General features: G+C 59.6%; 59 protein-coding genes (2 of these 59 running past the window's edge). 39 read left to right on the forward strand and 20 right to left on the reverse strand.

What is annotated here, in order from left to right:
* Positions 1-69: the 3' end of an inner membrane-spanning protein YciB gene (locus B3527_RS14615; RefSeq protein WP_206991827.1), read on the forward strand. 573 nt of this gene lie to the left of the window's left edge; only the last 69 of its 642 coding nucleotides appear in the window; its start codon lies off the left edge, out of view; the stop codon is at positions 67-69.
* On the opposite strand, the gene B3527_RS14620 is transcribed toward B3527_RS14615, so the two are convergent.
* Entirely contained in the window at positions 66-617 is a 552-nt protein-coding gene (locus B3527_RS14620) for an NUDIX hydrolase (protein WP_290480344.1), read from the reverse strand. The two genes, B3527_RS14615 and B3527_RS14620, sit on opposite strands and share 4 nt — an antisense overlap.
* A gap of 127 nt (positions 618-744) precedes the next feature.
* Between B3527_RS14620 and B3527_RS14625 the strand changes: the two genes are divergently transcribed.
* Entirely contained in the window at positions 745-1,476 is a 732-nt protein-coding gene (locus B3527_RS14625) for a MarR family winged helix-turn-helix transcriptional regulator (RefSeq protein ID WP_206991829.1), read from the forward strand.
* A 16-nt stretch (positions 1,477-1,492) separates the two neighbouring features.
* Here the strand turns inward: B3527_RS14625 and B3527_RS14630 are convergent, their stop codons facing one another.
* From B3527_RS14630 to ccmA, 5 genes are all read right to left on the reverse strand, one after another.
* Entirely contained in the window at positions 1,493-2,017 is a 525-nt protein-coding gene (locus tag B3527_RS14630) for a redoxin family protein (protein ID WP_290480345.1), read from the reverse strand.
* Positions 2,014-2,178, reverse strand: coding sequence for a heme exporter protein CcmD (locus B3527_RS14635; RefSeq protein ID WP_206991831.1), 165 nt, complete (start codon positions 2,176-2,178; stop codon positions 2,014-2,016). Before B3527_RS14635 ends, B3527_RS14630 begins: the two co-directional genes overlap by 4 nt.
* Positions 2,179-2,182: 4 nt before the next feature.
* Positions 2,183-2,914 (reverse strand): heme ABC transporter permease CcmC, encoded by a 732-nt coding sequence (gene ccmC / locus B3527_RS14640; RefSeq protein WP_206991832.1) that lies wholly within the window; start codon positions 2,912-2,914, stop codon positions 2,183-2,185.
* Positions 2,915-2,935: 21 nt separating this feature from the next.
* Positions 2,936-3,604: a heme exporter protein CcmB gene (gene ccmB / locus B3527_RS14645; RefSeq protein ID WP_290480346.1), complete on the reverse strand. Its 669-nt coding sequence runs from the start codon at positions 3,602-3,604 to the stop codon at positions 2,936-2,938.
* Positions 3,605-3,769: 165 nt separating this feature from the next.
* Positions 3,770-4,348, reverse strand: coding sequence for a heme ABC exporter ATP-binding protein CcmA (gene ccmA / locus B3527_RS14650; RefSeq protein WP_206991834.1), 579 nt, complete (start codon positions 4,346-4,348; stop codon positions 3,770-3,772).
* Positions 4,349-4,466: 118 nt separating this feature from the next.
* Between ccmA and acnA the strand changes: the two genes are divergently transcribed.
* Entirely contained in the window at positions 4,467-7,154 is a 2,688-nt protein-coding gene (acnA, locus tag B3527_RS14655) for an aconitate hydratase AcnA (RefSeq protein ID WP_290480347.1), read from the forward strand.
* 129 nt (positions 7,155-7,283) lie between these two features.
* Positions 7,284-7,922, forward strand: coding sequence for a DUF1223 domain-containing protein (locus B3527_RS14660; RefSeq protein ID WP_290480348.1), 639 nt, complete (start codon positions 7,284-7,286; stop codon positions 7,920-7,922).
* Here the strand turns inward: B3527_RS14660 and B3527_RS14665 are convergent, their stop codons facing one another.
* The 7 genes from B3527_RS14665 to purE form a co-directional block, all read right to left on the reverse strand.
* Positions 7,923-8,975, reverse strand: coding sequence for a DUF4340 domain-containing protein (locus tag B3527_RS14665; protein ID WP_290480349.1), 1,053 nt, complete (start codon positions 8,973-8,975; stop codon positions 7,923-7,925).
* Positions 8,972-10,864: a Gldg family protein gene (locus B3527_RS14670; protein WP_290480350.1), complete on the reverse strand. Its 1,893-nt coding sequence runs from the start codon at positions 10,862-10,864 to the stop codon at positions 8,972-8,974. Before B3527_RS14670 ends, B3527_RS14665 begins: the two co-directional genes overlap by 4 nt.
* A gap of 1 nt (position 10,865) precedes the next feature.
* Positions 10,866-11,621, reverse strand: coding sequence for an ABC transporter permease subunit (locus tag B3527_RS14675; protein WP_290480351.1), 756 nt, complete (start codon positions 11,619-11,621; stop codon positions 10,866-10,868).
* Complete coding sequence (locus B3527_RS14680) at positions 11,618-12,349, reverse strand: ABC transporter ATP-binding protein (RefSeq protein ID WP_034817328.1); 732 nt, start codon at positions 12,347-12,349, stop codon at positions 11,618-11,620. Before B3527_RS14680 ends, B3527_RS14675 begins: the two co-directional genes overlap by 4 nt.
* Positions 12,350-12,435: 86 nt before the next feature.
* Positions 12,436-13,191 carry a creatininase family protein gene (locus tag B3527_RS14685; protein ID WP_290480352.1) on the reverse strand — a complete coding sequence of 252 codons (756 nt, stop codon included), beginning with the start codon at positions 13,189-13,191 and terminating at the stop codon, positions 12,436-12,438.
* Positions 13,192-13,195: 4 nt separating this feature from the next.
* A complete protein-coding gene (locus B3527_RS14690) occupies positions 13,196-14,275 on the reverse strand; it encodes a 5-(carboxyamino)imidazole ribonucleotide synthase (protein ID WP_290480353.1) in 1,080 nt (359 codons plus the stop codon).
* Positions 14,272-14,766 carry a 5-(carboxyamino)imidazole ribonucleotide mutase gene (purE, locus tag B3527_RS14695; RefSeq protein WP_206991842.1) on the reverse strand — a complete coding sequence of 165 codons (495 nt, stop codon included), beginning with the start codon at positions 14,764-14,766 and terminating at the stop codon, positions 14,272-14,274. Before purE ends, B3527_RS14690 begins: the two co-directional genes overlap by 4 nt.
* A 124-nt stretch (positions 14,767-14,890) precedes the next feature.
* On the opposite strand from purE, the gene B3527_RS14700 reads away from it, so the two are divergent.
* The 4 genes from B3527_RS14700 (at position 14,891) to B3527_RS14715 (ending at position 17,018) form a co-directional block, all read left to right on the forward strand.
* Positions 14,891-15,580 carry a GGDEF domain-containing protein gene (locus B3527_RS14700; protein ID WP_206991843.1) on the forward strand — a complete coding sequence of 230 codons (690 nt, stop codon included), beginning with the start codon at positions 14,891-14,893 and terminating at the stop codon, positions 15,578-15,580.
* A gap of 111 nt (positions 15,581-15,691) precedes the next feature.
* A complete protein-coding gene (locus tag B3527_RS14705) occupies positions 15,692-15,859 on the forward strand; it encodes a YdcH family protein (protein WP_034817340.1) in 168 nt (55 codons plus the stop codon).
* A gap of 65 nt (positions 15,860-15,924) precedes the next feature.
* Complete coding sequence (locus B3527_RS14710; RefSeq protein ID WP_290480354.1) at positions 15,925-16,254, forward strand: hypothetical protein; 330 nt, start codon at positions 15,925-15,927, stop codon at positions 16,252-16,254.
* A 5-nt stretch (positions 16,255-16,259) separates the two neighbouring features.
* Positions 16,260-17,018, forward strand: coding sequence for an SDR family oxidoreductase (locus B3527_RS14715; protein ID WP_206991845.1), 759 nt, complete (start codon positions 16,260-16,262; stop codon positions 17,016-17,018).
* On the opposite strand, the gene B3527_RS14720 is transcribed toward B3527_RS14715, so the two are convergent.
* A complete protein-coding gene (locus B3527_RS14720) occupies positions 17,015-18,724 on the reverse strand; it encodes an alkaline phosphatase D family protein (protein WP_290480355.1) in 1,710 nt (569 codons plus the stop codon). The two genes, B3527_RS14715 and B3527_RS14720, sit on opposite strands and share 4 nt — an antisense overlap.
* Before the next feature lie 88 nt (positions 18,725-18,812).
* Here B3527_RS14720 and B3527_RS14725 point away from each other — a divergent pair, with 88 nt between their 5' ends.
* Positions 18,813-19,832: an RluA family pseudouridine synthase gene (locus tag B3527_RS14725; protein WP_206991847.1), complete on the forward strand. Its 1,020-nt coding sequence runs from the start codon at positions 18,813-18,815 to the stop codon at positions 19,830-19,832.
* Between the two features lie 5 nt (positions 19,833-19,837).
* Here B3527_RS14725 and B3527_RS14730 read toward each other — a convergent pair whose 3' ends face one another.
* A complete protein-coding gene (locus B3527_RS14730; RefSeq protein ID WP_206991848.1) occupies positions 19,838-20,725 on the reverse strand; it encodes a DUF3108 domain-containing protein in 888 nt (295 codons plus the stop codon).
* Positions 20,726-20,976: 251 nt separating this feature from the next.
* Here B3527_RS14730 and rpmB point away from each other — a divergent pair, with 251 nt between their 5' ends.
* From rpmB to cobT, 4 genes are all read left to right on the forward strand, one after another.
* Positions 20,977-21,261, forward strand: coding sequence for a 50S ribosomal protein L28 (rpmB, locus tag B3527_RS14735; protein ID WP_034817354.1), 285 nt, complete (start codon positions 20,977-20,979; stop codon positions 21,259-21,261).
* Between the two features lie 133 nt (positions 21,262-21,394).
* Positions 21,395-23,056 (forward strand): amidohydrolase, encoded by a 1,662-nt coding sequence (locus B3527_RS14740; protein ID WP_290480356.1) that lies wholly within the window; start codon positions 21,395-21,397, stop codon positions 23,054-23,056.
* A gap of 104 nt (positions 23,057-23,160) precedes the next feature.
* The gene (gene cobS, locus B3527_RS14745) at positions 23,161-24,144 is read left to right on the forward strand and encodes a cobaltochelatase subunit CobS (RefSeq protein WP_198019831.1); all 984 of its coding nucleotides are present in this window, start codon (positions 23,161-23,163) and stop codon (positions 24,142-24,144) included.
* A 27-nt stretch (positions 24,145-24,171) separates the two neighbouring features.
* Positions 24,172-26,169, forward strand: a complete 1,998-nt coding sequence (gene cobT, locus B3527_RS14750; RefSeq protein ID WP_290480357.1) for a cobaltochelatase subunit CobT — start codon at positions 24,172-24,174, stop codon at positions 26,167-26,169.
* 2 nt (positions 26,170-26,171) lie between these two features.
* On the opposite strand, the gene B3527_RS14755 is transcribed toward cobT, so the two are convergent.
* Positions 26,172-27,068: a hydroxymethylglutaryl-CoA lyase gene (locus B3527_RS14755; RefSeq protein WP_290480358.1), complete on the reverse strand. Its 897-nt coding sequence runs from the start codon at positions 27,066-27,068 to the stop codon at positions 26,172-26,174.
* 29 nt (positions 27,069-27,097) lie between these two features.
* On the opposite strand from B3527_RS14755, the gene B3527_RS14760 reads away from it, so the two are divergent.
* The 4 genes from B3527_RS14760 to B3527_RS14775 are packed head-to-tail and all read left to right on the forward strand — an operon-like array spanning position 27,098 to position 30,500.
* Entirely contained in the window at positions 27,098-28,291 is a 1,194-nt protein-coding gene (locus tag B3527_RS14760) for a CaiB/BaiF CoA transferase family protein (RefSeq protein WP_290480359.1), read from the forward strand.
* A 48-nt stretch (positions 28,292-28,339) separates the two neighbouring features.
* The gene (gene hisI, locus B3527_RS14765; RefSeq protein ID WP_206991853.1) at positions 28,340-28,735 is read left to right on the forward strand and encodes a phosphoribosyl-AMP cyclohydrolase; all 396 of its coding nucleotides are present in this window, start codon (positions 28,340-28,342) and stop codon (positions 28,733-28,735) included.
* A 44-nt stretch (positions 28,736-28,779) separates the two neighbouring features.
* Positions 28,780-29,655, forward strand: coding sequence for an N-acyl homoserine lactonase family protein (locus B3527_RS14770; protein WP_206991854.1), 876 nt, complete (start codon positions 28,780-28,782; stop codon positions 29,653-29,655).
* Positions 29,656-29,663: 8 nt separating this feature from the next.
* On the forward strand, positions 29,664-30,500 hold the full coding sequence (locus B3527_RS14775; protein WP_206991855.1) for a glycoside hydrolase family 16 protein: 837 nt from the start codon (positions 29,664-29,666) through the stop codon (positions 30,498-30,500).
* Between the two features lie 26 nt (positions 30,501-30,526).
* Here B3527_RS14775 and B3527_RS14780 read toward each other — a convergent pair whose 3' ends face one another.
* Positions 30,527-32,227 carry an acyl-CoA dehydrogenase family protein gene (locus tag B3527_RS14780; RefSeq protein ID WP_290480360.1) on the reverse strand — a complete coding sequence of 567 codons (1,701 nt, stop codon included), beginning with the start codon at positions 32,225-32,227 and terminating at the stop codon, positions 30,527-30,529.
* A 213-nt stretch (positions 32,228-32,440) separates the two neighbouring features.
* Here B3527_RS14780 and B3527_RS14785 point away from each other — a divergent pair, with 213 nt between their 5' ends.
* Positions 32,441-33,292 (forward strand): hypothetical protein, encoded by an 852-nt coding sequence (locus B3527_RS14785; protein ID WP_290480361.1) that lies wholly within the window; start codon positions 32,441-32,443, stop codon positions 33,290-33,292.
* Here B3527_RS14785 and B3527_RS14790 read toward each other — a convergent pair.
* The gene (locus B3527_RS14790; RefSeq protein ID WP_290480362.1) at positions 33,289-34,098 is read right to left on the reverse strand and encodes an SDR family NAD(P)-dependent oxidoreductase; all 810 of its coding nucleotides are present in this window, start codon (positions 34,096-34,098) and stop codon (positions 33,289-33,291) included. The genes B3527_RS14785 and B3527_RS14790 overlap by 4 nt on opposite strands.
* 66 nt (positions 34,099-34,164) lie before the next feature.
* Complete coding sequence (locus B3527_RS14795; RefSeq protein WP_206991859.1) at positions 34,165-35,112, reverse strand: glutathione S-transferase family protein; 948 nt, start codon at positions 35,110-35,112, stop codon at positions 34,165-34,167.
* 133 nt (positions 35,113-35,245) lie between these two features.
* Between B3527_RS14795 and B3527_RS14800 the strand changes: the two genes are divergently transcribed.
* From B3527_RS14800 to B3527_RS14810, 3 genes are read left to right on the forward strand one after another with little or no spacing between them, the layout of a single operon-like run.
* Positions 35,246-36,130: a bifunctional helix-turn-helix domain-containing protein/methylated-DNA--[protein]-cysteine S-methyltransferase gene (locus tag B3527_RS14800; RefSeq protein ID WP_206991860.1), complete on the forward strand. Its 885-nt coding sequence runs from the start codon at positions 35,246-35,248 to the stop codon at positions 36,128-36,130.
* A 53-nt stretch (positions 36,131-36,183) separates the two neighbouring features.
* Positions 36,184-36,642 carry a hypothetical protein gene (locus B3527_RS14805; RefSeq protein ID WP_290480363.1) on the forward strand — a complete coding sequence of 153 codons (459 nt, stop codon included), beginning with the start codon at positions 36,184-36,186 and terminating at the stop codon, positions 36,640-36,642.
* Positions 36,639-37,112, forward strand: a complete 474-nt coding sequence (locus tag B3527_RS14810; protein ID WP_290480364.1) for a VOC family protein — start codon at positions 36,639-36,641, stop codon at positions 37,110-37,112. Before B3527_RS14805 ends, B3527_RS14810 begins: the two co-directional genes overlap by 4 nt.
* 151 nt (positions 37,113-37,263) lie before the next feature.
* Here B3527_RS14810 and B3527_RS14815 read toward each other — a convergent pair whose 3' ends face one another.
* Positions 37,264-38,988: an alanine/glycine:cation symporter family protein gene (locus B3527_RS14815; RefSeq protein WP_290480365.1), complete on the reverse strand. Its 1,725-nt coding sequence runs from the start codon at positions 38,986-38,988 to the stop codon at positions 37,264-37,266.
* A gap of 156 nt (positions 38,989-39,144) precedes the next feature.
* Here B3527_RS14815 and miaB point away from each other — a divergent pair, with 156 nt between their 5' ends.
* The 18 genes from miaB to B3527_RS14905 all read left to right on the forward strand — a co-directional run.
* Positions 39,145-40,521 (forward strand): tRNA (N6-isopentenyl adenosine(37)-C2)-methylthiotransferase MiaB, encoded by a 1,377-nt coding sequence (gene miaB, locus B3527_RS14820; RefSeq protein WP_290480366.1) that lies wholly within the window; start codon positions 39,145-39,147, stop codon positions 40,519-40,521.
* Positions 40,522-40,523: 2 nt separating this feature from the next.
* Positions 40,524-41,501, forward strand: a complete 978-nt coding sequence (locus tag B3527_RS14825) for a PhoH family protein (protein ID WP_084333532.1) — start codon at positions 40,524-40,526, stop codon at positions 41,499-41,501.
* 11 nt (positions 41,502-41,512) lie between these two features.
* Positions 41,513-41,962 (forward strand): rRNA maturation RNase YbeY, encoded by a 450-nt coding sequence (ybeY, locus tag B3527_RS14830; protein WP_034817476.1) that lies wholly within the window; start codon positions 41,513-41,515, stop codon positions 41,960-41,962.
* Between the two features lie 13 nt (positions 41,963-41,975).
* Entirely contained in the window at positions 41,976-42,839 is an 864-nt protein-coding gene (locus tag B3527_RS14835; RefSeq protein WP_290480367.1) for a transporter associated domain-containing protein, read from the forward strand.
* A 3-nt stretch (positions 42,840-42,842) separates the two neighbouring features.
* Complete coding sequence (gene lnt / locus B3527_RS14840; protein ID WP_034817388.1) at positions 42,843-44,486, forward strand: apolipoprotein N-acyltransferase; 1,644 nt, start codon at positions 42,843-42,845, stop codon at positions 44,484-44,486.
* Positions 44,487-44,522: 36 nt separating this feature from the next.
* On the forward strand, positions 44,523-44,948 hold the full coding sequence (locus B3527_RS14845) for a helix-turn-helix domain-containing protein (protein WP_206991866.1): 426 nt from the start codon (positions 44,523-44,525) through the stop codon (positions 44,946-44,948).
* A 33-nt stretch (positions 44,949-44,981) separates the two neighbouring features.
* Complete coding sequence (trmB, locus tag B3527_RS14850) at positions 44,982-45,680, forward strand: tRNA (guanosine(46)-N7)-methyltransferase TrmB (RefSeq protein ID WP_290480368.1); 699 nt, start codon at positions 44,982-44,984, stop codon at positions 45,678-45,680.
* A gap of 185 nt (positions 45,681-45,865) precedes the next feature.
* Positions 45,866-46,075, forward strand: coding sequence for a cold-shock protein (locus tag B3527_RS14855; RefSeq protein ID WP_034817395.1), 210 nt, complete (start codon positions 45,866-45,868; stop codon positions 46,073-46,075).
* A 192-nt stretch (positions 46,076-46,267) separates the two neighbouring features.
* Entirely contained in the window at positions 46,268-46,867 is a 600-nt protein-coding gene (gene rimP, locus B3527_RS14860; RefSeq protein ID WP_290480369.1) for a ribosome maturation factor RimP, read from the forward strand.
* The gene (nusA, locus tag B3527_RS14865) at positions 46,864-48,633 is read left to right on the forward strand and encodes a transcription termination factor NusA (RefSeq protein ID WP_206991869.1); all 1,770 of its coding nucleotides are present in this window, start codon (positions 46,864-46,866) and stop codon (positions 48,631-48,633) included. The genes rimP and nusA overlap by 4 nt, the downstream gene beginning before the upstream one ends.
* The gene (locus B3527_RS14870; RefSeq protein WP_242517437.1) at positions 48,605-49,282 is read left to right on the forward strand and encodes an RNA-binding protein; all 678 of its coding nucleotides are present in this window, start codon (positions 48,605-48,607) and stop codon (positions 49,280-49,282) included. The genes nusA and B3527_RS14870 overlap by 29 nt, the downstream gene beginning before the upstream one ends.
* A 60-nt stretch (positions 49,283-49,342) precedes the next feature.
* Positions 49,343-51,898 carry a translation initiation factor IF-2 gene (infB, locus tag B3527_RS14875; RefSeq protein ID WP_290480370.1) on the forward strand — a complete coding sequence of 852 codons (2,556 nt, stop codon included), beginning with the start codon at positions 49,343-49,345 and terminating at the stop codon, positions 51,896-51,898.
* 11 nt (positions 51,899-51,909) lie between these two features.
* Entirely contained in the window at positions 51,910-52,437 is a 528-nt protein-coding gene (locus tag B3527_RS14880; RefSeq protein ID WP_206991871.1) for a YcxB family protein, read from the forward strand.
* A complete protein-coding gene (gene rbfA, locus B3527_RS14885; RefSeq protein ID WP_206991872.1) occupies positions 52,437-52,841 on the forward strand; it encodes a 30S ribosome-binding factor RbfA in 405 nt (134 codons plus the stop codon). Before B3527_RS14880 ends, rbfA begins: the two co-directional genes overlap by 1 nt.
* A 91-nt stretch (positions 52,842-52,932) precedes the next feature.
* Positions 52,933-53,580: a hypothetical protein gene (locus B3527_RS14890; RefSeq protein WP_290480371.1), complete on the forward strand. Its 648-nt coding sequence runs from the start codon at positions 52,933-52,935 to the stop codon at positions 53,578-53,580.
* Between the two features lie 136 nt (positions 53,581-53,716).
* Positions 53,717-54,658 (forward strand): tRNA pseudouridine(55) synthase TruB, encoded by a 942-nt coding sequence (gene truB / locus B3527_RS14895; RefSeq protein ID WP_206991874.1) that lies wholly within the window; start codon positions 53,717-53,719, stop codon positions 54,656-54,658.
* Positions 54,659-54,891: 233 nt separating this feature from the next.
* Complete coding sequence (locus B3527_RS14900; protein ID WP_255342031.1) at positions 54,892-55,023, forward strand: hypothetical protein; 132 nt, start codon at positions 54,892-54,894, stop codon at positions 55,021-55,023.
* Between the two features lie 83 nt (positions 55,024-55,106).
* A protein-coding gene (locus tag B3527_RS14905; RefSeq protein WP_290480372.1) for an aKG-HExxH-type peptide beta-hydroxylase crosses the window boundary here: on the forward strand, positions 55,107-55,728 show its 5' portion. The gene runs 374 nt beyond the window's last position; the window shows 622 of its 996 coding nt (coding positions 1-622); the start codon lies at positions 55,107-55,109; its stop codon lies off the right edge, out of view.

The following is a 55,728-nucleotide window of genomic DNA, read 5'->3' on the forward strand; positions in this document are numbered from 1 at the left end:
GTATTCGCGCTGGCGAATACGCCGTATACGCTGAAGCATATGCGAAAGCCCGAGGAAGCAGATACCTAGCGGATCAATTGCTCGGTGCCGGGCGGATTTGAGAACGGCACGAATGCCGCGCGGTTTCGAACGCTGGAAAAATGGGTCAAGGCCCAGACGACGGTCGGAAAGGCAAGATTCGCCCACGGTAGGTCTTTCCAGTCAAACAGGGCGACTTCCTCACTCTCGGGCCCAGGCGAAATATCCGACACCAACTCTGCTCTGAACATGACATGGACTTGCGCAATGCGGGGAACGGAGTAGACGGCAAGAACTTGACCCAGGCTGATATCGGCATTTGCCTCTTCCCGAGCCTCTCGTTTAGCGGCGTCTTCAACGGTCTCCCCGACCTCCATGAACCCGGCTGGAAGCGTCCAGAATCCCTTACGCGGATCAATCGCGCGCCTGCAAAGCAGGATTTTGTCACCTTTTGTCGCAACTGAAGCTGCAATAATTTTCGGATTTATGTAGTCTACGAACTGGCAATGTGAGCAAACACGGCGTATTCGGTCGTCGCCAGAAGGTATTTTCAGTTTGAAATCTTGAGAAAAGAAACCATTTGATAATTCCTCCGTCATCGAACCTTAAGCCTCTTGCTTGTATTGGGGTGAATGTTGATCCGCACACGGGTCGTATACTTAACAGACCAATAACCGGATTATCCATCGCGCCCAACGCCTAAATAAACACAGAAAGACTACCATCATGACCTACAATCTTAAAACCTCACCGAGCCATCTGCTCCATCGTGCCCAGCAAATTGCCGCCAATGAATCGGCTTCTGCGCTTGCCGCAGCAGGTATCACGCTGCGCCAGTTCTCTGTCCTTGCCGCTCTCTCAGGCAATGATGGCGTCAGCCAGTCCGACCTCGTCAACGCAACCGGAATCGACCGTTCGACGCTGGCCGACATGGTCGCTCGTATGGAAAAGGCTGGCCTCATCAAGCGCGTCGCTTCCAAAACGGACAAGCGCGCCAAGGTCGTTTCGCTGATGGCGAAAGGCAAGAAAGCTTACGAGAAAGCTCTTCCAGCTGTTGAGAAGGCTGATGCAGCCATCTTCGAAGCCCTGCCGAAAACCAAGCAAGCCACGCTGGTATCCGGTCTGAAGGATATGGTTGCTGAGGCTGACAAGGCTGAAGCCGCTGTTGCGCCAAAGCCTGCTGCTCCTGCGCCGGCCGCAAAAGCTGCTCCGAAGCCTGCAGTGAAGAAAGCTCCAGCCAAGAAGCCTGCTGCAAAGAAGGCTCCGGCTAAAAAGCCCGCTGCCAAGAAAGCTCCAGCTGCAAAAGCCGCTCCGAAGCCTGCGGTGAAAAAAGCGCCAGCCAAGAAAGCTGCGCCTAAAGCCAAAGCGAAAGCAGCACCGAAAGCGAAGCCAGCCACGACCACCAAGGCCGTCAAAAAGGCTCCGGTGAAGAAAGCTCGCAAAGCGACGAAGAAGTAAGGCTCCGGAAACGGATCTAATTCGGCGGGGCGCTCTTCAGCGCCTCGCCTATTTTTTTGACCGAATCTTCGTCCAGCGGACCCTGGACATGGTCAATGATCTCACCGTCAGCTGAGATAACAAACGTTTCCGGCACGCCGGTCAGGCCGAAATCGAGTCCCCCCTGACCGTCCGGATCAAGTGCAATCCGCGTGTATGGATTGCCCAGCCGGTCGAGGAAGGCGAGGCCGTCGTCCAGTTTGTCCTTGTAGAGCACGCCGAATACTTGGTCCGGATATGCGGCGGACAGTTCGGAAATGTATTTATGCTCCGCTTCGCAGGGGGCGCACCAGCTTGCGAACAGGTTTACGGCAATAGTGCCGCCGGTCGGCGAGGGAGCGAAGCTGAGGGGGGCGGAATCGAGGGTTGGGAATGCCGTATCGGGCGCGCTGCGCAAATTGCGCTTGAAGTCGCCCTTTTTGGGATTGATCAATTGTCCGGCTGCAATGACTCCAAAAGCGACGAGCGCTCCGACCGGAACAATTGCGAGCCAGCGCTTCATCCGCGTTTCTGGTCCCGGATGCGCGCTTCGATACGGATCAATTCAGTCTTTGCCGCGCGGGCTTTCAGCCAGACACTCACCATCGCGCCGCCGATAAGGAGCAGGCCAACGGAATAGCTCGCCCAGATGAATGCGGCATTGGAATCAAAATCTGGCAGCATGGGATCAGTCTCCTGTCATCAGGCGAGCCCGGGACTGGGCAGCGCGTCTGGTCCATATTTCGGCCCGCATCAGCGTCATGACAAGGGCGGCAAACAGTAGCGAATGACCCAGCGAGCTGATCAGCAATGGCCAGAGATAGACAGCGGCCATTTTCGGGCCTTCCGGCGTGATGACGCTGGCGTCTTGGTGCAGGGACGTGAAGAGGTCCACGGAAAACTTGATCAATGGCACATTCAGTGCGCCCACCATGGCAAGGATGGCGCCGGCCCGCGCGGCCTTCTGGCGCGTATCCATTGCGGCGCGCAGGGCCATGTAGCCGAGGAAGAGGAAAAACATGAAGAGGACAGACATCATCCGGGCGTCGTCCCATTGCCACCAGGTGCCCCAGGTCGGCTTGCCCCAGATGGCGCCCGTGGCAAGGCAAAGTGCTGTCCATGTCGCGCCGAGCGGGGCGATCGCCTTGGCGGCAATGTCGGCAACCTCGTGGCGCCAGATAAACCAGACGAAACTCATCACGGCCATGCCGAGATAGCTGGCCATCGCAAGCCATGCGGCCGGGACATGAATGAACATGACCCGCATGATGTCGCCGCCCTGATAGTCATCCTTCGGGACCATCCAGAGGCCTTGCCAGAGCCCCCATGCAATCAACAGGGCTGCGGCCGCATAGAACAGGGGCGCGAGCCAGCTGGACAGCATCAGGAAACGGTGCGGATTGGCGAACCAGGAAAACATCGCGTTCGGAATACCCTTCCCTCAGTCTGCCGCCAAGCGCAGGGCTGCACCCATGGCAAATGGTGCGACAGCCAACGCAAACAGCGTTGAGGCAGCGAGAAATAATGGGGCGGCGGCGCTGCTTGGGCCGTCTCCCATGGCGAGGGCGCCAAATATGGCGGTGGGGACGTAAAGGGGCAGGGCGATCAGGCTGATCAACAGTCCGCCTCGGCGTACGGTCGCGGCGAGTGCTGCCCCTACGCCGCCCCAGAAGTAAAAGGCCAGCCCGCCAATCGCATAGTACAGCATGTTCTCAAGCAATGCGCCGCCAATCTGGGCCTGGAACATCAGGAGCAGCAAGGGGGAGAGCAGGGCGAGGGGCAGGCCAGCGGTCAGCCAGTGCGCAAATGTCTTTGCTGCGGCAATAGAGGCGGCGGGGGCGCTGGTCTGTAACCAGAGATCCAGCGAGCCATCTTCGGCGTCCGCCTGAAAGATGCGCTCCAATGTTACGAGACTGGAAAGCGCCAGCGAAACCCACAGAATCCCGGGACCAATCGTGCGCAGGGTTTCCGGGTCCGTTCCGACGCCGAGTGGCACGAGGACAGCCGCCCCTGCGAAGAAGCCCACCGGCAGCAGCGCGCCGGCGCCGCCCGCCCAGGCTTCGCCCAGCGCTTGCCGGAAGGCGGAGAAGATGGGTGCGGGGCTAGCCATATCGGCGGAGCTTTCGCCAGTGAACAAAGCCGAGACCTAGAAAGAACACCAAGACTGGAATGCCACATTCCAGGCCATCGGTTCCATTTTTCCAGCCGCAAACATAAGTTGCTGCAAAACCGAAAAGGCATCCCAAGACAGCCCAGATTCCGAAAAAGAAATATTTCAAATCTCTACCTCGCGTGTTGCGTGGAAGCCTGCATCGCCGTGGACGGCTGCAACCACCACACCGTCCGACTGCCGGTGCTGCTCGATCATCCCGAGCAGGAGCGTCCGCCCCTCGGAATCGAGCGCGGTTAGCGGCTCATCCAGCAGCCAGACGGGGCGGTATTCGAGGTGCAAGCGGGCAAGGGCGGTCCGGCGGCGCTGTCCGGCCGATAGGTGCTTGGCGGGCACATCTGACGGACGCGAAAGCCCCATTTTGTCCAGGAGAGGCTCGATGTCTGTTGTGGATTGTCCCCATGCGCGTGCCCAGAGGGTCAAATGCTCTCGCGGCGTTTCATGCGGTTTCAATCCGTCCCGGTGGGCCACCCAATGATGCGGCGCGTTGCGGTCAATTGTGCCGGTCTCGGCCTGCGTCAGGCCTGCGAGAATACGCAGCAGCGTCGTCTTGCCCGCGCCATTCGGGCCGCGCAGGACAATTGCTTCGCCCGGCGCCAAGGACAGGGACACCTCCCGGAACAGGAGGCGTTCGCCGCGGATCATGCCGATATCGGCTGCGGAAAGGAGGGCGCTGGCGCTCATATGTCCCGTTTAGACCCTTTGTCCCAATTGCCTCAATGCACTAGGGCCTATATGAGACAGACCAGCGCGGCGGCTCATCGCCGCAGATCGATAATTTCAGACGCGAGGTTCCCTCTCCATGCCGTCCCTCGACAGCTTCAAGTCAAAACGCACACTCACCGTCGGTAGCAAGACCTACACGTATTTCTCGCTGTCCGCAGCCGCAGAAAACGGTCTTGGCGACGTTTCCCGCCTGCCTGCGTCCCTCAAGGTCCTGCTTGAGAACATGTTGCGCCATGAAGACGGCAAGACCGTCACCAAGGACGACATTCTCGCATTCAAATCCTGGCTTGAGAACAAGGGTGGTGTCAGCCACGAGATCGCCTACCGTCCGGCTCGCGTGCTGATGCAGGATTTCACCGGGGTTCCGGCTGTGGTTGACCTTGCAGCCATGCGCGATGCCGCGCAGAAGCTCGGCGCGTCAGCAGACGCGATCAACCCGCAAGTCCCGGTCGACCTCGTCATCGACCACTCGGTCATGGTCGACAGCTTCGGCGGCGAGAACAGCTTCGAGAAGAACGTCGAAATCGAATACAAGCGCAACCAGGAACGGTATGAGTTCCTGCGCTGGGGCTCCACGGCGTTCAAGAATTTCCGCGTTGTGCCACCGGGCACCGGCATCTGCCACCAGGTGAACCTCGAATATCTGGGCCAGACGGTCTGGACAAAAGATGAAGACGGCGAAACCGTTGCCTATCCTGACACCTGCGTCGGCACCGACTCGCACACGACCATGATCAACGGCCTCGCCGTGCTCGGTTGGGGCGTTGGCGGCATTGAAGCCGAAGCAGCCATGCTGGGTCAGCCAGTCTCCATGCTGATCCCGGAAGTCATCGGCTTCCGTCTTGACGGCAAGATGGCAGAAGGCGCCACAGCGACCGACCTCGTGCTGACAGTTGTGCAAATGCTGCGCGCCAAGGGCGTCGTCGGCAAATTCGTCGAATTCTACGGCCCGGGCCTGTCGAACCTGACCCTCGAAGACCAGGCAACGATCTCCAACATGGCGCCGGAATATGGCGCGACCTGTGGCTTCTTCCCGGTTGATGAGGACACCGTCAAATACCTCACCAATACCGGCCGTGACGCCGAACGTGTTGCCCTCGTCGAGGCCTATGCCAAGGCACAGGGCTACTGGCGTCCGGAACAGGCTGAGCCGATCTTCACTGATACGCTGGAACTTGACCTTGGCGCAGTTGTGCCGTCGATTTCCGGCCCGAAGCGTCCGCAGGATCGCGTCCTGCTGTCCGAAGGCGACACCGCCTTTGCCGAAGCCATGGCGAAGGAATTCAGCAAGGCAGCCGATGCCGCTGAACCAATCGCGGTCGAAGGCAAGGACTACACCGTCACGCATGGTGACGTGTTCATTGCGGCGATTACATCTTGTACGAATACGTCCAACCCGTCCGTTCTCATTGCTGCTGGCCTTGTGGCCAAGAAAGCGCGCGAATTGGGCCTGAACCGCAAGCCCTGGGTGAAGACATCCCTTGCGCCGGGCTCGCAGGTTGTCACGGACTATCTCGACAAGGCAGGCCTGTCGGAAGAACTCGATGCGCTCGGGTTCAACCTCGTCGGATATGGTTGCACGACGTGTATCGGTAATTCCGGTCCACTCGAAGCCCCACTGGCGAAAGCGATCGCCGATGGCGATCTCGTCTCCTGTTCGGTGTTGTCGGGCAACCGTAACTTCGAAGGCCGGATCGGCCCGGACATCAAGGCCAACTATCTTGCCTCTCCACCGCTGGTCGTCGCCTATGCCATCGCAGGTTCGCTGCGCGTGAACCTGACCAAGGATCCGCTGGGCAAGGACACGAACGGCAATGACGTCTTCCTGAAAGACATCTGGCCAACCTCGCACGAGATCGCAGAGATCATGTCGAAAGCCGTGACGCCGCAGATGTTTGCCGAGCGTTATTCCGACGTCTTCAAGGGCGACGAGCACTGGCAGGGCATCGAAGTGTCCGGTGGCCAGACCTATAGCTGGCCTCCAGCCTCCACCTATGTTCAGAACCCGCCTTACTTTGAAGGCATGGGCCTGGACATCGACGCGCCGGCGGACGTCGAGAACGCGCGCGTCCTGGCACTGTTTGGTGATTCCATCACGACCGACCACATCTCTCCGGCCGGATCGATCAAGGCCTCCAGCCCGGCTGGTGTGTACTTGCAGGAACACCAGGTCTCTCCGCTGGACTTCAACTCCTACGGCTCGCGCCGCGGCAACCATGAAGTCATGATGCGCGGCACGTTCGCCAATATCCGCATCAAGAACCAGATGGTTCCGGGTGTCGAAGGCGGCGTGACGGTACACTATCCGGACGCTGAGCAGATGCCGATCTATGATGCGGCCATGAAGTATGAAGCCGAAGGCACACCGCTTGTTGTGTTTGCTGGCGATCTTTACGGCAATGGGTCGTCGCGTGACTGGGCGGCCAAGGGTACGGTCCTGCTGGGCGTTCGCGCCGTCATCGCGGGCAGTTTTGAGCGGATCCACCGGTCAAACCTGATCGGCATGGGTGTTCTGCCACTCGAATTTGCTGACGGGGAGAGTGCCGCGTCGCTCGGCCTGACCGGTAAAGAGCAGGTGACCATCAAGGGAATCGATTCGATCAAGCCGCGCCAGACGCTCGCCGTGGAGATCACACGCGAAGACGGTACGAGCTTTACCGCCAATACGACGGTTCGCATCGATACCGAGAACGAACTCGACTATTACCGCAATGGCGGCATCCTGCACTATGTGCTGCGGAACCTCGCCCGCGCAGCAGCCTGAGCGGTTCGCGATTTCTGATCAGAGAGCCCCTGCAGCGTGCTGTGGGGGCTTTTTTGCAGCCCTCACATCCCTGTGACTGTCACGGGAGCGGAGTTGGCTCTATAAACTGGGACTGAAATGATACGAATTGTGCTTTCCCTCCTGCTTGCCATGGAACTCATGGTGGCACCCGCCTTTGCCGAAGGTCCGGTATTGGTGGAGCTGTTTGCGTCCCAGAATTGCCGCGCCTGCCCAAAAGCCCACAAAACGTTGAAAGCGGTGAATGCCGAGCGCGATGACCTGCTCGTGCTGACCTGGTCCGTCGACTATTGGGACTATCTTGGCGACAAGGACCCGATGGCGATGACGGAATCCAAGGATCGACAGCGGGGCTATACAGATCGCTTTCGATTGCGCGGCCCTTATACGCCGCAAACGGTTTATAATGGACAGGAACAATGCGCAGGCAACAAGCGCCACTATGTCGAGCGGGCGCTTGCGAAGATTCAGGACAAGTCAGATTTCGATGTCCAACTTGTGCGTACCGGCGACAAAATTCGTCTGTCGGGACAAGTGCCGGATCTGGCTGATATCTGGCTTGTTGATTACCTTTCCGGTGAAGCCAACACGACCGATATGCTTCATCCGGTTACGCGGGTATCTGCACTTGGGCCATGGTTGGGAAATCCAGTCGAACTCAGTGTTCCGCATTGTGAGTCTGGTTGTGCGATTATTGTCCAGGAAGCTGGTTTCGGCCCTGTTCTCGAAACAATGGTGATCGCGCCCTGATCAGGGCTGGGCAGGCTGTCTGGTCTCGATAGCCATGACCGGCGCTCTCACAATTGAGGACACGCGCGGCGTGAATTCATTCCAGTCATACTCTGCCAGCTGATAGGCCCAGCCTTCGGCCTTGTCATTGATCGTGCTGCCGCGATGGGCGCCTTCGCCGGCTTCAATGGCCCGCAGGGTCACGAAATACCCATCAGGCTCCCTGAAAGCGCGAAGCTCGACTTCCAACCCGTCATGGGTCTCGGTGATATGGCGCGCGACAGTGCGCGTTTGCAGTTTGCTGGCTGGCTTCACCCCAATGGGTGCAAACCGCGTCAGGGCGAGGGCGGGCGTAGAGGCAGCAAGACGGCTGACCAATCTGAAGTCCTGAAAAGGCGGACCAGGGACAAAGCTGCGGTCGCTCGATCCGACAGAGCGCTGCAAATACAGACTCTCGCCCATGGAATCGAAGAGCCTTACGGCCGAGATGGCGTCTGAATTGATGTCCAGAATATCGAAATCGAGCCAAGCGTCATGACTATAGAGTGGCGGCAAGTCCCCGTTGACCTGAAAGGCCTGTTCCTCGCTTGGCAGGCGACCATAGACGCGGCTGTCCTTGCGCCCCGTAATCAGGGCGGCCGTGATCTTGCCATCCTCATCAAGAATTTCGACCAATGCACCAGTGCCGCCATCTCGCGGGTCACCAAGACCGATACGATTCAGCTTGTCGGGATCGCGCGTGCGCCCTTCGCCCCAGCTCAGGCCTTCAAGGCCCGTTGCAAGTTCCGCAAGCCGGTCGGGGCGGATGGGATAACCGTCCGGGCCTCCCATTTTCCAGCCATCCTGCGTGTTGGCCAGCGTGTAGGCTTCATCAGACAAGGTCACACGAATCTCGCTGGCATCGGCGCGAATGGCGGCAAAATCGGGGATCACCCGCTGGCCGTCGCGTTCAGACGACCGCGCAGATGGGCCGTGAAGACTATGGGCAGTAAATGTCAGTGCAGTCAGGCCAATCGCAATGCCTCCCATAATCTGGAGACGACGAATCCGCTGTTTTGATCTCACATCGCTCATGCTGTCGCCTTCCGCTTCTGGCGATACCAGACGAATAGTCCGATCAAACAGACCAGAAATGGGCCGCCCCAGATATTGATGGCTTTGAGCGTGCCTTCGAGACGGTCGATGTCGCGCCGGTAGTTGCGCTCGATTTCCCGCAATTGGGCGCGCAACTCGACGATCTTCTGGCGGAGGTCCAAAAGTTCCGTACGCTCGGCTTCGGTCAGATCGGCCTCGAGGTCGCCAGAGAAAAATCCATCCGTTGCACCGATGGCCTGCAACTCTTCCAATCGCGCCTGCGCCGTCTGGAGATTGTCCTGCAAAGCTGATTGCTGGCGGAAATAGATCGCTTCGGCATTTTCCCGCATACGGTCTATTCGCTCCATGCGGCGCAGGCTGGGCGCACGCGACCGGAGGCGTGAGAGTTCTCCACTCCCAGCCAGTGCGTCCAACGCATTCAGGACCAGCGCGCCATTGTCGGCAACGACGATCTGTTCGTTGGGAATTATGTAGAAGTCATCTGCAATGAAATCGACATCAGCGACGAGGACGATTTGTGCATCGGTTTCACTTTGCGAAATGTGGGGCAGGGCCGCGGCGGCTTCAGCGCGAGCGATCTCTGCCAGCATTGGATCGGACGGTTCATCGAAAGCCGGCGCACCTTGCGGGAAGGCCGTGCTCAGCCTGCCGGACAGTCTTGCGGCTAGGACGAGCGGGGCTGGCTCAGTTTGATACTGACGCAGCACCTGCTGGGGCGCCATGTCGGTGATGGCGTCCGATGCATCAATGAAGGAAGGGCTTGGCCCTGTGGAGAGCAAGGGCGTCATCTCAAGGGTCGCGGCCAAGTCTTCAGTAGAGAAAGCTCCCGGTGCGCCGAAATTGACTGCTCGGCTGAGGTCTGCGGTAATCAGGTCATCCTGATTCATGTCTCCGGCTGGTATGCCGAGAAACAGCGGATGCGCCAGTTCCTCTATGCGTCCGCCACCGGTATCGACCGGAACGGGCAGGGCGCTGGCGGCGTCAGCGACCGCGGCGGTCGACAGTTCCACACCCCAGGCATCTCCCCAAGCCATGAGGGAGGAGGACGTGGCCGCGTCACTCATGTTGAACGGACCCGTGCTTGCGACCGTCTTGGCAGCGGGGTCCACGAGAATCACGGCGCGACCTGTTCGCAAGATAAACTGGTCGATCAGCCATTCCTGGCGTGGGGACAGAAGTGGCGGCTGAGCGATGAGCAAGACGTCCAGGTCTTCAGGCAATGATTGAAAAGTTTCCGCGATTGGTTCGACATCGAACGATTTGTGTATGTCGCGCAGGAGCGTGTACCCACCTTCACCTCCGGGTGCGGTCATGCCGGGCAGCGAAGACAGGATCCCGACTCTGGGCGGATCTGGATCGTCCAGCCGCGCAACCATACGGGTCAGGTCGAATTCTAGTGTCACCTCCCGTTCGGGTGCGAGGAAGGGAATGACCCGCTGGTCGTCAATTGAGTTGCGACCGATGATGCCGAAATAGAGCGGATCGCTGCCGTTTGTATCGATCGCAGTGATGCCCGCGGCGAGCGCTTGGTCTTCAGCCGGCGAGAAGGGAAGGGGGTCGATCTCGGTCACGCGGACATTGCCACCGGACTGGCTCTCATAGACTTGCAGCAATTCGCGTACACGCGCGGCATAGGCGCGGATGGCCGGGAAATCCTGCCCGGCGCTACGTGTGTAGACAAAAGTCAGATCGACTGGTTCTGCCACGGTTTTCAATGTCGACTTTGTCGCGTCCGAGAGTGTGTAGAGATTGTTCTCGGTAAAATCGATGCGCGCGCCAGTGAAGACCTTCTGTACAAGAAGGTTTGCCGCAACGAAAATGATTGCCGTGAGCGCTGTTGCGATGATGAGGTAGTGTTTCGCCTTCATGTCAGCCGAGCCTCTGACGAGATGCCCACAGGCCGTTGAGGATGGTCCACAGCGTCATGAAGCCGACGAAGAACAGCACAGCGCGCAATTCCAGCACGCCGCGCTGCGCAGCCTCAAAATGCGACAGGAACGAGAACTGGGCCACCAGGTCGGCAAAGCCCGCGCCGAACAGGCTCTTCACCCCAGACAAGACCAAAGGCCATCCAGCGGCTGTGAACACGAAGGCCACGACAACACTCATAACAAAGGCGGTGACCTGACTGCGGGTGAGGGCGGAGATAGCGGCCCCAATGGAGAGGTAGGAGCCAGCCATCAGAAGGCTGACAAAATAGGTCAGCGCGATGGCAGCATTGTCAGGATTGCCGAGATAATTGACGGTGATCCACATGGGTAGCGTCAGGACCAGCCCGACAGCCGCGACGGTCCATGCGGCGCAGAGCTTTCCCAGCACCAGGCCCGGCATGCCGAGGGGCAGGGAAAGCAGCAGCTCGTCGGTTCCGGCACTGGTTTCATCTGCCCAGAGGCGCATGGCGAGCGCTGGCAGGAAGATCATGTAGATCCAGGGATGCCAGACGAAGAAGGGGGACAGGTCTGCAGTGCCTGTATCGAAGAAGCGGGCGGCCTCCCATGTGAACATGCCAATAGAGAGCAGGAACACGGCGAGGAAAACATAGGCCATAGGTGTTGCGAAGTATGCGCCAAGCTCACGCCGGAAGGTCGGCAGGAAACTGTCGAATTGTTGACGGAACCGGTTCATGCGGATTCGGCCTCTGCCTGGTCGGTTAGCCGCGTAAACGCGCTTTCAAGCGTGCCATCTGCAGATTGCTTCAACAGGCCTTCGGGCGTCTCGTCGGCAACAATACGGCCGCGATCCACAACAATGGCGCGGGTACACATGGCCGGAACTTCGGTCAGCGTGTGCGTGGAGATGACAATCGCCTTGCGCGGCGCCATACGCGCGATCAGGGCGCGCACAGCTCGCTTCTGGTTGGGGTCTAGGCCATCGGTGGGCTCGTCCAGCAGCAAGACGGGTGGATCATGCAGGATGGCGCCGGCCAGGCCGACACGGCGGCGATAGCCCTTGGAGAGCGATCCGATCCTTTGTCCGCAAACGGTGGAAATGCGAGAGTCCGCAATGGCGCGTTCGATTGCCGATTTACGTTCGGACCGGGGGAGGGACCGAGCAGCCGCCATGAAGGCGAGGAATTCTGGTGGGGTCATGTCGTCATATAGCGGCGCGCCCTCGGGCAGGTAGCCCAAAGCGGCCTGCGCCTCGCGACGGGCTGAGACGATTGACTTGCCGTCAATCGTGGCGTCGCCGGAGTCCGGCTCCAACACACCCGCGATCATACGCATCGTGGTCGACTTTCCCGCCCCGTTCGGGCCGAGAAAACCGAGCACGGTTCCCTTTTCTACGGTGAAGGACAGGCCCTGCACGGCCCGCTTTTCACCAAAGGATTTTTCCAGCTTCTGAATGTCCAGCATTCTTCGCGACAGATCCTTTCCCGGGAGCCTCGTGATACCGTTCTTCGGCGAGTCTGGCCAGTGGCCTAAAGTAGAAGCGACCCGCTCTATGCGGAGAAGCGGCGTACCTCGTCCAGCACCGCCTGCGCAGCGGCCGCCACGATCTTTCCGCCGTCTTCCACATTCGATTGCGTGGGGTCCGATCCGATACGGCCATCCGGGAAGTCGCGGCGATATTGCACGGCATCACCAATCTTGCCGTTCGGGGCGATTTTTGGCGTCATTTCCACATCTGTGCGGGCATGATCGGGGTAGCCGTAATATGTCACCGAAACTTCCGATGCGGTGGCGTGGCTGCCATGACCGACCGGGTAGAGCTGGTTGCACAAGGACATGACGGATTTGAAATCCCACCAGTCGCGACGTTTCAAACTCAGGCCGTGACGATTGTCCTCGCCGCGCGGGTCAAAGCTGCGCCGGGCGTGAATTTCAGAGAAGGCCGCTTCAATCGTGGCGATGTTTCCTCCATGGCCGTTCAGCCAGTAGATACGCTCAAAGCCGTGCCGCATCAGGCTTTCGGTCCAGTCCGCCATTGCAGCGATCATGGTTGAGGGGCGCAACGTGATCGTGCCGGGAAAGCCGAGATGGTGCTGGGCACAGCCGACACTGAAGGTTGGGCCGACCAGCATGTCCTCCGGCGCTAGCTTTTCGGCTTCGCGGGCAATGATTTCAGGGCACAGCGCATCCGTCCCGATGAAACCATTCGGCCCGTGCTGCTCCATGGAGCCAATCGGGATGACGATGGTCTTGGACGTCTTCAGCCAGGTTTCGATGTCAGTCCAGGTCGAAACGGGAAGCAGCATGCATTCAGTCCTTTCTGGGGGCAATCCGGCGCGTGATGTGTCCCATCTTGCGGCCGGGTCGGGCGTCTCTCTTTCCATACAGGGTCAGAGTCTCATCGGCGTTCAGCTTCGTCGGGTCAACCAAGCCTTCATTACCGATCAGATTTCGCATCTCTGCGTCATGGAGGCGGCGGGTATCGCCGAGGGGCCAGCCGCAGATGGCGCGGATATGCTGTTCGAACTGGCCTGTCTGGCAGGCTTCCGGTGTCCAATGACCGGAATTGTGAACCCTTGGGGCGAACTCGTTGGCCAGAAGCGTCCCGTCTGAAAGTACAAAGAATTCAAGGGTGAGGACGCCGACATGGTCGAGGGCGTCGACCAGTTTCATGGCCTTTTCGCGGGCTTCGGTTTCAACGGCTTTGCTGAGACCGGATGGCGCGACCGACCGGGCCAGAATGCCGTCTTCATGCATGTTGCGTGGGGGTGCCCAACTCAGCGTTTGACCGGCGCTGGAACGGGCGACAATGACTGAAATTTCACACTCGAAGGGGATGGCTGCTTCCAGCACTGCTGGGGCCTCTCCAATGGCGGACCATGCCGCCTGGGCCTCGTCAGCCGCACGGACCCAAGTCTGCCCCTTGCCATCGTATCCATCGCGGCGGGTCTTCAGCACGCCCGTGCCCCCGACACGCTTCAGGGCAGGAGGAATGTCAGCTGCCGACTCAATGACTTCGTAGGGCGCTGTTGGAATGCCGATCCGGTTCAGGAATGCCTTCTCTTCGGCGCGGTCCTGCGAGATGGCGAGAGATCTGGGCCCGGGATGCAGCGCGACTCCGCATGACGCAATCAGGTCTGTTGCTTCGACCGGGATGTTCTCGAACTCGAGTGTGACGACATCGCAGGATTTTGCGAACTCACGCATTGCATCGGCGTCGAGGTAATCGGCATTCCAAGTCTTGCGCGCACCGCGCGACGCCGGGGAGTCCGTTTCCGGGCAAAAAATGTGGACATCAAAGCCAAGCTGGTTCGCGGCGCTAGCCAGCATACGGCCGAGCTGGCCGCCGCCCAGTATCCCGATGGTGCGACCGGGCGCGATCATCGTCATGCCTCTGGAGACTCGCCAATCTTGTCCGTCTGGGCCTGGCGGAACGCATCCAGCTTGTCTGCGACGACAGGATCCTGAAGGGCGATGATCGACGCAGCCAGCAGTCCGGCATTCGTCGCGCCAGCCTCACCGATGGCCAGCGTGCCGACGGGCACACCTTTCGGCATCTGGACAATGGAAAGCAGGCTATCCATGCCGGACAAGGCCCGCGACTGAACTGGCACACCAAGCACGGGAAGGGGGGTCATCGACGCGGCCATGCCGGGCAGATGGGCAGCGCCGCCAGCGCCAGCGATAATGACCTTCATGCCGCGTCCGCGCGCGGATTTTGCATACTCAACCAATCGGTCAGGTGTGCGGTGGGCGGACACGATGCGGGTTTCGTGCGTAACACCCAGTTCCTCGAGGATCTCAGCGGCCAACCTCATGATTGGCCAGTCAGACTGGCTACCCATAATAATGCCGACCTGTGGGGAATCTGTGTCCGTCATGGGAAGCCTCGCCGCTGGAAAGCGCGCAACATAAGTAAGCGGGTTGCGGCGTCAACTGCCAGCGTGTTGGCTCACGCGGCAGGAATGACTGTATCTCGGCGTAATATTTGCTTAACCTTCCGACATGGCGGACGACTTCTACACTCCAAAGGCGACGGAACGATTGGCACTGCTGAATGTGCTGGGCGTTGACCTGTCAGCATTGGATTTCAGGGCCCGCGCCGCCATTGAAGCCCTCTGTGATGAAGTGTTGGTTTTGCGTGAAGACGCAGATGAGTTGCGAGACGCGCTTGATGAGGCGGTTTCACTCGCCGACAATGACGCACTGTGTCCCGTCTTCAACCGGCGGGCCTTCGAACGAGAGATCCGGCGTGAAATCGCCCTTGCGGCGCGGTTCCGAACACCGCTTTCGATGATCTATATCGATCTCGACCACTTCAAACAGGTCAATGACGTGTTCGGTCATGCGGCGGGCGATGAGGTGCTGATCCGTATCGCGGAGCTGTTGCTGCGCCATACGCGCGAGACCGATATCGTGGGTCGGCTTGGCGGGGATGAATTCGGAATCGTTCTGGCGCAGGCCAATGTGGACGACAGCCGGCTGAAAGCAGAGCAGCTCACACATGAAGTCGACCAGCTGGTGGTGCGGAGTGATGGCGATGATGCCCATCCGGGAGTCCGGATCGGCGCGTCCTGTGGTGTGGTCGAATGGCAGGTGGGCCAGAACGCTGAAAGCCTGCTGGCACTGGCCGACCAGGCGATGTTCGCCCAGAAAGCGCGCAGGAAAACCAGCCAGCAGGCAGGTAAACAATAATTCACGCGTTTGAGCGCGATTCCGGGGGCCGCCCCCCGTGACGCCCCCAACCTCTTGTGATTTACTGTTGCCGTTAAGACACAACAACTTAACAGCAAGAAGGAGACTGCCATGTCGCTTAAAGGCCGGATCAATGAGCTCGCCAACAAGCACCGCAAACTCGACGAGATTATCCACGAGGAACAGAAACGACCGTCGGCAGATGCCCTTCGATTAAAACGCCTTAAGCGCGAAAAACTGCAGATCAAGCAACAGCTTCACGTGTTGGAAGCGAGCTAGGGCCTCGAAACCTCGCCTTCATCTTTGTGCCCTAGCCTGAATTTCAGCAGGCATAAGGAAAACGCATGCGCGAGATTTTTGATCAGGAAAGAGCGATGACGCTTGGAGCCGTCAAACAGGCTACGGGCGTCCTCGCCATACTGTTCCTCATAGCCGCAGCGTTCGCTGTGCTATCAGGGTTGGGACAGATCTTCAGCGGCCATGTCTTCCATGGAATCGGACGTATCGTCGCCAGTTTGACTGTACTCGGCTTTCTTTACATCGTCGTACGCTTGTTGGCCGAAATTCTGGCAGCGCTACACCGGCTGAACGACCGTCTGTCCGTGGTCGGAGATGACATCCGCACAAGGCGTAGCCGACCTGTCGCTGATCCAACAACAGATACCAGGGCCTAGGGGCTATGGCTCAGCCCGTCACGGTCATCCTGGGTCTCGGCCGTGAGGTTGGAGACGCTGTCGCACGTCGGTTCAGCAAGTTTGGTCATCATGTCGTCGCGGCTGACCCTTCTGATGACCGGATAGCCGCCTCACGGAACGCTGTGCCAGACGAAGTATTGCTCCATCATGGTGAGTTGCATACGCGGCTCGGTCTGCGCAACGCGCTAACCGTAGCGGTCGAGGCGTTTGGCCGAGTCGACAATCTGATCGTCATTCCGGATATTGAAGCTGCAGATTCACTGGAAGACTTCGCGCAGGAGAAATTCGACAAGGCGGTGGCCAAGGCCACACGCGGCGCGGCCTTGGCGTTGAAGGTCTTTTCCGAACGGATTTCTGAGCAAGAAGACCTGCCTGAGTCTGGTGTTGAACGCATCCGCCAGAAGGGGGCCGTCACGTTCGTCCTGTCCTATTCGGCCATGGCAACCATGCCAGGACGGTTCACTGAGACGATTACCCAATCTGCCGTACTGGGTGTCATCAAGGCCGGCGCTGTCGAGCTGGCTGAACAACAAATACGCGTCAACGGCATCATCGCCATCCGCCCTCGTGAAGAGCGTATTGAAAGCTGGACAACCCGGCGCACCCCGCTGGGACGTGCCGCGATTGCTGATGAAATTGCAGATGCTGCCCGGTACCTGTCTTCTCCAGAAGCCGCCATTGTTACCGGCGAGCTGCTGAAGCTGGACGGTGGGCGCTCCAGCCTCGCCGGTATCCTCGACTAGGCGACGCTTACCAGATCGCTCAGTGTACCATTTTCCTGGCTTGTTTCGTACACAGCTACCGTTTCAACCGTATAGTCGCGGCTCAGGATGTTCGACACGGTGCGATACTCTGCGCGCGCCGTGTCTTTCGACAGGGTGACGATTGTGTAACCACGATTGAACGGATCGTGCCAATTCACTTCCGGGTTTGCGTCGGCGAATTGTTCGCCCAGATCGGGGATTCCCTTAATGTAGGCGCCTGTGCCCGGTGAAGTGATCGAGGTGCACCCGAACTCGACGCCGCGTTTGCCACCCTCGGCGTCATAGAGCGTGTTCACCCAGGCCGTGTGTGTGTCTCCTGCCAGTGTGATCAGTTTCGCATCTGCCGCAGCGGCGCCCGCGTAGAGCCGTTCGCGAGCAGCAGGGAACCCGGACCACGCATCCAGATTGAATGGCAGGCCCAGCGCTGAAAAGCCAACCATGGTCTGGACAAAGCCGTTGTCTTGCGCGGCGAGTTGTTCAGGCGTCAGAGTTTCCTGGAAATTCGGCAGTTTTGTCCGGGCCATCACGACCTGGTTGGCGAGAACCTGCCAGGCCTTGCCGCGCTCGACCGAGCTTTTGAGCTCGCCGGACAGCCAGGCTTCCTGCTCTGATCCAAGCATGGTGCGGGCTGGATCATTGATTGTCTCCAGGGTCTCGGCGACGCGTTGCATCATGACGTCCTGGTCGGTAACGCCGGTGAGCGCATCAAACCAGCTGACATCGGGTGAGCGCCCCGTCAGGCGGCTTTCCAGAGCATGGATGGTGGCGACATCGCCAAAGGTGAAACTCCGCCAGACGGCGGATGTGATTTCACCCGCAGCGGGCTCACGCAATGGAATCCACTCGAAGTAGGCTTGAATGGCAGCCTGTTTGCGATCCGACCAATCGCCTTCGCCTTCTTCTGGATTGTGATTCTGGGCGCCCGTCCGATAGGAATTGTTTGTGCTTTCATGATCATCCCATGTGCAAATCCATGGCGCGAGCGCATGTGCAGCCTGCAGGGCAGGGTCGCTCCTGTATTGCGCGTGGCGCATGCGGTAGTCGGCGAGCGTGACCATCTCCGTGATCGGATCATGAACGCGGCCAATCTCGGTCGCCACTTCAGCTCCGTAACCATCCACGCCATATTCGTACAGATAGTCACCAAGATGAAGAATGACGTCGAGGTCTTCTTCCTTCGACAACGCTTCATAGGCGTTGAAATATCCAAACTGCCAGTTTGAGCAGGAAACTACGCCCATGCGCACGGGGGCGTCCCCATGAAGCGCCGTTGTTTTCAGGCGACCTTCCGGCGAGTCGACATTGCCCGCTTCGGTCGCAACGCTGAAGGCGTAGGAATAGGCCTTGCCCGGCTTGAGCCCGGCAACGTCGACCTTCACGCAATAATCTCGCGATGCACTTGCCATAGCTGTGCCGGTGATAGGTGGGGCGGAGGGATTTTCGGGATCGGTAACGCTGTAGGAGACAGGGATCGGGCCAGTGCCGGTCTTGGGGGTGGCGCGGGTCCAGATAATGACACGATCACTGAGTGGGTCACCGGATGCGACTCCATGGAGGAACTCAACCTCGCCCGCATATGGCGCCGGCTTTGGCGCAACATTGGTAGCCGTGGTTGCGCAGGCGGCAACACTCAGGGTTCCGGTAGCAGCAGCGCCCAGCAGGCCGCGTCGAGTGATCTTGGTCATGGTTCTCTCCCGTGTTCCGAACCTCCCCTAGTCCGGTCTGTTGACAATAGCATGACGATCAGACGGAAGTTCGTCTATAAGCGCCACAATGGACACCCTGAAAATTACTGCTACTGCGGACGATACCGGCACCCGGCTTGATACTTTTCTCGCCTCAAAGGCTGAGCAATTGTCGCGCTCGCGCGTGAAAGCGTTGATTCTTGAAGGCGCGGTTACGCTCGACGGGGAGGCCGTGCTGGACCCGAAGCGCAGTGCCATCGCCGGTGCCAGCTATCTGATAAAGCTGCCGGAGCCTGTTCCTGCAACACCAGACCCGGAAGACATCCCGCTCGACGTCCTGTTTGAGGACGAGCACCTGATCCTCATCAACAAGCCATCCGGTATGGCAGTCCACCCGGCACCCGGCAGCTGGGACGGCACATTGGTCAACGCGCTGCTCCATCATTGCCGGGGACAACTCTCGGGAATTGGCGGGGTAGAGCGGCCGGGCATTGTTCACCGGATCGACAAGCTGACGACCGGCGTTCTGGTCGCGGCCAAGACCGAGGCGGCGCATCTCGGCCTGTCTGAACTGTTCCAGAAACACGATATTGAACGCAAATACCTTGCGGTGACGCGCGGCGCGCCGCGGCCATTGTCGGGTACGGTGGACATGCCGATCGCCCGGTCCACTGCAGACCGGAAGAAGATGGCGGTGGTGCGTAACCCTGAAAGCGGTGTTGGCCGCAACGCCGTCACGCACTACCGGGCACTCGAAACGTTCGGGACCAGAGACAAGGGCACTCGGCTGCCTGCAGCGGCGCTGATGGAATGCCAGCTGGAAACTGGCCGGACCCACCAGATACGGGTGCATATGGCGCATATCGGCGCACCGCTGATTGGTGATCCGGTTTATGGACGTCACAAGGGGATTACAGTCCATGGGCAAAGCGATGCGCACATTGCGGGAACCAATGCGGCGCGCGCCTTTCCCCGTCAGGCCTTGCACGCCGCTGTGCTCGGCTTTGTACATCCCATAACGAAAGAGGCGCTTCGGTTCGAAGCGCCTCTTCCAGAAGACATGTCTGAGCTGATCGATGCGCTGCGAAGCCTGCCCATCGAAAAGTAACGAGTTTAGCCGCCGTCAGAATTCAGCGCGGCTTCTGATGTTACAACCGGCTCAAAATAGAGTTTCGAGGCTTGAAGGGTGACTTTGCCGATCTTGTCTGTATCGGCCTGGATTTTCACCGGAACGGTTGCACCATTTGGCAGGGGTGCGAGCCACATGCGTAGCGGGCCGTCGATGCCTGACAGATTGTCATTGTCAGACTTGTCCTTCTTGTAGCCAGCGACCTTTTCCATCGTGATGTGACACTCGATGGCTTCACCAGACCAAGCCTTCACATCAATCTGTTTCGTGCCGGCATTTTCAAGGTGCAGATAGGTCAGCTGGCGACCATCGAACAGACGGATCGGACCGCCGCACGGGTCAGCACCTGGCGCGCGGGGCTCGAGCGCGAATGTGATGAGCGCGGTAATCGGGTCATTCGTCTTGAGGACCTGCTCAACCGTGGCCGGGGGTTCGCCCAGATTCCCGAAGACCGGATTGGCAGTCATCGAGAAATCGTCATCCGTGATTGTCAGATTGACCCGGCGGTTCTTTTTACCGTCCCGGTTCTGCGACACGTAATTATAGGTCTTCAGCTCGTCGCCGCGCGTATAGCCGGAGGCCTGCAGGTGCATGTCGTAATTCACGAACCAGTCGGCGATGCCGGTCACCTTGACGCGTGATTTGATATTGTAGGTATCGGGGCGCATCTCGACATCGAAATGGGCCCGGCCGGTTGCCGGGATGAACAGGACATAGGCTTTCGCCTCCAGTTCATAGACCATGCGTGTGGCCTCACCGGCCTTAACATTGGCAAGGACAGCGGGGGCCGCACTGCTTGGGGCCGTATCGGCAGCTGAAAAACCAGCGAGGGCGAGTCCTGCAGCAGAGGCAAGAAGGAAAGCGCGTTTCATCTGAACCAGAATCCTTTCCGGAGCACTAGGTTACAACATCCCCTATACCCCGTCTTCTCCAACACCACCTGAACAGCCATGCCCTGATCATGCCTCATTCGGATGGGGTTTGCATTCAACAAGTATGACAGCGGATGACACCTGCAACCGGAAAACTGCCGAAATGCCTGATCCTCAGAGTTGACACGGGGGCCATCTGCCCTGTAACGACGCGCCTTCGAGATCCCTATAGACCTATTCGGAGCGAGGCCATGTCCCGCGAATGTGAACTTACCGGCACCAAGCCGATGACTGGCCACAATGTGAGCCACTCGCAAATGAAAACCAAGCGGATTTTCCGCCCTAACCTCGTACAGGTTACGCTGCATTCCGATGCACTGGGCCAGAATTTCCGCATGCGCATCGCGGCGAAAGCCCTGCGCACTGTCGACAAGCTCGGCGGCCTGGATGCGTTCCTGGCGAAGGCAAAGGAAGATGCCTTGTCTTCCAAGGCCCTGAAGATCAAGCGCGACATCGAAAAGAAAGCTGTCGCCTAAGGTCTGGCCCTTTTGGGCTGATGAGATTTGAAAGCGCGCGCGGCACAGGCTGCGCGCGCTTTTTTACGTCCATAATCTGGCAGCGGGCGCCCGTGCGTGCCACACATGGTCCCGTCTTGGAGGGAATGTGATCATGCGGGTATTGGGTTTTGCACTGGCGTTGGGGGTTCTGGCAGCATGCCAGCCGGGCGGGGCTCCGCAATCTGAAACGGATGAGACGCAAGCCCTTACCGTCTTTACCGGGGGCACAATTTACACCGGGGTCGCTGACCAGCCCACCGCTGACGCGGTGGTCGTCGGGCCTGATGGCCGGATCGTTGCCGTTGTGCCACCCGCCTCGGCCGACTGGAGCGAAGACGAGGTCACGATTGTTGATCTCGGAGGCGCAGTCATGTTTCCGGGATTCACCGATGCCCATGCGCACCTGATGGGGATTGGCCAGCGCGAACTGACGCTTAACCTGGAAGGCACCGCCTCCGTAGATGAACTTGTCACCCGCACCGAGGCAGAGATCCAGGGCAAGGCTCCTGGCGAAGTCCTGTTCGGGCGCGGCTGGATCGAGACCGGCTGGCCGGAAGGGCGCATGCCCTCCGCCGCAGACCTCGACGCGGTCAGCCCAGATAATCCGGTGATCTATACGCGCGCGGATGGCCATGCCCTCGTGGCCAACACGTCCGCGCTGAAGGCGGCCGGCATTTACGAACTGACCGAAGACCCTTCGGGCGGCCGGGTGGAGCGGGATGACAGCGGCAAAGCGACGGGCATTGTGATCGACAATGCGATGGGCCCTGTCTTCCAGCTGCTTGCGGCCCCAACGGAAGAAGATGTCGAGACGGCCCTGGAGGTTGGCGCCAATACCTATGCCAGCCGGGGCTGGACGGGCGTTCACAATATGAGCGTCAGCGCATCCCAGGCGCTCATCATGGCCCGCCTCGACGGGGAAGGGCGCCTGCCGCTGCGCGTTTACAATGCCTTCGACGTGGACGCCTTCGAAGTGGCGGAGTCCCGGAAGTTCGAGACTGACACAGTCACCAATCGTGCTGTGAAACTCTATATGGACGGCGCCCTTGGCAGCCGGGGCGCGCTGTTGATCGCACCCTATTCAGACCAGCCGGACACCAATGGTCTCTCCTTGCTCGATACGGAGTCGCTCCACGACTTGATGATGAAAGCCAAGGGCGCAGACGTCCAGTTGGCCATCCATGCCATTGGGGACCTTGCGAACCGGCACATTCTCGAAACCTTCGAGGCGCTGGGGAATGGCGATGAGCTACGCTGGCGGATTGAACATGCGCAGATCTTCGCGCCGCAGGATGTCGCGCGCGTCGGAGAGCTGGGCCTGATTGCCTCCATGCAGCCATCTCATGCGATTGGCGATTTGAAGTTCGCCCCCTCACGGCTCGGTCTGGACCGGTTGGCCGGCGCATATGCCTGGCAGGACATGCTGGCCGGAGGCGCCGTGGTCGCTGGCGGCTCGGACGCGCCGGTTGAAGTCGGCTCACCCCTGATCGAATTCTATGCGGCGGTGGCCCGGCAGGACCTCGACGGTAATGCGGGGGAGGGGTGGCACCCTGAACAGGCCCTCTCGCGGGACCAGGCGCTGGCCCTGTTCACGTCCGCCGCTGCCTTTGCAGCTTTCCAGGAGGATGACCTCGGCACGATCGAAGTCGGCAAGATTGCGGATTTCTCCGTCTTCGACCGGGATTTGATGACGATTCCTGCCGCTGAAATCCTTGATGCACAGGCCCGAATGACCATCATTGGCGGGGAAATCGTCTGGCAAGCTGCTGAATGAGTTGCCGCGCGGCGGACCAAACCCACATTTGACCCTATGTCACGCTTGGCGGAAGCGTCAGGTGTGATAGGTCCATCAATGCAATAGATGACGAGACGCATGCCATGACTGTGATGAGTGATACCGATGTGCTGGACGGCATGGAGCCGACCGTAGAAATCAATGTTCGCGAGGTTTTCGGCCTCGACACGGACATGGTCGTACATGGGTTCAAGACACGCACAGAATATGTGCCAGCGATTGACGAGGCCTATCGCTTCGATCCTCAGACGACGATGGCGATCCTGGCAGGATTTCAGCACAATCGCCGCGTCATGGTGCAAGGCTATCACGGCACAGGGAAATCGACCCATATCGAACAGGTGGCCGCGCGCCTGAACTGGCCGATGATCCGGGTCAATCTCGACAGCCATGTCAGCCGGATCGACATGGTCGGCAAGGATGCCATTGTCCTGAAGGATGGCGCGCAGATCACCGAATTCCGCGAAGGCATCCTGCCTTGGGCCTTGCAGCGCCCTGTGGCGATCACGTTCGACGAGTATGATGCCGGCCGGCCGGACGTGATGTTCGTGATCCAGCGCGTGCTGGAAGCTAGCGGCAAGCTGACCCTGCTCGACCAGAATCGCGTCATTGAGCCAAATCCGTATTTCCGCCTGTTCGCCACGACCAACACGGTCGGCCTCGGCGATACGACCGGCCTCTATCACGGCACGCAACAGCTGAACCAGGGCCAGATGGACCGGTGGAGCATCGTGACCACGCTGAACTATCTGGAACATGATGCTGAAGTGGAGATCGTGAAGTCCAAGGCCACGGGCGTGGATGATGACACGCTCGCCAAGATGGTGACGCTGGCCGACCTGACCCGGAACGCGTTCATGAGCGGCGACCTCTCCACAGTGATGAGCCCGCGGACCGTGATCACATGGGCTGAAAACTTCGCCATCTTTGGTGATCTTGGCCATGCGTTCCGGATGACGTTCCTGAACAAGTGCGACGAGCTGGAGCGGCCTCTGGTGGCAGAAATGTACCAGCGCTGCTTCGCCGAGGAACTGCCTGAAAGCGCCCTCATGGTGAGGGTCGCCTGAGCCGGAGCCCCGCGCTAAGTCACAGCCATGTCCAAAGACACCTCTCCTCAGGAATTGTTCAAGCAGGCGCTGGCCACCACCACGAAAGCGATGAGTGCAGACCGTGATGTCGAGGTCGGCTTTGGCAATGATGTGGGCGGGGACGGTGAGACGATCACGCTGCGCACGCCGCCACAACAGCTGGAACCCCATATCGCTGCGCGCATTCGCGGCGAGGCAGATGCCATTGCCCTGCGTCGTGCGCACCACAATGCTGAGGCACATTTCGCGCATCGTCCCGGCGGGGATTTGCCCCGCAAGGTCTATGACGCGGCTGAACAGGCGCGCATCGAAAGCCTGGGCGCCAATGCTATGCGCGGCACGGCCGACAATCTCGACGCTGTCCTGGACCATCGCTGCCAGTCTGGCGAGTTCGCGATGGGCGCAGAAGACGCTGAGGCGGTGCTTGCGCCCGCACTCGAATTTCTGCTGCGCGAGAAGCTGACCGGGCGCGCCTTGCCTGACAGCGCGAAACGCGTGGCCGATGTCTGGCGCGAACGGGTGGAGGCTGAGACGGGCGGCGCCATCGACCGCCTGATCGCGCAATTGCACGATCAACCCGGCTTTGCGCGCACAGTACGCGATATGATCCGGGACCTGACTGCCTCCGATGCGCCGGGCGAAGACGTGGAAACGCAGGAACAGGACGATTCGGAACAGTCCGAAGAGAATGAACAGCCCTCTGAAGGCGATCAGGACATGGAGTCCGAAGAGCAGATGGGTTCTTCCGCCGAGCAGATGGATGCGGGCGACACCGAGGAAATGGAGGGCGAGGAATCCAATGTCAGCGTCGACATGGATGTCGACGCCGAGGCCGATGACACGCCTGATGATGATGAGGACGGGACCAAGCCGCTGCGCCCGAACTTCAAGGATGGCGATGATCGCGACCGGTTCAACTATAATGTCTTCACGCGCGAGAATGATGAAGTCGCCAATGCGCCAGACCTCTGTGACGCTGAGGAACTGACGCGGCTGCGCGCCTATCTCGATCACCAGTTACAGGGACTGCAGGGCGCGGTGTCCAAACTTGCCAACAAGCTGCAGCGACGTTTGATGGCACAGCAGAACCGCTCCTGGAGCTTCGATCTTGAAGAGGGCGTGCTGGATACGGCCCGCCTGACGCGTGTGATCACCGACCCGACCGCGCCGCTCTCCTTCAAGCAGGAAGATGATTCGGAGTTCCGCGATACGATTGTGACGCTATTGCTGGATAATTCCGGTTCCATGCGCGGCCGGCCGATCATGGTGGCGGCGCTGTGTGCGGACATTCTGGCCCGCACACTGGAGCGCTGCGGCGTGAAAACGGAGATCCTCGGCTTTACGACAAAGGCGTGGAAGGGTGGCCTTTCGCGGGAGGACTGGGTCAAGGCTGGTAAGCCCGCCGGACCGGGGCGCCTGAATGACATTCGCCATATCGTCTACAAACAAGCTGACGCCCCATGGCGCCGGGCGCGGCGCAATCTGGGTCTGATGATGCGCGAAGGTCTGCTGAAGGAAAACATCGACGGCGAGGCCTTGCTATGGGCGCATGACCGGATGCTGGGGCGACCGGAACAGCGCAAGATCCTGATGGTGATTTCTGACGGCGCGCCGGTGGACGATTCCACACTGAACGTGAATGTCGGCAACTATCTTGAGCGCCATCTGCGGCAGGTGATCGAAGAGATTGAGACCAAGAGCCCTGTGGAGCTGATCGCCATCGGCATCGGCCATGACGTGACACGTTACTACAAACGCGCCGTTACGATTGTGGACGCCGAACAGCTCGGTGGTGCGATGACGGAGCAATTGGCCAGCCTGTTCGACGAGAACGCGCCAGAGCCCAAGGCGATGGCCATTCCGCCTCTGACGAACAAGACAGTGCGCGGCGGCAGCGCCGTCTCAGGCGCCACCAGCGGCGCGCCAAGCTATGGCAAGAAAGTCGATCTCGGCCGGGCCGTGAAGGCGACGACCCTTACTGAAGTGAAGGGCCCGAAGAAGTAGGGTCAAGTGGGAAATCCGCCCGCCTTGCTGAGTGACGACGCAATCGGGTGCCCCAACACTTTTTCCAGCCAATGCGATGTCTCGATCAGCTTGCTCAGGTCCAGTCCAGTTTCGAAGCCGCCGCGCTCCAGCATGTAGACCACATCCTCGGTGGCCACATTGCCTGTCGCCGCCGGGGCAAACGGACAGCCGCCAATGCCGCCACAGCTGGCATCGATGACATCGACCCCGCAATCAATGGCGGCCGCGACATTGGCGAGCGCTGCGCCACGTGTGTCGTGGAAGTGCATGCGCAAATAGACATCCGGTGCTTCCATGCGCACGCGCTCGATCCGCTTGCGGACATCCCACGGGTCGGCCACACCAATCGTGTCACCCAGCGCCAGTTCGCTGACGCCCGCGCGCTGGGCCTGCGCGGCGAGATTGCCGACCAACTTGATGTCGACTTCGCCGTCGAACGGATCCCCGAAGGCAACCGATATCGTGGCGGACAGGGGGATGCCAGCCTCAAGTACGAGCGGGGCAATCTGTAGCAGGGCGTCCGCGCTGTCCTGCGGGGTCATGCCCTGATTGCGCATGCCGAAGGCTTCCGAGGCCACGAGCACAAAATTGATCTCGTCAGCCTTGGCATCGATGGCGCGACGCACGCCTTTTTCGTTCAGGGCCAGCGCGATATGGCGCGTCGGCTTTGATCGGTCGACGCCTGCAAAGACCGCAGCAGAATCCGCCATTTTGGGCACGGCCTTGGGGCTGACAAAGCTGCCGGATTCCATCCGCCGAACGCCGGCCTCTTCAAGCCGGGCAATGAATTCCAGCTTCTGTTCGGTCGTCAGGTCAGCCGGATCATTCTGAAGCCCGTCGCGCGGGCCGACTTCTACAATGTCGATGCGTCTTGTCATGATGCCTATGTAATGTGCATTGAGGACAAATGACAGACTCCAAACGCCCCCTGGATGGCCTGCGCGTCATCGAACTCGGTCAGCTGATCGCTGGCCCCTTCTGTGGACAATTACTCGGTGACTTCGGCGCCGAAGTGATCAAGGTCGAGGCGCCCGGCTTGCCGGACCCGGCCCGAGGCTGGGGCGCGGTCAAGAAGGATGACATCGGCCTGTTCTGGCCGATCATAGGTCGCAACAAGAAATCACTGACGTTGAACCTCCGCGTCGAGGCGGGGCAGGCGATCCTGCGCGAACTGGTGAAGACCGCCGATGTTCTGGTCGAGAATTTCCGGCCGGGCACACTGGAACGCTGGGGACTTGGACCAGACGTGCTGCACGAACTCAATCCCCGCCTCGTGATCACGCGCGTCTCCGGCTATGGCCAGACGGGACCGGAAAGTCACAAGGCGGGCTATGCCAGCGTCGGCGAGGCGAAGGGCGGCTTGCGCTACCTGATCGGCGAGCCGGACAGATTGCCCGCGCGAGCCGGCGTCTCCCTCGGCGACACGATGACCGGCACCTTCGCGGCGCTGGGCACGATGATGGCGCTGTTTGCCCGCGAGAAATCGGGGAAGGGGCAGGTGGTCGATGCGGCAATCTACGAAACCGTCATGGCCTTCATGGAGAGCCTGATCCCCGAATACGCCCTGATGGGGCATACGCGCGAGCGCAGCGGACCGATCCTGCCGCGGATTGCGCCGTCGGGCGTCTATCCATGCAGCGATGGCATGGTCATCATCGGCGCCAATCAGGACTCCCTGTTCCGCCGCCTCTCGGCCATGTGCGGAACGAAATGGTCTGACGATGCACGCTACGCAACACATGATGCACGCGGCGAGAACCAGTTGGAACTGGATGCAATGATCTCGAACTGGACGAAACAGCGCACAATGGCAGATGTGCTGGCAACTTGCGAAGAGAATGGCATTCCCTGTGGGCCGGTGAACCGCGCCAAGGAGATGCTGGAAGATGCACATATTGCGGCGCGCAATGCCATCATCCGCGTGGCCCATCCGGTTCTGGGCGACGTACCGATGCAGGGCGTCTTTCCTAAACTGTCCGATACGCCCGGCGGGGTGGAAGAAACGTCTCCAAGCCTGAGTGAGCACACAGAAAGCATCCTTGCAGGCCTTGGATTCAGCGCGGACCAGCAGGCAGCGCTGCGCGCGCAGGGCGTCATTTAGGGCGAATCTTGACTGGCTCACCGGCGTCATTTCGATTAAGCCGCCCTCATGACCGATTATCCCGATCCCCTTTCCGGCAGTGCGCAGGACGAGACGCTTGAGCTGCGCCCGAAATTCAATGCGGACGGCCTGGTTGCCGCCATCGCGCAGGATGCCGGAACTGGCGAAGTGCTGATGCTCGCCTGGATGAATGCCGACGCGCTTGCGGCGACGATCGAGACCGGGCGGGCAACCTACTGGTCCCGTTCGCGCGGAGCGCTATGGGTCAAAGGTGAAACGTCCGGGCATGTTCAGGACGTCATCGAGATCCGTATTGATTGCGATCAGGATGCTATCCTGCTGAAGGTCAACCAGACAGGCGGTGCCTGCCATACAGGGCGACCCAGCTGTTTCTACAGGATTTTGTCTCCAGATGGACGCAGTCTGTCTGTTGCCAACAACTGATACTTGAGATTGAATTTGCTGGAAGACAGAAGGGGGCCTCTGGCATGCGTCTTATCACTATAACTGCGGCAGTATCCGCACTGGCACTCGCGAGCGCATGCGGGTCAGAATCGCCTGCATCTACCGAGGCAACATTAGAATCGCCACCCGAAACACAGCAGGAAGCGGCGCTGGAAGTCGATGTGCTGGATTGCGGAACGATTGAAGTGTCTGACCTCGACGCGTTTTCGTCTGCCGGCGACTATGCCGGTGAGACTGACACGTTCACCGATTCCTGTTTCCTCGTGAGGCATCCTGATGGCAACTTGCTCTGGGATCTTGGTTTGCCAGGAGTGCTGGCCATTGCGGGCCCGCAAACGCAGCAGATCTTCACGGTTTCGCTCGAGCAGACAATTACCGAACAATTGGCAGATAGGGGGATGTCCCCAGACGATGTCGACTACGTGTCCATCTCTCACAGCCACTTCGATCATATCGGCCAGGCCGATCAGGTCGCGGGCTCGACTTGGCTGGTGAGCCAGAAAGAACTCGACGCCATGTTCGGGGAAGGGGCCGAAATTGCCCAGGAGCAGCAGGCGCTGTTTTCATTGTTCGCCCCCATGGAGCAGAAAGTCTTCGAAGACGAACTTGATGTTTTTGGTGATGGGAGCGTTGTGATTTTCGAGACGCCCGGACACACGCCGGGCCATACATCCCTGCAATTGATGATGCCGGAAACCGGCCCGGTCCTGTTGACCGGGGACCTCTACCATCGCGCTGAAAGCCGCGAGCTGAAGCGCGTTCCCCGCTTCAACTCCGATGAGGCCATGACCGTGTCGTCAATGGAGGCATTTGAGGCGCGTGCGGATGCCCTGGGCGCAAAGGTCATCATCCAGCATGAACCTGCGGACATTGACCCCCTCGAAGGTAAAATTCGGTGAGATTTCGTTTGAAGTCGTTTCCAATCGTTGCGGCCATCGTAATGTTGGCGTCGTGCTCAACTGCGACCAATTCATACTCGGCGCTGGACCAGCCCAATTCGGGGTGGTCGCTGGTTTTCCGGGACGAATTCAACGGACACGGAAAGCCTGATCCTGAAAAATGGATATCGCAGGAGTATAATCGCAAGAAAAATCCTGACGGCCCGGATGGCTGGTGGCTCAAGGATAATGTCAGTCTGACAGGATGGGGCCAACTCGAAATCAGCGCGACGCAAATCCCGAATCGCAATCCTGAAGAGGATGACGATCCCTATGATTACGCATCCGGCATGGTTTCCACCGAAGGCAAGTTCGAAACGACGTTCGGCAGGTATGAAGCTCGCATAAAATTGCCACAGGATCCGGGCTGGTGGCTTGCCTTCTGGCTGTTCGCGGATGAGGTCCACCGAGTGGATGGATCGGGAGAGGACGGAACCGAGATCGACATCGTTGAAGCCTTTGGCTGGACTGACAAGATCAGCTATGCGCTTCACTGGGATGGGTACGGAAAACGCCACAAGACCAAGAACAAGCGCGAGTTCCACCCGGGAATTCGGAGTGGGTGGCACGTCTTCGCGCTGGAATGGACTGAAACCGAATATACATGGTTCGTGGACGGAGAGCAGGTCTGGCAAAGCGCTGCGGGCGGCGTGTCGAAAGTGCCCTTATGGGTGAAGCTATCCGGCGAGATAAGCACGCAGTCGACAGTGGCCCACAAATGGTGGTCCAACGTGCCGGATAACAAACGCTTACCTGATCGTTTCCTGGTCGACTGGGTCCGGGTGTACGAACGAGAAGCGCCGTAGGGTGCGGGGCACCCTACGGATTCCTTTTAGTTTCCGCTTTCGATCAGGCGACGGGCAATAACCATGGCCTGAACCTCGCCAGCGCCTTCGAAAATGTTCAGAATACGAGCATCTTGCAAGATGCGGCTGATTGGGTATTCCAGCGCAAATCCGTTTCCGCCATGAATCTGCAGGGCGTTGTCAGCTGCAGCCCAGGCGATCCGTGCGGCAAGCAGTTTCGCCATGCCGGCTTCAAGGTCGCAGCGCTTTCCGCCATCCTTCTGGCGCGCCGAGAAATATGTCAGCTGGCGAACACCCACCAGTTCTGCGGCCATCATGACAAGCTTGTTTGAAACGCGCGGGAAGTCGAAGATCTGTTTGCCAAACTGGTTGCGATCCAGCGCATATTGAAGACCGGTTTCAAACGCATTTTGCGCAACGCCAATGGCGCGGGCCGCAGTCTGGATGCGAGCGCTTTCAAAGGTCGCCATCAGGTGCTTGAAGCCTTGGCCTTCGACACCGCCAAGCAGGTTCTCGGACTTCACCTTGAAATCATCGAATCCGATTTCGTATTCCTTCATCCCGCGATAGCCGAGGACTTCGATCTCGCCGCCGGTCATGCCGTCAGCAGGGAAGGGGGCGTCGTCTGTTCCGCGCGGCTTCTCCGCAAGCAGCATGGAGAGACCAGAGAAATTGTTTGTGGCGGGATCAGTCCGGGCCAGCAGTGTCATCAGATCGGCTCGCACGGGATGCGTGATCCATGTCTTGTTGCCTGTGACACTGTAATGAGAGCCGTCGTCGGACTTCACGGCGCGTGTCCGCAGCGAGCCAAGGTCAGAGCCGGTATTCGGTTCAGTGAAGACGGCCGTTGGCAGGATTTCTCCGCTGGCTATTTGCGGCAACCAATGGGTCTTCTGGTCGTCCGTTCCGCCAATCAGGATCAGCTCCGCCGCGATCTCTGACCGGGTGCCGAGAGAGCCGGTGCCGATGTATCCCCGAGACAGTTCCTCTGAGACTACGCACATGGCAATCTTGCCCATGCCAAACCCGCCAAACTCTTCAGGGATGGTCAGGCCAAACACACCAAGCTCGGCCATTTCATTGACGACCTCCATCGGAATGTACTCATTGTTCAAGTGCCACTCATGGGCATGGGGTTTGATCTTGTCGGACGCGTATTTGGAAAATTGTTCGCGAACCATCGACATGGTTTCGTCCAGACCGGTTTCTTCAACCGTGTTCCGGCTTAGGGCGTCAGGTAGGCATTCAGCCGCAGCAGCCATCACAGCAGGGGTTTTTCCATCAATAATCAGCTGCTGGACGACCGGCGTCGCGAACAGGGCATCAGCTTCCGCAACGATGCCCAATTCGTGAGGGCGGATCACTTCGCCCTGATTCATGGGTACTCCACCAATCAGTTGAGCGCAGTATTCGCTAAAGAGAATTTGCGTCAGGAGCGCTTCGGTCGTGCTGAATTTGCCCTCTTGCTCCAGACGCGCGGCCCATTCGGCTGTCTGGCGTAGCGTTTCAGCATATGTGCCCAGCCAAGACAGGCCGTGGGCCATATGTTGCTGGCGTTCGAGTGCAGCCCGGTCAGGACGGCCATCCGCCTTGGTCAGCGCTTCGCGGCATTTGCCACGTGCAACGTCTACATAGGCGTCGACGGCTGCGCTCGCATCCTTGATGACGGCAACAAGGTTTGGAATTATCGCAGAGTTCAGGGCCGGACCCTCAACAGCACCATCCATTCGAATTTCCTCCACTGGACTTTATTTTCGTTGAGTATAGGGCGCAGGTGGCGGCAAGTCATATATATTTTGTGCGCTGCAACAAAACGTCTCGGTTCGATGCCATGTAAAATTGAAGGATCACACCGGGTATCCTTGCGTTAACCGAAACTTCGGTTCCGGCTTTCTAAATGGCCCTTTCTGCCGCCACTTCCTAACGGAGCCGCCTCACATATGAACCCTTATGAACGTTTCCGCATTGTCTCGGGCTTCCTGGCGTCCAGCGCGGTGCTGGCGAGTGTCGTGGCATTTGGCCCGGTTGTGCGCCAGACCATTGTTGACGCCGCCGGTTCCAGCCAAGTCGCACAGTGGGCCGGACTGATAGGCTCGGGTGTGATGCTGCTCGTGATCTGGTCTGTTCTGTCGGGTGTCCTCCTTCCGGGTGTTCTAAAGATGGGGGTGCTGCGTCGATGGGTCCTCGGCCGTGCTTTCGTGGAAGGCAGTTGGATTCAGGCTGAACGCGGTGGCCCAAATGGTCCACGCCTGGCCATCGTTTCAATGAAGCCTGCATACCCCGGCATCCTTGTGACCTCCTCGACCCTGACTCGCATGGGCGAGATTGAGAGTGGCCTGCATGCAGAATTCCACCAAATCAGCTGGCCCAGACTGGACTTCAAGTTCCGCGAAACCTTGCCATCGAATTCGGGCCGACAAGCCGAGGGTTTTGGCGAGATTCAGTTTGACCTGACCGGAGGCGCCCCGCGCCGGTATGCCGGCTGCTTGCAAGTGGCGGGTATGGACAAGCGCATCAAGACAGAAGGCATCAAGCTGACATCCTGGAAAGAGCGCCGGCAGCTGCGCTCCCTTGAGGGCCGTCGGGACGTACTGTCCAAATACTGGTCAGCTTTTTTCGAGGGGCCAATCGTGACAATTGCCCGCGATAGCGACAGGTCCGATTCCGGAGAGGCCAAGCGGTCCGGCAAAGTCGAAATCCTGCGTCAGCGTGGCGCGAAGGATTGGCGCAAATCGGACACCACGCCGACGGCTGATCGCATTCGCGATGAGTTTTCAGCTTCTTCCGACTAATCCTGACGCCGGATCGTCCGGCTCTGGCGCCGCATGATGGCCCGACCGATGGGTTCCGGCATGATGCGAGTCAGCGTGGCAAGACTTTTGTTGACGAGCCCCGGCACCACAACCGGTTGGCCGCGATTGACCGCATCAATGCCGGCTTTCACGACAGGCGCAGCCTCCATCCACATTCGCTTGCTCATCTTGTTCATCTGCTCGCGCGTGCCGTTCACGTCATGGAATTCACTATAGGTAAAGCCGGGACAGAGTGCCGTGCAGTGAATGTCCGCCCCTTCAAACGCGTCGCACTCGGCATTCAGGCTTTCGGAGAATTTGATGAGGCCCGACTTTACGCTGGCATAAAGCGTGTGCCCATTGCTGCCGGCGGCGTAGCCCGCAAGGGAGGCGACATTGATGATCCTGCCATAGCCGCGATCTGCCATGCCTGGCAGCACTTTGTGTGCAAGCTCGATCGGAGCGGTGTAAAGCACGCGAATGAACTCTGCCTGTGACTTCCAACTCGTATTGAAGAAGGTGCCCGGCAGGCCATAGCCCGCATTGTTGACCAGCGCGTCGACATGGCGGCCCTGCTCGGACAGCGCGGAGATGATCTTGTCCGCGGAATTGGCGCGCGCGAGGTCCTGCGCGATACAAATCGCGTGAACGCCAAACTTCTCTTCCAGCTCTGCGGCGAGGTTGGTTAGCCGATCTTCGCGGCGTGCGGTGAGCGCAACATCCCAGCCCAATGCGGCGTACTGGCGGGCAAACTCAGCCCCAATTCCCGCTGATGCGCCCGTGATAAGGCAAAGTCGCCGGTCCATGGCCGTCTCCGTCCGAATTGCTGATGCCGGCGAGACTAGCGGCGCGCGCCCGGCATGCAAGGCAGGCTAGACACGCCGGACTAGGAAGCCCGCGCGTGGGAAATGCACATGCACTGTTTCCGCCTCTGGTGAAGTGCGTTGGAGAATGACGCGCTGGGAGTCGGCGTGGACGAGTTCCCCTTTCACCCAGACCTGGCCATAATCATCGGGCGCAACGGCGACGTTTTCGCCCGGAGCAAATTGTTGCGGTTCGTTGCGGGTGGTCGCCGCCACGAGACGCGGCGCCGCATTCAGGCCGATCTCGAGGGCTTCTGCAGAGCTGATCGTGTCCGGGGTTTGCCCTTCAAACTCCTTCAGCCGCTCGAACCAGGCCTTGGTCAGGTCCGCTGTCTCGAAACATTTTTCGACGAAGTCGGGCAGATTTTCATACATGAACCAGACATTCATGTAGGCGTGAATGTCCACAAGGCCCGGTTTCATGCCGACGAGATAGATGCCGGACCCAGCGCCCTTGCCGCCCTGCAGGCGCTCTTCCAGCAGCATGAGTCGGGCCCGCCATTGGTCGCGCATCATGGGGGCAACAGCTTTCATTGCATTGGTGTCGAAGGGACGACCCGACAAGGCTTCGCGGTCCTTCCGGAACGCATCCGGTACGCTGTCGCCTCGCTCGCCAAAGATGACCGCGACCGAGCTTTGGAACCAGCGGCCATCGGTCCAGCCGGCGACCATTTGGGCGAGGCCCTCATGACCGGGCAATTTGAGTGCCGGCATGGGGAAGCGGGCTTCGAGCTCCCGCAGGATGATGGCGGTATCGCAAAAAATGTCGGCGCCGATCTGAAGGACGGGTGTCCGGCGATAGCCCCCCGTCAGCGGCATCAGGTCTGGCCGAGGCATGATGACTGGAATTTCGACCCGGCTATAGGCGAGATTCTTCAGGCGCAGCGCGAGGCGGATTTTCTCTGCATAGGGTGACGTGGGATATTCATGCAGGATAATACTGCGCGCATCTGCCATTCTATTTCTCCCAGCCTTCTTTTTATTGGTCCCTATTCTTGCCGGGCTTTTCAGGCGCTGGAAAGCCTCAATTGGTCTGACAAGCCGCAAGAAACGGGTGGCGACAGGCTCCGCGGCGCGGCATTATTCTTACATGACCAATCTAGTTTCGCCTCTTGATGAACGCGTTGTCGCCTATGAGCGCATGGCCAATGCCCTGTCCTATCTGGGGGACACTTGGCAGGAATGGCCGGATCTTTCGACTGCAGCAAAGGCCGTAGGCCTGTCGCCCAGCCATTTCCAGCGCGAATTCACCCGTTGGGCCGGCATCAGCCCGAAACAATACCAGTCCGCACTTGCCCACGCTGCGGCAGGTGATCTGTTGAGAGAGGGCGCAAGTGTTTTGGACGCCACTCTGGAGGCAGGCTTGTCAGGACCGGGGCGCCTGCATGATTTGTTCATCGCGCATGAAGGCCTCTCTCCCGGTGAAGCCAAGGCAGGCGGCAAGGGAGCCGATCTGGTCCTTGGACGGGCGCCGACTCCATTCGGGGAAGGAGCCTGGCTCATGTCATCGCGGGGCCTGGTGGCGCTAGGGTTTGTTGATGAGAACGCCCCGGAACGCACCGGCTTTGAGCACCAGGGACGCAATGAAGAGCAGGCCTTTGCCGATCTTGCGGCGCGGTATCCGGATGCCAGCATTCGCCGGGATGATCACGAGGCCGAGACTCTGGCGCGCCGGGTGTTTGAATCCGGTGAGCCGCTCCCGGTTGCGCTTTATGGTACGCCGTTTCGCCGCCAGATCTGGCGGGCCTTGCTGGAAATTCCTGTCGGTGCGGTGTCAACCTATGGGGCCTTGGCGAAGGCCAGCGGCAATCCGAAGGCGGCCCGCGCTGTCGGTGCGGCAGTGGGCGCAAATCCGATCAGTTGGTTCATTCCCTGTCACCGTGCCCTTGCGGCGGACGGCCGGCTCCATAATTATCATTGGGGTGTGGCGCGCAAGCGTGCCATGCTGACCCTCGAACGCGCCTGCGCAGCCTGAACCAGGCGGTGGGCAGTCGGCCCACGCCGCCCAAGCTGGATTCCGCACCGCCCATGATACTTTTCCTGATCATACTCGCTGGCCTTGTCGCCTGGGGGGCTCACCTTGCCTGGCGCTGGAAGCAGACGCGGGACTTCGCGCCGGAAGTTCTGGCGGTGCGCAAGGCAGCCGGAGAAGTGCCGGAAGATGTCAGCGATGCCGAGTTCACGGATCTCTATCTACGCAGTGAAGGCCCGCGCGCGGCGACCTATTTCTTCGTCTGCGCTGCGACCGTTTTTGTTCTGCTGGCGCCTTTCGTGGCCGGCTTCAATCAGGTTTGGCGGATGATCTGGCGGCTGAGCGGCCAGTCACCTGTTTTCGAAACAGGGACGCTGATTCACACATTTTCGGTTTTCATCGCCTTCATGCTGGCATCGATCGGCCTGCTGGCCATCGCTATGCGGCGGTACTACGCGCTGATGCCGCCTAGTTTCAAACATGTCATTCGGGACCTTAATGGAGGCCAGTCATGAGCATTCAGTATCTGCACACAATGGTGCGCGTCAGTGACATTGACGCGTCGCTGAAATTTTTCTGCGATGGCCTGGGCCTGACAGAGGTCAGCCGGATGGACAGCGAAGCGGGGCGGTTCACGCTCGTTTTTCTGGCCACGCCGGAAGATGTCGAGCGTATGGGCGGCATGCCGGACGGCGTCAGCCCGACCCAGACCGACATTCCGATGGTGGAGCTGACCTATAATTGGGACCCCGAAGACTATGCAGGTGGCCGCAATTTCGGCCATCTGGCGTATATGGTCGACGACATTTACGGCGCGGTTGAACGGCTGCAGAAAATTGGCGTGACCATCAACCGGCCGCCGCGCGATGGCCGAATGGCATTTATTCGATCGCCAGACGGCATCTCGGTCGAATTGCTGCAAAAGGGCGAGCCGCTGTCACCGAAAGAGCCGTGGGCGAGCGCAGAGAATATCGGCGCCTGGTAGGCCCCGTCCCGAAGCGCTGGTCCATAAACCAGCCCATAAACTGTCCATAAAGTGCCCGCATATATGGGCTTTGCGTCCAAATACACCCGGACAGAAAAAGCCCCGCCTGGTCTGAACCGGGCGGGGCTTTTCATTTCGGTAGGGTCAGCGCCTATTCCTTTTCAGGATGGCGCTCCTCCTCTCGGTAGTCATGCACAGGATGACCCTTGTCCGGATCGCCATTCGATTTGTGCATGGCGGCGACGACGCCTGACAGGGCAAGGATGGCGATCAGGTTCGGGAACGCCATTGAGGCATTTGCGATGTCCCCCAGCAGCCAGAGCCAGTCAGCCGCGGCAACCGAGCCGAGGAATACGACCACGACCCAGATATAGCGGAACGGGTGTGTCGCCCATTCGCCGATCAGATACGTCACGGCCTGCTCGCCATAGTATGACCAGCCAATGATGGTGGTGAAGGCGAAGAAGAACAGTGCGACTGGCACGATCCACGGGCCCACCACCGGAATAGCGGCGGCATAGGCGCGCGTGGTGACGGCAGCCGAGTTCGCATCTGTTTCCCAGGCATGGTCCACATCCATCAGAACTTCCGGATTGCCAGACGCGTCGAGCGCTTGCTGATTGACTTCAACCTGACCAGATGCCTGGCAGGCCAGGAGGTAGGACTGGGCTGTCGGTCCCACTGCGGCGATCTTCGCTTCGCGGCCATCTTCGTAAGCAGAAGGGAACAGGTCCCCCACACCGTATTTGGCACCGTCAGTCGCGCCCGGGTTCACCGGCATTTCAATGCCTGCATCAAAACAGGCATTGGCCGCCATCAGGGCAGGGCTCTTCTTGAAGTCTCCCTGAACTGTCAGGATGACCAGCGCAGTCATGGTGCAGATGATGATCGTGTCGATAAACACGCCAATCATGGCGATTTCGCCCTGCATGACCGGGTTCTTGGTCTGAGCGGCAGCATGGGCGATCGGGGCGGAACCCTGACCGGCTTCGTTCGAGAACAGGCCTCGGGCGATACCGTAACGGACCGCCTGCATGACGCCGTAGCCAGCCGCGCCGCCAGCAGCTTCTTTCCAGCCAAACGCCGTGCCGATGATCTGCATGAAGGCGCCCGGCACCTTGTCCGCATTGATCACAAGCACGATGAAGGCGACCAGCACATAGAGGCCAGCCATGACCGGCACGACCTTGCCGGCGAACGAGCCAATGGATTTGATGCCGCCGATAATGACCGCGAAGACCAGGACAGACAGGATAATGCCCACGCTCCAGTTCGGAATGCTGACGCCCATATGGGAGCCGGTTTCCAGCGCAGCTTCGGTGATGGAATTGGCCTGGATCATCGAGCCGGTTGCCATGGCGGAGAACAGCGTGCCGAGACAGAAAATGACGGCGAGCCAGCCCCAGCCTTTGCCGAGGCCGTTCTTGATATAATACATCGGACCGCCATTGATGCGGCCATATTCGTCGGTCTCACGATACTTGATGGCCAGCGAGCTTTCCGAGAAGGCCAGCGCCATGCCGAACAGGGCAACCACCCACATCCAGAAGATCGCGCCGGGACCGCCCAATGTAATGGCCGTGGCCACACCGGCGAGGTTCCCCGTGCCGACCTGACCGGACAGGGCTGTGGAGAGCGCCTGCCAGGGTGTGATGGCGCCGTCTTCGCCTTGTGCCTTGCGGCCTCGCCAGACTTCGACCACCGCCGGCACGAACCGGAGAATCGGGCGCGCGCCCAGTCGAACCATCATGAACAGGCCAGTGCCCAGGAGGACAACGGCAAGCGGGCCGATCTGGCCCGGAATGACGACAGTATCTCCCCAGGTTCCTCCCCAGATGAATCCTGAGACGTTCTCGATAAGCTTAATGATATCCATGGGCCTCCCCGGCTCCTTTGATTGCTTGGCCGCACCCTAGCTAGCTTTCCGGCGCTGTGAAGCTTTTGTCGCAGGATCGGGACGCGTTTGCTGCGGCTGCAGGCGAGGCGCACAAGGTTCTGGCAGCGACAGTCATTTTCAGGCATAAGCCCGCGCATGACCACACCAGCGGCGAAACAGAACACCAAGGGTCTCTTCATCAAGACCTATGGGTGCCAGATGAATGTCTATGATTCCGAGCGCATGCGGGACGTATTGCGTCCGCTCGGCTATGCGCCGGTTGATACGCCGGAAGCGGCAGACCTCGTTGTGCTGAACACGTGCCATATTCGTGAAAAGGCCACCGAAAAAGTCTATTCCGAACTCGGCCAGTTGAAGCGCATGAAGCGCAAGACCGGTCGCAACATGACAATCGCCGTGGCTGGCTGTGTTGCGCAGGCCGAAGGCGAAGAGATCATGCGCCGCCAGCCGCTGGTCGACCTCGTGCTGGGACCGCAGGCCTATCACAAGCTGCCGGAGATGATTGCACGCGCCAGCCGCGCTGTGGGTGACCGGCTGGAAACCGAATTCGACACGCTCGAAAAGTTCGACGCGCTGCCCAAAGTCCGTGAGGCGGATGGCCCGACCGCCTTCCTCTCGGTGCAGGAAGGTTGCGACAAGTTCTGCACTTTCTGTGTCGTGCCCTATACGCGTGGCGCTGAGCTTTCCCGCTCTGTGGACGACATCGTGATGGAGGCGCGGAACCTGGCTGCGCAAGGCGTGCGGGAGATCACCTTGCTGGGCCAGAATGTGAATGCATTCCATGGCGCTGCGCCGGCCGTCGAAGGGGGAGACGACTGGACGCTGGGCCAGCTCTGTCGCCACATTGCGAAGATCGGCGGCATTGAACGTATCCGCTATACGACGAGTCATCCGCGCGACATGGAAGACGACCTGATCGCAGCACATGGCGACACGCCCCAGATGCAACCCTTCCTGCATTTGCCCGTTCAGTCGGGGGCTGACCGTATCCTGAAGGCCATGAACCGTAGCCATACGGCAGACGCGTATAGGGAGATCATTCGCAAAGTGCGCGCGGCCCAGCCAGATATCGCCATAGCATCAGATTTCATTGTCGGCTTTCCCGGAGAGAGCGACGAGGACTTCGAGGCGACCATGCAGCTGGTGCGCGATGTGAATTATGCGGTGGCCTATTCATTCAAGTATTCCCAGCGGCCAGGCACGCCGGCGGCAGAGATGTTCGGTCAGGTGCCGGAAGACGTGAAGGATGTGCGCCTGCAAGCCTTGCAGAAACTGCTCCGTGACCAGCAGACCGAGTTCAACGAGTCCAAGATCGGTCAGACCGTGCCCGTACTTGTCACAGGGCGTGGACGCCTTGAAGGGCAGGCGCATGGGCGGTCTCCGTGGATGCAATCCGTTCATTTCCAGGGACCGGAAGAGCTGACAGGTCAGATTGTCGATGTGAAAGTGAGTGGCGCAACGATGAGTTCGCTCACCGGCGATCTTGTGCGCGAACATGAGGTGGCGCTTTGAGCGTGAAACGTCGTCCGTCCGCTTCGCCTGAAGCCCCTGTCAGCCGTATCTTCGAAGTCCGCAATGCGGAATGGCTGCGGGACATCTGTGGCCCGCATCACCGCCACCTCCAGCTTTTGGAAACACGTCTGGCCGACTATGGCCTGAAGGCGGAAAGTCAGGGCGGGGGCATCCTGCTTGTCGGCAAGGCCGAGGGCGTGTCGATTGCCGAGGCGGTGCTTGCAGAACTCGAGCGTCGATTGCGCACGGGCGCGGAAATTTCCGATATGGACGTTGATGGCGCTGTGGAAGCTGCGCAGACGCCGTCGCAGACCTTTGGAACCTTCCGCTCGCTGAAGAAGCCGATCACCCCGCAAACGCGCGGCCAGTCCCGCTATATCGACCTGTTGGCCAATCCTGACAATGCGATGATCTTCGGGGTCGGTCCGGCCGGAACCGGCAAGACCTTTCTCGCGGTCGCGGCGGGGGTGTCCGAACTTCTTTCCGGCACGCGCCAGCGCCTGATCGTGACGCGGCCCGCTGTCGAGGCTGGTGAGAAGCTCGGCTTCCTGCCGGGGACGCTGGAAGAAAAAGTTGATCCCTACATGCTGCCGATCTGGGACTCGCTGCGCGAGTTGATGGGACAGGAACAGATGGAGCGCCGCATGGCGCGCGGCGAGATTGAAGTTGCGCCGCTCGCCTTCATGCGTGGACGTACGCTGAAGAATGCCTTCGTCATCGTGGATGAAGCGCAGAACACAACCGTGCCGCAGATGAAGATGGTGCTGACGCGGCTGGGCCGTGACAGCCGCATGGTGATTACGGGCGATCCGGGCCAGGTGGATTTGCCGGGCAGCCAGCCATCGGGCCTCAAGCACGCCTTGCAAATCCTGTCTGATGTCGAAGGCGTCAATGTCCACACGCTTACCGCGGCGGATGTTGTCCGTCACGGGCTGGTCAGCCGCATCATTGATGCCTACGCCGCCCACGGAGAGGGTTGATCGCCGCGCGCATGATCGAACTTGATCTTATCATCGAAGAGGATCGCTGGTCGGCAATTCCTGATCTGGAAGCTGTGTGCCAGACGGCGTTCAAGGCTGGCGCGACTGTTGAGCCAGCGAAGGGTGTCGTGTCCCTGCTATTGGCTGATAATGACGCGCTACAGGCGCTGAACCTGCAGTTTCGGGCCAAGGACAAGCCGACGGATGTGCTCTCATTCCCGGCCGATCCGATGGACCGGCCCCTGCTGGGCGATATTGCAGTGGCCTTTGGCGTCGCCGAGGCTGATGCCAGAGCGCAAGGCAAGTCGCTTGCCGATCACCTGACCCATCTTCTAATTCATGGCTATCTCCACTTGTTGGGGCACGACCATGAAATCACCCATGATGCCGAGACGATGGAGGGCCTCGAAATAAAGGCGCTTGCATCGCTGGGCATTGATAATCCATATTTGATGAACTGAATCACCTGAGGCCATGAGCGACCCTGACCCTTCTGACGCGCCGCCAAGCGGCCGATTACGTAGCTTTTTCGGTTTCCGCCGGAAGCCAGCCCCTGTGGAACCGGTGTCCGCCGCCACCAATGGGGAAACGCCGCCGCACAATCCGCACGAGATGCGCCTGCGCCTTGCCGAATTCCAGGATTTGCGTGTGGAAGACGTCATGGTCCCGCGCGCCGAGATCAAGGCCGTAGAGGTCGGGATCGAGTTTCCGGAACTTCTGAAATATTTCGCCGAGGTCACGCATTCGCGACTGCCGGTGTTCAGGGAGTCGCTCGATGATCCGATCGGCTTTGTGCACATGAAGGATGTGGTCAGCGAACTGGCCAAGGGCGAGGAGCCCATGAAGCGGCCGCTGGAAAAGCTGCACCGCGAAGTGCTCTATGTGCCGCCATCCATGAAGTTGACCGATTTGCTTGTGAAAATGCAGTCGACCCGTATTCATCTGGCGTTGGTCGTGGATGAGTATGGCGGTACGGATGGGCTGGTCAGCCTGGAAGACCTTGTCGAAGAAATCGTCGGTGACATCGAAGACGAACACGATGATGAAGAAGCCATGTTCGTGCGCCGGAGCCAGAGAATCTGGGAGGCGGACGCCCGCACGGAGATTGACGACTTTGCAGAGGAAACGGGCATTGACCTCGCACTTGAGGACAACGACACGGATTTCGACACGCTTGGCGGGGTCGCCTTCGCGCTGGCCGGAAAAGTCCCTGTGCGCGGAGAAGTGCTGGAGCACCCGACCGGTGTCGAGATCGAAATCATGGAAGCCGACGCCCGGCGTATTCGCCGCGTTCGCCTTCGCACCCCGGAAATGCCTGCCCCTGCACATCAGGAGTAAGTCATGACTCATCCGGTGCGAAGCCACGGGTTCACAGCGCTTGGGCCCCTGCATGAAGCCTTCGCCCGCCTGACCGGCTGGCCGGCAGTGATCACCAGCTTGTTGCTGGGCGCTTTTTCGGCGGTTGCATTTGCGCCGTTTCATTTCAGCGTAGTCTTGGTGATTTCATTCACCGGTCTGATCTGGATGCTGGATGGTGCCCGCAGTCACCGTAAATGGGGCAAGGCAATCTTCCTGCGCAGTTGGGCATTTGGCGCCGGATTTTTCCTGATCAGCATGCATTGGACGGCGGCGCCCTTCCTGGTTGAGCCGGAAAAGCACGCCATTTTCCTGTGGATGCCGCTGATCCTGTTGCCGGGTGGGATGGCGATCATCTGGGGCGTGTTCGGCGCGATGGCGGGCGCATTCTGGTCTTCCTCACCCTCACGCATTTTCATTTTCGCGCTATTCTTTGCACTCGCCGAGTTCGTGCGCGGTCATCTGTTCGGCGGGTTTCCGTGGAACTTGCCCGGTACGACCTGGATTCCGGGCGGCGCCTTGTCCCAGACGGCGTCGATTGGAGGGGTCTACTGGCTGACGCTGTTGACGGTGTTCATCATGTCGGCGCCGGCCGCGCTTGTGGACACGCGAGAGTCCCGCCAATTGGCGGTGCGTATGGCGCCGTCCTTTGCCGCCGCGATCCTGATCGCGCTCGGCTGGACCTGGGGCGCCCAACGCATTGCCCAACCCTCGGCCCAGTCAGATCAGTTTGTCGTGCTGATGGATTCGGGTGTGCCCCAGAGCGAGAAATGGGAGATCGGTCCCGATCCGATCCTGATCGAATATTTGCGCATGCTGTCGACGCAGGAAGGGGAGGCGGGCGATATTGTCCTCTGGCCGGAAGGGGCGTTGCCGACCACCTTGTTGCAGGATGCGAACGCCCTCGACGCTGTGGGCGCGTATCTTGGCCCCCGCAAGCTGATCGCTGGCACAACCCGGTACGAGATCACCGGCAAGGACATGCGCGATTATTATAACAGCCTGACCGTGATCGATGAGAATGCGATCCGCTCCGGCCCTGTGGCGCTGTATGACAAACATCGCCTGGTGCCTTTTGGAGAGCTGCCGGCCACGCGCATCATTCCGTTCGGGCAGGCCATGTCCGGCATCTTGCCGGGCGCAATACAGCGCATGGCCAGTGACGGGTTCCGGCCCGGCCTTGGCCCGGCAGTCATCTATGCCGATGACATTCCGCCTTTCGTCGCGATGATCTGCTATGAGGGGCTCTATCCGTCGATCCCGCGAAACGCCAATTTGGGGGCGCGGGCGGACTGGCTGGTCCTGATTTCGAACGATGCCTGGTTTGGGGGTGGCATGGGCCCGGCCCAGCACTATGCGCAAAACCGGTATCGATCGATCGAGACAGGCTTGCCCATGGCACGTGTTGCCAGCCGGGGGGCGTCGGCCATTGTCGATGGTTTGGGCAGGGAAGTGCTGCGTGCGGCGCCGGTCGCAGACGCCCCGAGTGGGTGGAATACCAGCTTTGGCCGTGGACGACTTCCATTGCCCGAGCCTGTTACCCTGTTCCAGACCCGGATTGGCCTAATCCTGTTCTGGCTGTCCCTGTTCCTGTTCGTCGGACTGGCCTTCCTTACGTGGCGAAGATAGAAAAAGTACAAGCGACATACAGAAACAGGGGGGGACATGGCCGACAACAAGCTACCCAGCGGTATTGATCGCGTCGTCGGCCAGCGCATCCGGTGGCGGCGCAAGGAGCTGAAACTGACCCAGGAAAAGCTGGGAGAGCTGCTCGGCCTGACCTTTCAACAGGTCCAGAAATACGAAAAGGGTGTGAACCGTGTATCCGCGGGGCGCCTGTTTGAGATGTCCACCGCCATGGGTGTCCCCATCACCTACTTCTTTGACGGGGCAGAGACCTTTCTCGATCATGATGCCGCGTATGTCGCTGAAGACGGCGACGCGATCCATGCGCCTGTGATGACGTCGGAAATCCTGGACCTGATTGCCGCCTTCCAGAAGATCGAAGACCAGTCGCTGCGCAAATCCCTGCTTGGAACCATTCAGGCCGCTGCAACCGCGTTTGACGGAAAGCAGCAGGACGAGGATTGATCCCCTTCGATCACTGAGGCATCAGACGCCGCGATGACCGACGATACCCCTTCCTTGAAATCACGCCCATTGCGCACGTTTGGCCGAACGGGTGGGCGGGCGCTATCCGCACGCCAGCAGGACCTGATCGACAATCTCCTGCCTGAGCTGGAAGTCCCGTCGGCGGATCCGGGCACGTTGAATCCGTCAGACATGTTCGGGGATGATCGCGACATCTGGCTGGAGATAGGCTTCGGGGGCGGGGAGCATCTTGTTGGTCAGGCCGGATTGCACCCGGAAGTTGGGTTCATCGGCTGTGAGCCCTTCGTGGAGGGCATGGCCAAGGCGCTGACGGGTATCAAGGATCATGACCTCGGCAATGTTCGGCTCGTCATGGACGATGCGCGGCCGGTTATGGCGGCGCTGAAGGATCAGAGCATTGCGCGCGCCTTTATCCTTTTCCCGGATCCGTGGCCGAAAAAGCGGCAGCAAAAGCGCCGCCTGGTCCAGCCGGAATTTCTGGATGAACTGTATCGTATCTGTCGTCCCGGCGCGCAGATCCGGTTCGCGACTGACGTCAAGAGCTATGCTGACGAAGCGCTTGCCCGGTTTCTGGAACATGGAGGATTCGACTGGGGGGTGAACTGTGCCGATGATTGGCGGCGTCCGCCAGAAGATCACCTCACAACGCGCTATGAGCGCAAGAAATTGGGCGATTGCGCCCCGGTTTGGCTGGACTTCGTTCGCAGCTGACACAAGACATTCACTTGACCGATTGTCGCACCCATGCGTTTATATTGCCATCGAATTCGGTCGGTCTGAAACTTCAAGACCCCGTCAGACCGGCGGCCATGACTTTCTTCCTACCCGTTTCGATAAGTGGATCTGGTTCAAATCCGAACCGGGACGCTTCTATCTAACGTAAAGGACTACAAGTAATGGCAACTGGCAAAGTGAAATGGTTCAACGACCAGAAGGGCTTTGGCTTCATCAAACCTGATGAGGGCGGCGCGGACGTTTTTGTACACATTTCGGCCGTTGAGCGCTCCGGCCTGCGTACGCTGGCTGAAGACCAGGCAGTATCTTACGAACTCTTCAAGGACGAACGCCGTGGCAAGACCTCGGCTGTGGACCTGAAGGTTCTGTAAGCACGAATTACCCTTTCTGGGTTCAAGGCGGCGGTTCCGGCAACGGGACCGCCGTTTTTCCATGCTTACCGCACCCCATCTCTCGACAGGCCGCACTGCAGGGAGTATATGCACTCCCAAGTCGAAACATATCGGCGGCGGTTCCGGCAACGGGGCCGCCGCTTTTCTTTACCGGAATAGTCCCTTTCTCCGATGATTGCCCTGACCGAACAGGAACGCCAGATTCTCGCGCTCGTCACGCCCGTGGCCGAGTCGCTTGGCATGGAAATCGTTCGCCTGCGCGTGCAGGGCGGGCGGCGCCCACAGCTGCAGATCATGGCAGAGCGCGCCGGCGGCGCCCCAACCAATGTCGAGGATTGCGCCAGCTTGTCGCGCGCAATCGCGCCCCTGATGGATGAGGCTGACCCGATCAGCGAGGCCTACACGCTGGAAGTGTCCACGCCTGGCATCGACCGTCCCCTGACGCGGGAAGGGGATTTCGGGCGCTGGATTGGCCATGCGGCGAAGATTGAACTGTCCCGGCCGATTGATGGCCGTCGGCGGTTTTCCGGTGTGATCCGGGGCGAGGGCGAGGATGGCGCGCATATCGAGCTGGACGACGAGACTGAACTCGTTGCCCATGTCCATGAGATGAGCCGCGCCAGCCTGATCCTGACCGACGAATTGATTGATGCAGCGCGCGCGGCTGGCACCCTGCCGCCGCAGCCAGACGAAGACGACCTTGGCGATCTGGAGATCGACGAGACGGACGAAGACACCGATACAAACGAAGAGACGGGAGACGTCACATGAACACCATCGGCGTTTCAGCCAACAGGCTGGAAATCCTGCAGATCGCGAAAGCGGTCGCCGAAGAGAAGGCAATTGATCAGTCGATTGTCATCGAGGCCATGCAGGAAGCAATCGAGAAGGCCGCAAAAGCGAAATACGGCCAGGAGCACGACATTCGTGCGAAGATCGATTCTGTGACAGGCGAGCAGACGCTGTGGCGCATCCAGACCGTTGTGGCGGACGAGGAGTTCGAGGACGAGTCCAAGGAACTGCGCCTGTCCGAGGCCAAGAAGATTGATGAGAACCTGGTGGCAGGTGACGAGCTGAAGGAAGAGCTTCCGCCTTTCGATTTCGGCCGTGTTGCTGCCCAGACGGCCAAACAGGTCATCATGCAGAAGGTTCGCGATGCCGAACGCGAGCGCCAGTACAATGAGTACAAGGACCGTGTCGGCGAAGTCATCTCCGGTGTCGTCAAGCGCGTCGAATATGGCCATGTCATCGTGGACCTCGGCCGCGCCGAAGGCATTATCCGTCGCAATGACGGTATCCCGCGCGAGAACTTCCAGACCAATGACCGTGTCCGCGCCTATCTCTACAAGGTGAGCCGCGAGACCAAGGGTCCGCAAATCTTCCTGTCCCGCTCTGCGCCTGACTTCATGGTCAAGCTGTTCGCTCAGGAAGTGCCGGAAGTTTATGAGGGCGTGATCGAGATCAAGGCCTGCTCGCGCGATGCGGGCAGCCGCGCCAAGATCGGCGTGATCTCCAATGATTCCTCCATCGACCCGGTCGGGGCCTGTGTCGGTATGCGCGGTGCGCGTGTGCAGGCTGTGGTCGGCGAACTGTCGGGTGAGAAGATCGACATCATTCCCTGGAACTATGACGATGCGACCTTCATCGTGAACGCCCTGCAGCCGGCCGAAGTGTCGAAAGTGGTGCTGGACGAAGAAGAGCGCCGCGTTGAAGTCGTGGTGGCTGATGATCAGTTCCCGCTGGCCATTGGCCGTCGGGGCCAGAACGTGCGTCTCGCTTCCCAGCTCACCGGCTGGCAGATCGACCTCGTGACCGAGAGCGCCGATTCCGAGCGTTACCAGCGCGAGTTCCAGGAGCGTACCGACCTCTTCATGAAGGCGCTTGATGCCGACGAAACGCTGGCCCAGCTGCTGGCGTCCGAAGGCTTCGAGACGGTCGAAGAGATCGCCTATGTTGCGCCGGAAGACTTCATCACGATTGAGGGCTTTGACGCTGACGTGGCGGAAGAGCTTCAGGAGCGCGCCCGGGAATTCCTTGACCGTCTTGCCGCTGAGAATGATGCCAAGCGCAAGGAACTCGGTGTTGAGGACCCTGTGATGGAATTGGAAGGCATGACGCCTTCCTTCGCGGTCCGCCTCGGCGAAGAGGGTGTTCAGACGCTGGACGATGTGGCGGGTCTTGTGCCGGACGACATCACCGGTTGGCGTGAGCCCGGCCCTGACGGCAAGCCGGTCTGGGTCGAAGGTGTTCTGAAGAAGGGCGAGATGCGCAAGGATGACGCGCAGATGTTCATCATGCGCGCACGGGTTGCCGCAGGGTGGATCGAGCCGGACGCCATTGAGCAGATGCTGGCCGAGAAAGCCGAAGAAGAAGCCCCTGAACTTACCGAAGAGGAGCGTGCGCTCCTGGCACTTGGTGAACTGGGTAACAACCCATCACCGGATGCGGTGGACGAAGCTCTTGAAGAGCTCGAGTTTGATCTCGATGCCCTGGCAGCGGAGGGCGGTGATGATGAAGAGGCCGCACCGCAAGAGTGAAGCGCGGGTAACCGCTACTGAAGGTCGTGTTGCGGACGGGGAGGGCCCCGTCCGGCAATGCGCCGTAACCCGGGAAAAGCTTCCGCAGGATGCGATGGTGCGATTTGCGCTGTCGCCAGACAATGTCGTGACCCCGGATATTTCAGGCAAGTTGCCTGGCCGTGGCGTCTGGGTCCATTCGGACCGTGAGACGTTGGAAACGGCCGTGAAGAAGGGCGCCTTTGCGCGCGGCTTCAAGCAACAGGTCATTGTCCCGGAAGGACTTTCTGGCACTGTAGAGACTTTGCTGTTGCAGAGGCTGACCGGCCTGCTGGGCATGGGGAAGAAAGCAGGGGATATCGTGCTTGGCTTCGACCAGGTGCGAGATGCGTTGCAGAAGAAGCGGCCTGGCTTGCTTCTGGAAGCCGCTGATGGTGCAGAAGATGGCCGTTCAAAGGTGTATTTCCTCGCCAAAGCATTATATAGCAACGTGAAAATGGCCGGTGCGCTCAGTTCAGAGGAATTGGGCGTGGCTTTTGGACGTGAGCGTGTGATACACGGTCTCGTCCGCAAGGGTCCAATTGCGAAGGCGACAGAGCTTGCTTATCAGCGGCTAGCCGGATTTCGAGCAAGGCCCGAACTGGACTGGTTCCCGGATCAGGATCGGTAGCGGAAAACAAGGCCGAGGCGCATGGGCGCGGATCGGTAAGAAACGTGGTATGAAGAACGTATGAGCGATACGAAAGACACTGGTGGTAATACGGGCGGACGCAAGCCGCTCACTGTTGCACGGAAGTCATCCGGCACGGTGAAGCAGAGCTTCAGTCATGGCCGCTCCAAGCAGGTGGTTGTTGAAACCAAGAAGCGCCGGTCTGTAGGACCGAGCGGTTCGGCTGCTGCGCCAGGTGGTGATGCTTCGAAAGCGGCTTCAGACTCCCTCGAAGCCCGCCTCGTCGCGACCGCCAAGAAGCTTGGTATCACGGTCAATGAGCTGAAAGCCCGCCAGAAAGCGCTGTATGAGCGCAAACAGGAAGAGGCCAGCCGCGCCAAGGAAGAGCAGACCCAAAAGGCTGCTCAGGATCGCTTGCGCTCGGAGCAGGAAAAGAAGATCCAGGAAGTAAAAGAACGCGAAGAGGCTGAAGCTCGCCGCAAGGCTGAGGAAGAAGCCCGCAAGGTCGAGGAAGCCGCCGCGAAGGAACGTGCGGATCGCGCGCCCAAGGCTCGCGGGAAGACGGATGCAGCCGCGCCAGCGGCGACCCCACCCGTTGATGACAGCCCGGCACGTGCCAAGCGCGGCAAGTCCGGTCGTGATGACCGTGATCGTGCCAGCCGCGACTCACAGAACCGCGGTTCACGCGGTGGCGGTGGTGGCGGCGAACGTCGCCGTGGCAAGTTGACGATTTCTTCTGCGCTCGGTGATGACGCTGATCGTCAACGCTCGCTCGCCTCGCTGCGCCGCGCCCGGGAGCGTGAACGTGAGCGCCGCACGGGCGGTAATGACCAGCGCGAAAAGATGTCCGTTGAGGTCACTCTGCCAGAGACCATCACGTTGCAGGACCTTGCCCAACGCATGAACGAACGCGTCGGTGACGTTGTGAAGTTCATGATCCAGCAGGGTGAAATGCTCCGCGGGAACGACATTATCGATGCCGATACGGCTGAACTGATCGCCGAGGAATTCGGCCACACCGTGAAACGCGTGTCTGAAGCCGATGTCGAGATCGGCCTGGAAGGCGGCGAGGATGATGCGAAAGACCTGAAGCCGCGCGCGCCGATCGTGACGATCATGGGCCATGTCGATCACGGCAAGACGTCGCTTCTGGATGCCTTGCGCAAGACAGATGTTGTGGCAGGCGAAGCTGGCGGCATTACGCAGCATATCGGTGCCTATCAGGTGAAGCTGAAATCCGGTGACAAGATCACCTTCCTGGATACGCCGGGCCACGCAGCCTTCACGGCGATGCGTGCCCGCGGCGCGACCGCAACCGATATCGCAATTCTTGTGGTAGCAGCCGATGACTCGGTGATGCCGCAGACGATTGAATCCATCAATCATGCGAAGGCTGCTGGCGTTCCGATCATCGTCGCCGTCAACAAGAGCGACCTTCCGGATGCGAATGCCGACAAGGTGCTGACCGATTTGCTTCAGCATGATGTGCAGGTTGAAAGCATGGGTGGTTCGACCCAGGCCGTGAAAGTATCTGCGCTGACCGGCGCCGGACTGGACGAACTGACGGACGCCATCACGCTCCAGGCTGAACTTCTGGAATTGAAGGCCAATCCGGCCCGTCCTGCGGACGGTACCGTGATCGAAAGCCAACTCGACAAGGGTCGCGGCCCGGTCGCGACGGTTCTGGTCAAGCGCGGCACGCTCAAGCGGGGCGACATTGTTGTTGCCGGCGCTCAGTGGGGCAAGGTCCGTGCGCTCGTCGACGAGCGTGGCCAGCAATTGAAAGATGCCGGTCCGTCGCTTCCTGTCGAAGTGCTCGGCCTGGATGGGGCGCCAGATCCGGGTGACCAGTTCGTTGTGGTCGATACCGAAGCGCGTGCCCGTGAAGTCACCGAGTATCGTGTACGCCAGAAGCGTCAGGTCTCCGGCAAGGCTGGCGCAGCCGCGCGGGCATCGCTCGATCAGCTGCTCAGCAAGTTGAAGGACGGGTCTGTCGAGACATCGGAACTGCCGGTGGTCGTCAAGGGTGACGTCCAGGGTTCCGTCGAAGCGATCAGCCAGTCTCTGGACAAGATTTCGACCGACGAAGTCCGTGCACGGGTCATTCACGGTGCGGTCGGCGGTATTTCCGAAAGCGATGTTCTGCTCGCCCAGTCCTCCGAAGCTCCGATCTTTGCGTTCAATGTGCGTGCAAACAAGCAGGCGCGTGACCTCGCAGAGAAAGAAGGCGTCGAGATCCGCTATTATTCGGTGATCTACGACCTGATCGACGATGTGAAATCCACGCTGTCGGGCATGCTGGCCCCAGAGAAGCGCGAGACCTTCATCGGCTATGCCGAAATTCTGGAAGTCTTCAACATCACCAAAGTCGGCAAGGTTGCCGGTTGCCGTGTGTCCGAAGGCAAGGTTCTTCGCGGTTGTGGTGTTCGCCTGCTGCGGGATGATGTTGTCATCCATGAAGGCAAGCTGAAAACACTGAAGCGCTTCAAGGATGAAGTGACCGAGGTCAGCTCCGGCATGGAGTGCGGTATGGCGTTCGAGCGCTACGACGACATGCGTGTCGGCGACAAGATCGAGTGCTTCCAGGTTGAGGAAATCGCAAGGTCGCTTGAATAAGCCAGGAACGGATGATTGCGCCTGACCACATCTCCGGCCTTCTGGGTGAAAAAGACCAGAAGCGCCTGATCCGTCTTTCAAGGCGAGGCGCAGTCGGCCCGACCGCAATATATTATGCGGGCGTGACGGCACCCATCATATCGGCCAGCATGTCGGTCATGATGCGCAACGCGACCGAAATGGCCGGCCTCAGCCCTTATTGGCAATGGTTCCTGTCGGCGCTTGTCGCCGCGTTTGCCGGGATTTCATGGTATCTCATTTTCATTCGCTGGTCATACCGGTCTCCGGTCGATGTGTTTGGAGCCTCGCCTCTGGAAACCGAAATCAGTGTGATGGACGAATATCTGAAAGTCCGACGAGGCGGTATCGAAACCCGAATTGACTGGACCAGCGTTGCGGCCGTCAAATCCAGTCGCGGGTTCACATCGGTACAAATACAAGGCGCCGATGCGCTGATCATTCCCGACGAATGGTTCAACAAGGACAAGCAGGCGCGCCGCAATTTCGTGGAGCGCCTCAAACAGAAAGCAGGTGTCTGATGGCACGCAAATCATCCTCTCCGGGGCTTCCGAGCCAGCGCCAGTTGCGCGCAGGCGAACTTGTGCGTCATGCGATCTCGGACATTCTTGCCCGAGAAGACTTTCGCGACCCGGACCTTGTCGGCGTCATTGTGACAGTCGGAGAAGTGCGCTGCTCCCCCGACCTGCGCCATGCAAACATTTTTGTATCACCGCTGGGCAATGACAGCGAAGAGGGGCGTACCAAACTTGCGGAAGCCCTGAACCGCGCGGCGAGTTTCCTGAGAGGAAAACTTGGCCGGGAAATCGAGCTGAAATTCACGCCGCAGCTCCATTTCATTGCCGACAAATCCTATGATGAGGCGACCGCGATTGACCGCTTGCTGGCAGATCCTCGCGTGAGACGCGATCTGGACCAGGAATAGCATCTGGTCAGCTGTCTCTGGACAGGTTGTAAGTTGACTCGCCTGCACCAGATTGCGAGCGTTGATTGATCGCAATCAGGGGCCCGCACGGATGGATCGCCAGACGCTCGACATGGAAGGGGCTCGCCGGGGAGAGATTTCTGCGGCGTCGCTTCAGATGGGCGAAGACACGATCGCCATCCAATGCATAGCCACCATGTCCGTGGAGTCGAAGGAGTTTGCGCCATGGGAGACGCCCGCGAACAAGCGAACCCAGAGCCTTTATGCGTCCTTCTTCGTAATCAATCTGTTCTTCGGTCTGATGGCGCTCGCCTGGGGCGGCCTGTTTCCGGGGAACGGCTCCAGCATGGTCGCGCTGTTGGTGGGCGGCGTGCTGACGTTGCTGGGGTTTATCCTTGGCATTCGCGCGGTGTTGATCGCGCGTCGCATGAAGACGCGCCAGCCTTATTACCGGCTCGTGATCGGCGCATCGGATGGGCGGCAGATCCCGCTGGTGGATAATAATCGTGACGTGTTGATGCGTATTCGGGACGTTGTCCGTCACAAGATGGATTCCGGTGAGCGTGCCATCCGCGGCGAGTTTGATCTCGATCTGGATCTTGTGGACCTCAGCTTGCCGACCGAGCCACAAAAGACGATTGCGTCGCCAAGAGAGCCGGTCGTTCCGGCTGGACCCTCCGAGACCGAAACCGAGGTCTTGTTCGATCATGATCCCGAGATCGTCCGCGACGCTTCCTGACCTCCATTGTCGCAGGGCTGGCCGCACTGGCTTGACGCACATGAGCGGGCTGCGTATGGCCGCGCCTTAATCCTTTTCCGACACACCGCCGCCCGCGTTCGAACCGCGTGCTGGCGCAACCAGAGAGTTCTGAAACTTGGCCCGTCAAAGAAAGCGCAAAGGCGACCCGATCAACGGGTGGCTCAACCTGTTCAAACCTGTCGATATCACATCAACTCAGGCCGTCGCGATCCTGAAGCGGAAGTATAATGCTCAGAAAGTTGGCCATGGCGGGACACTGGACCCGCTGGCCGACGGTATCCTGCCAATTGCTTTCGGCGAGGCGACCAAGACGGTGCAGTGGGCGATGGATGCCCAGAAGGAATATGTCTTTACCATTCGCTGGGGCATCTCGACGGAAAGTCAGGATGCCGAAGGCGAAGTGACCGCCACATCCGAAGCGCGACCAAGGCGGGAACAGGTGGAAGAACTTCTGAAAGGCTACCTGGGGACCATTGAGCAGGTGCCGCCGAAATTCTCTGCGATCAAGGTAGATGGCCAGCGGGCCTATGACCTCGCACGGGAAGGGGAGGAGTTCGAACTTACCTCGCGCGAAGTCGACGTGTTCACGGCCAGTGTGATTGGTATGCCGGACGCAGACCATACCGTGATCCATGTCACGTCGGGCAAGGGCTTCTATGTCCGCGCCATGGCACGGGACCTGGCATTTGATCTCGAATGCGAAGGCCATATCAGTCAGTTGCGGCGCACACGTGTCGGCCAGTTCGGCGCCCCTGCGGCGATCCCGCTGGCAATGATTGAGGAAGCTGAGAATATGGAAACCCTGATGGGGTTTCTTCAGCCGATCCATGCCATGCTCGAGAATGTGCCAAGTGTGGACATCACACGCGAGGAAGCAGGAAACATCCGCCACGGACGGACGATTGTTCTATTGCCGCACATAATTGAGCGATGGAAGGAAGAATCGTCTGACGATCCAGACGACCGGGCAGCGATCGCCGTTTGCGACGGAAAAGCTGTTGCCTTGGGGGATGTCCGCGCCGGGCGTTTCGAGCCAAGTCGCGTATTTACGTCATAATTTCAGGCGTTTTACGAGTTTTTCAAGAACTGTGTCAGGTCTCTCTCAGCGCGGAGACGGGGCCCATTCCTGCGGGAATTCGTGAGATTCGTCCCATGCAGATGTACATCCATTAATGTGGCTATTTGATTCATTAATTTTTTCGCGCCTAGCGAGATTCTGCTGGAAAGTTGCACGGAATCTGCAAGATGCGTAGTCCCGTCAATGACGGCGGGAAACAAGGGAGTACTCTTATGAATCTCAAGAAAGATATGCTCCTCGGCTTCAGCAACCTTCGTGACGCGAAAAACGACACGATGGTCGGCTGCAAGGGAGGTCGCAACAAACGCCGGCGCGGCGGAAGAAAATTCTTCAAGTTTTGGTAGTATACCAGCGCTAGCGAACGTGCACCGCCTCTCGCGAGGCGGTGCACATACTTAAACAGCGTATGCCGGGAGATTCGTTGAAAATGCCGTTCCGCTTCATTCCGAACTCCAGCGACGCCATCACGACCAATCAGGCCATGCATGATGGCCTGTATGACAGCCTTCGATATCTGGCAGGCGAACTGAGCGACAAAGCGCCGACACTGCCCGCTGCATTTGAAGCCTGGCGCGAGAAAATCGGACCAGCTCAGCGCGTATCATCAGCGGTATTCGGAACCTACTACGACGCTGTGGAAGCTCTCCAAGCCGGTGAGACCGACACAGGTGTGGCGCTTATTCAGCGCATTCTAACGGAACATCCCGTGGCGCGGAGCACGAAGATCACTGTTCTGGGACGTGACTATACAGACGCTGACAGTCGCCGAATTCAAACTTTCATGGGCGCTCCCGAAACGGGCGCTGCAGGCGTAACTCGGCCAGACCCGTCGCAAGCCGACCGCTTCTCCGCGAAGCTGGAAGAGGCAATTGGCTGGATAGAGCACAACCTGCCCGAGTTGCACGATGAGATGAATGCACTGCTGGGGGAGTTGGTCCTGGTGGGGCCGGCGGAAGGCTCGCTCGAGTTTGAAGGCGGCACCTGTTTCCGCCTCTGGGGTGCAATTGCCCTGAATGCAGAGCGTAAGGCGTCTGTGGCCGATCTGATTG

The organism is Hyphomonas sp. UBA4505 (genome assembly GCF_002388685.1).
Classification (GTDB): domain Bacteria; phylum Pseudomonadota; class Alphaproteobacteria; order Caulobacterales; family Hyphomonadaceae; genus Hyphomonas.

Bases quoted from the DNA above. Each gene is read 5' to 3' on its own strand.
- B3527_RS14635 (WP_206991831.1), bottom strand. From the start codon at position 2,178: ATGCTGCCAGATTTTGATTCCAATGCCGCATTCATCTGGGCGAGCTAT.
- B3527_RS14870 (WP_242517437.1), top strand. From the start codon at position 48,605: ATGATGAAGAGGCCGCACCGCAAGAGTGAAGCGCGGGTAACCGCTACT.
- B3527_RS14835 (WP_290480367.1), top strand. From the start codon at position 41,976: ATGAGCGACCCTGACCCTTCTGACGCGCCGCCAAGCGGCCGATTACGT.
- ybeY (WP_034817476.1), top strand. From the start codon at position 41,513: ATGATCGAACTTGATCTTATCATCGAAGAGGATCGCTGGTCGGCAATT.
- lnt (WP_034817388.1), top strand. From the start codon at position 42,843: ATGACTCATCCGGTGCGAAGCCACGGGTTCACAGCGCTTGGGCCCCTG.
- cobT (WP_290480357.1), top strand. From the start codon at position 24,172: ATGTCCAAAGACACCTCTCCTCAGGAATTGTTCAAGCAGGCGCTGGCC.
- rbfA (WP_206991872.1), top strand. From the start codon at position 52,437: ATGGCACGCAAATCATCCTCTCCGGGGCTTCCGAGCCAGCGCCAGTTG.
- B3527_RS14710 (WP_290480354.1), top strand. From the start codon at position 15,925: ATGCGCGAGATTTTTGATCAGGAAAGAGCGATGACGCTTGGAGCCGTC.
- B3527_RS14760 (WP_290480359.1), top strand. From the start codon at position 27,098: ATGACAGACTCCAAACGCCCCCTGGATGGCCTGCGCGTCATCGAACTC.
- B3527_RS14815 (WP_290480365.1), bottom strand. From the start codon at position 38,988: ATGGATATCATTAAGCTTATCGAGAACGTCTCAGGATTCATCTGGGGA.
- B3527_RS14700 (WP_206991843.1), top strand. From the start codon at position 14,891: ATGGCGGACGACTTCTACACTCCAAAGGCGACGGAACGATTGGCACTG.
- purE (WP_206991842.1), bottom strand. From the start codon at position 14,766: ATGACGGACACAGATTCCCCACAGGTCGGCATTATTATGGGTAGCCAG.
- rimP (WP_290480369.1), top strand. From the start codon at position 46,268: ATGATTGCCCTGACCGAACAGGAACGCCAGATTCTCGCGCTCGTCACG.
- B3527_RS14715 (WP_206991845.1), top strand. From the start codon at position 16,260: ATGGCTCAGCCCGTCACGGTCATCCTGGGTCTCGGCCGTGAGGTTGGA.
- ccmC (WP_206991832.1), bottom strand. From the start codon at position 2,914: ATGTTTTCCTGGTTCGCCAATCCGCACCGTTTCCTGATGCTGTCCAGC.
- B3527_RS14880 (WP_206991871.1), top strand. From the start codon at position 51,910: ATGATTGCGCCTGACCACATCTCCGGCCTTCTGGGTGAAAAAGACCAG.
- trmB (WP_290480368.1), top strand. From the start codon at position 44,982: ATGACCGACGATACCCCTTCCTTGAAATCACGCCCATTGCGCACGTTT.
- B3527_RS14855 (WP_034817395.1), top strand. From the start codon at position 45,866: ATGGCAACTGGCAAAGTGAAATGGTTCAACGACCAGAAGGGCTTTGGC.
- B3527_RS14890 (WP_290480371.1), top strand. From the start codon at position 52,933: ATGGATCGCCAGACGCTCGACATGGAAGGGGCTCGCCGGGGAGAGATT.
- B3527_RS14730 (WP_206991848.1), bottom strand. From the start codon at position 20,725: ATGAAACGCGCTTTCCTTCTTGCCTCTGCTGCAGGACTCGCCCTCGCT.
- acnA (WP_290480347.1), top strand. From the start codon at position 4,467: ATGCCGTCCCTCGACAGCTTCAAGTCAAAACGCACACTCACCGTCGGT.
- B3527_RS14720 (WP_290480355.1), bottom strand. From the start codon at position 18,724: ATGACCAAGATCACTCGACGCGGCCTGCTGGGCGCTGCTGCTACCGGA.
- cobS (WP_198019831.1), top strand. From the start codon at position 23,161: ATGACTGTGATGAGTGATACCGATGTGCTGGACGGCATGGAGCCGACC.
- B3527_RS14630 (WP_290480345.1), bottom strand. From the start codon at position 2,017: ATGAAGCGCTGGCTCGCAATTGTTCCGGTCGGAGCGCTCGTCGCTTTT.
- B3527_RS14705 (WP_034817340.1), top strand. From the start codon at position 15,692: ATGTCGCTTAAAGGCCGGATCAATGAGCTCGCCAACAAGCACCGCAAA.
- B3527_RS14785 (WP_290480361.1), top strand. From the start codon at position 32,441: ATGAACCCTTATGAACGTTTCCGCATTGTCTCGGGCTTCCTGGCGTCC.
- B3527_RS14670 (WP_290480350.1), bottom strand. From the start codon at position 10,864: ATGAAGGCGAAACACTACCTCATCATCGCAACAGCGCTCACGGCAATC.
- B3527_RS14900 (WP_255342031.1), top strand. From the start codon at position 54,892: ATGAATCTCAAGAAAGATATGCTCCTCGGCTTCAGCAACCTTCGTGAC.
- B3527_RS14800 (WP_206991860.1), top strand. From the start codon at position 35,246: ATGACCAATCTAGTTTCGCCTCTTGATGAACGCGTTGTCGCCTATGAG.
- B3527_RS14795 (WP_206991859.1), bottom strand. From the start codon at position 35,112: ATGGCAGATGCGCGCAGTATTATCCTGCATGAATATCCCACGTCACCC.
- B3527_RS14690 (WP_290480353.1), bottom strand. From the start codon at position 14,275: ATGACGATGATCGCGCCCGGTCGCACCATCGGGATACTGGGCGGCGGC.
- B3527_RS14780 (WP_290480360.1), bottom strand. From the start codon at position 32,227: ATGGATGGTGCTGTTGAGGGTCCGGCCCTGAACTCTGCGATAATTCCA.
- B3527_RS14675 (WP_290480351.1), bottom strand. From the start codon at position 11,621: ATGAACCGGTTCCGTCAACAATTCGACAGTTTCCTGCCGACCTTCCGG.
- B3527_RS14755 (WP_290480358.1), bottom strand. From the start codon at position 27,068: ATGACAAGACGCATCGACATTGTAGAAGTCGGCCCGCGCGACGGGCTT.
- ccmB (WP_290480346.1), bottom strand. From the start codon at position 3,604: ATGGCTAGCCCCGCACCCATCTTCTCCGCCTTCCGGCAAGCGCTGGGC.
- B3527_RS14770 (WP_206991854.1), top strand. From the start codon at position 28,780: ATGCGTCTTATCACTATAACTGCGGCAGTATCCGCACTGGCACTCGCG.
- B3527_RS14685 (WP_290480352.1), bottom strand. From the start codon at position 13,191: ATGCTGCTTCCCGTTTCGACCTGGACTGACATCGAAACCTGGCTGAAG.
- ccmA (WP_206991834.1), bottom strand. From the start codon at position 4,348: ATGAGCGCCAGCGCCCTCCTTTCCGCAGCCGATATCGGCATGATCCGC.
- hisI (WP_206991853.1), top strand. From the start codon at position 28,340: ATGACCGATTATCCCGATCCCCTTTCCGGCAGTGCGCAGGACGAGACG.
- B3527_RS14625 (WP_206991829.1), top strand. From the start codon at position 745: ATGACCTACAATCTTAAAACCTCACCGAGCCATCTGCTCCATCGTGCC.
- B3527_RS14790 (WP_290480362.1), bottom strand. From the start codon at position 34,098: ATGGACCGGCGACTTTGCCTTATCACGGGCGCATCAGCGGGAATTGGG.
- infB (WP_290480370.1), top strand. From the start codon at position 49,343: ATGAGCGATACGAAAGACACTGGTGGTAATACGGGCGGACGCAAGCCG.
- nusA (WP_206991869.1), top strand. From the start codon at position 46,864: ATGAACACCATCGGCGTTTCAGCCAACAGGCTGGAAATCCTGCAGATC.
- B3527_RS14740 (WP_290480356.1), top strand. From the start codon at position 21,395: ATGCGGGTATTGGGTTTTGCACTGGCGTTGGGGGTTCTGGCAGCATGC.
- B3527_RS14805 (WP_290480363.1), top strand. From the start codon at position 36,184: ATGATACTTTTCCTGATCATACTCGCTGGCCTTGTCGCCTGGGGGGCT.
- miaB (WP_290480366.1), top strand. From the start codon at position 39,145: ATGACCACACCAGCGGCGAAACAGAACACCAAGGGTCTCTTCATCAAG.
- B3527_RS14620 (WP_290480344.1), bottom strand. From the start codon at position 617: ATGACGGAGGAATTATCAAATGGTTTCTTTTCTCAAGATTTCAAACTG.
- B3527_RS14665 (WP_290480349.1), bottom strand. From the start codon at position 8,975: ATGAGCGATGTGAGATCAAAACAGCGGATTCGTCGTCTCCAGATTATG.
- rpmB (WP_034817354.1), top strand. From the start codon at position 20,977: ATGTCCCGCGAATGTGAACTTACCGGCACCAAGCCGATGACTGGCCAC.
- B3527_RS14810 (WP_290480364.1), top strand. From the start codon at position 36,639: ATGAGCATTCAGTATCTGCACACAATGGTGCGCGTCAGTGACATTGAC.
- B3527_RS14680 (WP_034817328.1), bottom strand. From the start codon at position 12,349: ATGCTGGACATTCAGAAGCTGGAAAAATCCTTTGGTGAAAAGCGGGCC.
- B3527_RS14725 (WP_206991847.1), top strand. From the start codon at position 18,813: ATGGACACCCTGAAAATTACTGCTACTGCGGACGATACCGGCACCCGG.
- B3527_RS14845 (WP_206991866.1), top strand. From the start codon at position 44,523: ATGGCCGACAACAAGCTACCCAGCGGTATTGATCGCGTCGTCGGCCAG.